This is a genomic window from Loktanella sp. F6476L (genome assembly GCF_023015725.1).
Classification (GTDB): Bacteria; Pseudomonadota; Alphaproteobacteria; order Rhodobacterales; family Rhodobacteraceae; genus Yoonia.
Genome location: NZ_JALKAR010000006.1, coordinates 223088 through 269881, shown reverse-complemented (window position 1 = coordinate 269881; position 46794 = coordinate 223088). Strand labels below are relative to the sequence as shown.

50 protein-coding genes (1 of these 50 running past the window's edge) are annotated in these 46794 nt (G+C 55.3%); 33 read left to right on the top strand and 17 right to left on the bottom strand.

Features of this window, described 5'->3' with window-relative positions; genetic code table 11:
- The first annotated feature begins 153 nt into the window (after nucleotides 1-153).
- Nucleotides 154-960, top strand: a complete 807-nt coding sequence (locus MWU61_RS14045) for a site-specific integrase (RefSeq protein WP_247129004.1) — start codon at nucleotides 154-156, stop codon at nucleotides 958-960.
- A 75-nt stretch (nucleotides 961-1035) separates the two neighbouring features.
- Here MWU61_RS14045 and MWU61_RS14040 read toward each other — a convergent pair whose 3' ends face one another.
- Both MWU61_RS14040 and MWU61_RS14035 read right to left on the bottom strand, forming a co-directional pair.
- A complete protein-coding gene (locus MWU61_RS14040) occupies nucleotides 1036-1659 on the bottom strand; it encodes a HEPN domain-containing protein (protein WP_247129003.1) in 624 nt (207 codons plus the stop codon).
- Nucleotides 1656-2828, bottom strand: a complete 1173-nt coding sequence (locus MWU61_RS14035; protein ID WP_247129002.1) for a DUF262 domain-containing protein — start codon at nucleotides 2826-2828, stop codon at nucleotides 1656-1658. Before MWU61_RS14035 ends, MWU61_RS14040 begins: the two co-directional genes overlap by 4 nt.
- A gap of 329 nt (nucleotides 2829-3157) precedes the next feature.
- Here MWU61_RS14035 and tig point away from each other — a divergent pair, with 329 nt between their 5' ends.
- Together tig and MWU61_RS14025 are read left to right on the top strand one after the other, a co-directional pair.
- Nucleotides 3158-4489 (top strand): trigger factor, encoded by a 1332-nt coding sequence (gene tig / locus MWU61_RS14030; RefSeq protein WP_247129001.1) that lies wholly within the window; start codon nucleotides 3158-3160, stop codon nucleotides 4487-4489.
- 165 nt (nucleotides 4490-4654) lie between these two features.
- Complete coding sequence (locus tag MWU61_RS14025; RefSeq protein ID WP_247129000.1) at nucleotides 4655-5131, top strand: hypothetical protein; 477 nt, start codon at nucleotides 4655-4657, stop codon at nucleotides 5129-5131.
- 62 nt (nucleotides 5132-5193) lie between these two features.
- On the opposite strand, the gene MWU61_RS14020 is transcribed toward MWU61_RS14025, so the two are convergent.
- From MWU61_RS14020 to rpsF, 4 genes are all read right to left on the bottom strand, one after another.
- Entirely contained in the window at nucleotides 5194-7152 is a 1959-nt protein-coding gene (locus tag MWU61_RS14020; RefSeq protein WP_247128999.1) for a bifunctional 2',3'-cyclic-nucleotide 2'-phosphodiesterase/3'-nucleotidase, read from the bottom strand.
- 211 nt (nucleotides 7153-7363) lie between these two features.
- Nucleotides 7364-7972, bottom strand: a complete 609-nt coding sequence (gene rplI, locus MWU61_RS14015) for a 50S ribosomal protein L9 (RefSeq protein WP_247128998.1) — start codon at nucleotides 7970-7972, stop codon at nucleotides 7364-7366.
- A 12-nt stretch (nucleotides 7973-7984) separates the two neighbouring features.
- Complete coding sequence (gene rpsR, locus MWU61_RS14010; protein ID WP_055293050.1) at nucleotides 7985-8212, bottom strand: 30S ribosomal protein S18; 228 nt, start codon at nucleotides 8210-8212, stop codon at nucleotides 7985-7987.
- Between the two features lie 24 nt (nucleotides 8213-8236).
- A complete protein-coding gene (gene rpsF, locus MWU61_RS14005; protein WP_247128997.1) occupies nucleotides 8237-8593 on the bottom strand; it encodes a 30S ribosomal protein S6 in 357 nt (118 codons plus the stop codon).
- Nucleotides 8594-8881: 288 nt separating this feature from the next.
- Between rpsF and MWU61_RS14000 the strand changes: the two genes are divergently transcribed.
- On the top strand, nucleotides 8882-9508 hold the full coding sequence (locus MWU61_RS14000) for a hypothetical protein (RefSeq protein WP_247128996.1): 627 nt from the start codon (nucleotides 8882-8884) through the stop codon (nucleotides 9506-9508).
- A 182-nt stretch (nucleotides 9509-9690) separates the two neighbouring features.
- Complete coding sequence (locus MWU61_RS13995) at nucleotides 9691-10281, top strand: YceI family protein (RefSeq protein ID WP_247128995.1); 591 nt, start codon at nucleotides 9691-9693, stop codon at nucleotides 10279-10281.
- A 74-nt stretch (nucleotides 10282-10355) separates the two neighbouring features.
- Here MWU61_RS13995 and MWU61_RS13990 read toward each other — a convergent pair whose 3' ends face one another.
- Nucleotides 10356-11543: a cytochrome b/b6 domain-containing protein gene (locus MWU61_RS13990; protein WP_247128994.1), complete on the bottom strand. Its 1188-nt coding sequence runs from the start codon at nucleotides 11541-11543 to the stop codon at nucleotides 10356-10358.
- Between the two features lie 192 nt (nucleotides 11544-11735).
- Here MWU61_RS13990 and fabD point away from each other — a divergent pair, with 192 nt between their 5' ends.
- The 3 genes from fabD (at nucleotide 11736) to MWU61_RS13975 (ending at nucleotide 13807) form a co-directional block, all read left to right on the top strand.
- Nucleotides 11736-12671 carry an ACP S-malonyltransferase gene (fabD, locus tag MWU61_RS13985; RefSeq protein ID WP_247128993.1) on the top strand — a complete coding sequence of 312 codons (936 nt, stop codon included), beginning with the start codon at nucleotides 11736-11738 and terminating at the stop codon, nucleotides 12669-12671.
- A 23-nt stretch (nucleotides 12672-12694) separates the two neighbouring features.
- Entirely contained in the window at nucleotides 12695-13429 is a 735-nt protein-coding gene (gene fabG, locus MWU61_RS13980) for a 3-oxoacyl-[acyl-carrier-protein] reductase (protein ID WP_247128992.1), read from the top strand.
- A gap of 144 nt (nucleotides 13430-13573) precedes the next feature.
- Nucleotides 13574-13807 carry an acyl carrier protein gene (locus tag MWU61_RS13975; RefSeq protein ID WP_183528003.1) on the top strand — a complete coding sequence of 78 codons (234 nt, stop codon included), beginning with the start codon at nucleotides 13574-13576 and terminating at the stop codon, nucleotides 13805-13807.
- Nucleotides 13808-13840: 33 nt separating this feature from the next.
- Here the strand turns inward: MWU61_RS13975 and MWU61_RS13970 are convergent, their stop codons facing one another.
- The gene (locus tag MWU61_RS13970) at nucleotides 13841-14758 is read right to left on the bottom strand and encodes a hypothetical protein (protein WP_247128991.1); all 918 of its coding nucleotides are present in this window, start codon (nucleotides 14756-14758) and stop codon (nucleotides 13841-13843) included.
- A 151-nt stretch (nucleotides 14759-14909) separates the two neighbouring features.
- On the opposite strand from MWU61_RS13970, the gene fabF reads away from it, so the two are divergent.
- The 21 genes from fabF (at nucleotide 14910) to cysE (ending at nucleotide 32621) form a co-directional block, all read left to right on the top strand.
- Nucleotides 14910-16169: a beta-ketoacyl-ACP synthase II gene (gene fabF, locus MWU61_RS13965; RefSeq protein ID WP_247128990.1), complete on the top strand. Its 1260-nt coding sequence runs from the start codon at nucleotides 14910-14912 to the stop codon at nucleotides 16167-16169.
- Complete coding sequence (gene mltG / locus MWU61_RS13960; RefSeq protein WP_247128989.1) at nucleotides 16170-17324, top strand: endolytic transglycosylase MltG; 1155 nt, start codon at nucleotides 16170-16172, stop codon at nucleotides 17322-17324.
- Between the two features lie 259 nt (nucleotides 17325-17583).
- Nucleotides 17584-17943, top strand: a complete 360-nt coding sequence (locus MWU61_RS13955; protein WP_247128988.1) for a hypothetical protein — start codon at nucleotides 17584-17586, stop codon at nucleotides 17941-17943.
- Nucleotides 17897-19204, top strand: a complete 1308-nt coding sequence (locus MWU61_RS13950) for a terminase family protein (RefSeq protein ID WP_247128987.1) — start codon at nucleotides 17897-17899, stop codon at nucleotides 19202-19204. The genes MWU61_RS13955 and MWU61_RS13950 overlap by 47 nt, the downstream gene beginning before the upstream one ends.
- A gap of 115 nt (nucleotides 19205-19319) precedes the next feature.
- On the top strand, nucleotides 19320-20516 hold the full coding sequence (locus tag MWU61_RS13945; protein WP_247128986.1) for a phage portal protein: 1197 nt from the start codon (nucleotides 19320-19322) through the stop codon (nucleotides 20514-20516).
- Entirely contained in the window at nucleotides 20506-20715 is a 210-nt protein-coding gene (locus MWU61_RS13940) for a hypothetical protein (RefSeq protein WP_247128985.1), read from the top strand. The genes MWU61_RS13945 and MWU61_RS13940 overlap by 11 nt, the downstream gene beginning before the upstream one ends.
- A gap of 12 nt (nucleotides 20716-20727) precedes the next feature.
- The gene (locus tag MWU61_RS13935; RefSeq protein WP_247128984.1) at nucleotides 20728-21270 is read left to right on the top strand and encodes an HK97 family phage prohead protease; all 543 of its coding nucleotides are present in this window, start codon (nucleotides 20728-20730) and stop codon (nucleotides 21268-21270) included.
- Nucleotides 21271-21316: 46 nt separating this feature from the next.
- Complete coding sequence (locus MWU61_RS13930; protein WP_247128983.1) at nucleotides 21317-22510, top strand: phage major capsid protein; 1194 nt, start codon at nucleotides 21317-21319, stop codon at nucleotides 22508-22510.
- A gap of 162 nt (nucleotides 22511-22672) precedes the next feature.
- Nucleotides 22673-23266: a hypothetical protein gene (locus tag MWU61_RS13925; RefSeq protein ID WP_247128982.1), complete on the top strand. Its 594-nt coding sequence runs from the start codon at nucleotides 22673-22675 to the stop codon at nucleotides 23264-23266.
- Nucleotides 23263-23601 carry a head-tail adaptor protein gene (locus MWU61_RS13920; protein ID WP_247128981.1) on the top strand — a complete coding sequence of 113 codons (339 nt, stop codon included), beginning with the start codon at nucleotides 23263-23265 and terminating at the stop codon, nucleotides 23599-23601. Before MWU61_RS13925 ends, MWU61_RS13920 begins: the two co-directional genes overlap by 4 nt.
- Nucleotides 23598-24023, top strand: a complete 426-nt coding sequence (locus tag MWU61_RS13915; protein ID WP_247128980.1) for a DUF3168 domain-containing protein — start codon at nucleotides 23598-23600, stop codon at nucleotides 24021-24023. Before MWU61_RS13920 ends, MWU61_RS13915 begins: the two co-directional genes overlap by 4 nt.
- Nucleotides 24024-24043: 20 nt before the next feature.
- Nucleotides 24044-24460, top strand: coding sequence for a phage major tail protein, TP901-1 family (locus MWU61_RS13910; protein WP_247128979.1), 417 nt, complete (start codon nucleotides 24044-24046; stop codon nucleotides 24458-24460).
- Nucleotides 24460-24774 (top strand): gene transfer agent family protein, encoded by a 315-nt coding sequence (locus MWU61_RS13905; protein WP_247128978.1) that lies wholly within the window; start codon nucleotides 24460-24462, stop codon nucleotides 24772-24774. Before MWU61_RS13910 ends, MWU61_RS13905 begins: the two co-directional genes overlap by 1 nt.
- The gene (locus tag MWU61_RS13900; RefSeq protein WP_247129017.1) at nucleotides 24768-24971 is read left to right on the top strand and encodes a rcc01693 family protein; all 204 of its coding nucleotides are present in this window, start codon (nucleotides 24768-24770) and stop codon (nucleotides 24969-24971) included. Before MWU61_RS13905 ends, MWU61_RS13900 begins: the two co-directional genes overlap by 7 nt.
- On the top strand, nucleotides 24964-25587 hold the full coding sequence (locus MWU61_RS13895; protein ID WP_247128977.1) for a phage tail tape measure protein: 624 nt from the start codon (nucleotides 24964-24966) through the stop codon (nucleotides 25585-25587). The genes MWU61_RS13900 and MWU61_RS13895 overlap by 8 nt, the downstream gene beginning before the upstream one ends.
- 11 nt (nucleotides 25588-25598) lie before the next feature.
- Complete coding sequence (locus MWU61_RS13890) at nucleotides 25599-26231, top strand: DUF2460 domain-containing protein (protein WP_247128976.1); 633 nt, start codon at nucleotides 25599-25601, stop codon at nucleotides 26229-26231.
- On the top strand, nucleotides 26228-27112 hold the full coding sequence (locus MWU61_RS13885) for a DUF2163 domain-containing protein (RefSeq protein WP_247128975.1): 885 nt from the start codon (nucleotides 26228-26230) through the stop codon (nucleotides 27110-27112). Before MWU61_RS13890 ends, MWU61_RS13885 begins: the two co-directional genes overlap by 4 nt.
- Complete coding sequence (locus tag MWU61_RS13880; RefSeq protein WP_247128974.1) at nucleotides 27109-27537, top strand: NlpC/P60 family protein; 429 nt, start codon at nucleotides 27109-27111, stop codon at nucleotides 27535-27537. The genes MWU61_RS13885 and MWU61_RS13880 overlap by 4 nt, the downstream gene beginning before the upstream one ends.
- Before the next feature lie 5 nt (nucleotides 27538-27542).
- Nucleotides 27543-31430 (top strand): glycoside hydrolase/phage tail family protein, encoded by a 3888-nt coding sequence (locus MWU61_RS13875; protein ID WP_247128973.1) that lies wholly within the window; start codon nucleotides 27543-27545, stop codon nucleotides 31428-31430.
- Nucleotides 31431-31730, top strand: coding sequence for a hypothetical protein (locus MWU61_RS13870; RefSeq protein WP_247128972.1), 300 nt, complete (start codon nucleotides 31431-31433; stop codon nucleotides 31728-31730). It begins immediately after the preceding gene.
- Between the two features lie 81 nt (nucleotides 31731-31811).
- Complete coding sequence (gene cysE / locus MWU61_RS13865; protein ID WP_247128971.1) at nucleotides 31812-32621, top strand: serine O-acetyltransferase; 810 nt, start codon at nucleotides 31812-31814, stop codon at nucleotides 32619-32621.
- Nucleotides 32622-32777: 156 nt separating this feature from the next.
- Here the strand turns inward: cysE and MWU61_RS13860 are convergent, their stop codons facing one another.
- The 9 genes from MWU61_RS13860 to MWU61_RS13820 form a co-directional block, all read right to left on the bottom strand.
- Nucleotides 32778-34094: a pyruvate dehydrogenase complex dihydrolipoamide acetyltransferase gene (locus tag MWU61_RS13860; protein WP_247128970.1), complete on the bottom strand. Its 1317-nt coding sequence runs from the start codon at nucleotides 34092-34094 to the stop codon at nucleotides 32778-32780.
- Nucleotides 34095-34106: 12 nt separating this feature from the next.
- Nucleotides 34107-34421, bottom strand: coding sequence for a hypothetical protein (locus tag MWU61_RS13855; RefSeq protein ID WP_247128969.1), 315 nt, complete (start codon nucleotides 34419-34421; stop codon nucleotides 34107-34109).
- Nucleotides 34418-35791, bottom strand: a complete 1374-nt coding sequence (locus MWU61_RS13850) for a pyruvate dehydrogenase complex E1 component subunit beta (RefSeq protein WP_247128968.1) — start codon at nucleotides 35789-35791, stop codon at nucleotides 34418-34420. The genes MWU61_RS13855 and MWU61_RS13850 overlap by 4 nt, the downstream gene beginning before the upstream one ends.
- Nucleotides 35791-36792: a pyruvate dehydrogenase (acetyl-transferring) E1 component subunit alpha gene (gene pdhA / locus MWU61_RS13845; protein ID WP_247128967.1), complete on the bottom strand. Its 1002-nt coding sequence runs from the start codon at nucleotides 36790-36792 to the stop codon at nucleotides 35791-35793. Before pdhA ends, MWU61_RS13850 begins: the two co-directional genes overlap by 1 nt.
- A gap of 279 nt (nucleotides 36793-37071) precedes the next feature.
- Nucleotides 37072-37737 carry a hypothetical protein gene (locus MWU61_RS13840; RefSeq protein ID WP_247128966.1) on the bottom strand — a complete coding sequence of 222 codons (666 nt, stop codon included), beginning with the start codon at nucleotides 37735-37737 and terminating at the stop codon, nucleotides 37072-37074.
- Between the two features lie 191 nt (nucleotides 37738-37928).
- Nucleotides 37929-38792, bottom strand: coding sequence for a glutathione-dependent disulfide-bond oxidoreductase (gene yghU / locus MWU61_RS13835; RefSeq protein ID WP_247128965.1), 864 nt, complete (start codon nucleotides 38790-38792; stop codon nucleotides 37929-37931).
- A gap of 125 nt (nucleotides 38793-38917) precedes the next feature.
- Nucleotides 38918-39484, bottom strand: coding sequence for a YdeI/OmpD-associated family protein (locus tag MWU61_RS19875; RefSeq protein WP_247128964.1), 567 nt, complete (start codon nucleotides 39482-39484; stop codon nucleotides 38918-38920).
- A 2-nt stretch (nucleotides 39485-39486) separates the two neighbouring features.
- Nucleotides 39487-40119 carry a response regulator transcription factor gene (locus MWU61_RS13825; protein ID WP_247128963.1) on the bottom strand — a complete coding sequence of 211 codons (633 nt, stop codon included), beginning with the start codon at nucleotides 40117-40119 and terminating at the stop codon, nucleotides 39487-39489.
- Nucleotides 40116-41561 carry a cache domain-containing protein gene (locus MWU61_RS13820; RefSeq protein WP_247128962.1) on the bottom strand — a complete coding sequence of 482 codons (1446 nt, stop codon included), beginning with the start codon at nucleotides 41559-41561 and terminating at the stop codon, nucleotides 40116-40118. Before MWU61_RS13820 ends, MWU61_RS13825 begins: the two co-directional genes overlap by 4 nt.
- Nucleotides 41562-41811: 250 nt before the next feature.
- Between MWU61_RS13820 and MWU61_RS13815 the strand changes: the two genes are divergently transcribed.
- The 4 genes from MWU61_RS13815 to MWU61_RS13800 all read left to right on the top strand — a co-directional run.
- Entirely contained in the window at nucleotides 41812-42894 is a 1083-nt protein-coding gene (locus MWU61_RS13815) for a TRAP transporter substrate-binding protein (protein WP_247128961.1), read from the top strand.
- A 119-nt stretch (nucleotides 42895-43013) separates the two neighbouring features.
- Nucleotides 43014-43985: a TRAP transporter small permease subunit gene (locus MWU61_RS13810; protein ID WP_247128960.1), complete on the top strand. Its 972-nt coding sequence runs from the start codon at nucleotides 43014-43016 to the stop codon at nucleotides 43983-43985.
- 12 nt (nucleotides 43986-43997) lie between these two features.
- Nucleotides 43998-46352, top strand: coding sequence for a TRAP transporter large permease subunit (locus MWU61_RS13805; protein ID WP_247128959.1), 2355 nt, complete (start codon nucleotides 43998-44000; stop codon nucleotides 46350-46352).
- Between the two features lie 89 nt (nucleotides 46353-46441).
- Nucleotides 46442-46794, top strand: the beginning of a protein-coding gene (locus tag MWU61_RS13800; protein WP_247128958.1) for a bifunctional diguanylate cyclase/phosphodiesterase. 1684 nt of this gene lie beyond the right edge of the window; only the first 353 of its 2037 coding nucleotides appear in the window; it begins with the start codon at nucleotides 46442-46444; its stop codon lies off the right edge, out of view.

Sequence of the window (46794 nt, the reverse complement as noted above, 5' to 3'; positions counted from 1 at the left end):
GAATATATCAATGGCTTCTACAATCCGCGCCGCCGACACTCAGCACTGGGCTGGAAAAGCCCCGTCGCTTTCGAACGGAAAGCGGCATAAACGAGCACTTGGGGCGGCACGAAAGCGCGACAGGTCCAAGAGGCTGTTAAAGGAAATACGAGATTGTCTGTAGCCTTTGAGCGCTACGGGCGGGAAGTGTCTGTGAACAATCGTGGCCATCGGTGGGAGGCGTTGCGGCTGGCCAAAATGGGTCGCGATAGAATTGGGGCGATGATGATGCGCGATTTGACATCAGAAGATATCGCGGATTGGCGAGATCGGCGTTTGCGCGAGGTAGCACCGGCATCAGTGGCGCGTGAGATGGGATTGATGTCGTCTGTGCTAAACGTGGCACGCAAAGAGTGGGGAATGATCCGTCAAAACCCTGTTGACGATGTTAGATCGCCACGCAAGCCACCGCCGCGCACTCGAACAGTCACACCGGCAGAACTGGAGAGGTTGCAGTTGGCAGCCGGTACTGATTTGACTAACGCCACAGCGCGTGCCTTTCATGCGTTTCTGTTTGCGTGTGAAACAGCGATGCGCGCGGGTGAAGTTACCGGCTTGCGATGGGACCGCGTTTTTCTAGATGATCGTTATTTGCATTTACCAATGACAAAAAATGGTCACCCGCGTGATGTGCCACTTTCGTCTGAAGCTGTTGGGCTATTGGAAGCGCTACCGAAAACTGGCAATCTCGTGTTTGGTTTGCAGGCTGCTTCCTTAGATGCGCTTTGGCGCAAGGTGCGGGCACGGGCAGTTATAGACGATCTGCGGTTCCACGATAGCCGTCGTGTCGGTACCGTAAAACTTTCCAAGAAGCTTGAACCGTTGGAGTTGGCCAAGGTCACGGGGCATCGCAATCTGAACATGTTGCTGAATACATATTATAAGGCGGATGTTTCAGACATTGCAGCGAAGTTGAACTAGTTGTTCAGGATGTCCGTCGATATATCGGCGGTCGGTAGGCTGGACAATTATTGGTCGATAGACCTCACATTCCAGCTAACTAGGCGGGCCTGCGCAGACTGAACAAGCCTCAATATCAAGTACCTCTAAGTCCCGAACGATGTTATCGATTTGCGACTGAACAGCACTCAGTGTGTCCTCCCTTTCAAGCTTAAATGAATGCGCTACTGACCCGCGCTGGCTGCCGAAAGAATTAAGGTTTTGCGAAAGCCCAATATCGAGGGCAGCTAAATCGATGCCAATTGGCAAAAGCAAGTTCTTTTGATCCGAAGATTTAATCCCGTGATTTGCACTTATCGTATGGAAGTAGGTGTTGATTGCTTCCGTCGAGAACAATGTGAGGTTGTTAGAGAGATCTTCCGAGACTTTTTTCGCCGCTCTGTCCGATATTTTTCCGACCACACTCGTAGAGATCAACGCGACCAATGCTTTAGTGATGATTTCATCGTCAACAAACACCTTCTTTGCTGTTCTTGCAGCCTCCCTACACAAATTCTCCAAATACTCTTCAAAGATGGAGTGTGAAATCAAGATATAGCCTTGCAGCTTGAGATGTTGGAGGTGTGACTTACACTCTATGCGATCATCACGTGCAACCAGTTTTGATGCATCTCTCAGACTGTCCTTCATGGCAACGTAGAAAGGAGTTGGTGAGTTCATTTGCGTATACTGGGAAGCTCAATTTCAATACCCGAAAGCTCGCGAACTTCGTCATACCAAGCTCGATAGCGAGTTAATGTAGGCTCGACATTCTTGGTAGATGTTTCAACAGATCGAATGAAATCTTTGTTGTTGTCGCACAAGTTCTCGAACGATTGTTTAACCTCCACCCTATGCCCATTGGCGTAATGATAGAATTCAACATCAGAAAGCGAGCCGACCAAAACATCGAATAACGCCCGATTAAACCGGCTTTCATATTCGAAATGAATATATTTTCGACAAAACGTGTTATCTGGAAAAATTTCCATACCCAGAGAAATCGCAAGATCCATCCGCGCCACTTCATTTTTCAAAGTTGCTTCTAGGTTTTCAAAATTGGTATTTGCATAGTCACAGAATTCATCCAAATACTTCTTCAGGTCCCCATTGTATTCTCGCGGGCTTAATGAAAATGATAAGTGCCGTACAACAAGTTCCACATCTGCCATACGCTTGTCTGCGCGGCGCTTGCGTAGCAACTGATGCAGTGGGCCTATCGTTTCCGTCCAATTGACCACCCACTTCAGAAATTGACCGGGATATAGAGCCATCCGCAATTCCATCGGAGAAAGCTGAACAGAACCCGAATTTAATCGATAGAAAATTTCATAGAGGACTTCTTGAGAGTCCCAATTCTTGACAATTGTGGTCCGCACGGTCTCGTTAAGCAACTGGTCCTCCCAGTCAGGTAGCAATTTGATTTCCGCCCAAGTTAAGCCTTCAAGTTCTTTAAGAATTCGGAGGCCCTTAAGTTTAAAGGGTTTCCCATCAAGCATTTCCCCGCTCAAGAACTCCCATATTGTTAACAGCCGCTGCTTGCCGTCAAGGACGATGTAAGAGCCCTTTTTGTCGGCTTTCACCGACAACAAGATTTGCGGAATCGGGATACCCAAAAACAGCGATTCTATAAACTTAGTTTTCGAGCTCGGAGACCAGACATCACGTCTTTGAAACTCAGGATCGAGGTCAATTTGCTTACCAATTTGGCTAAAAATCGTTCCAACAGTCCAGTCCGCTGGTGCGACAATAAGGTTAGAAAACTGAATGGCGCTTACCGATATGTCGTCTTCATTCTCGGCCAGACCTTGAATTTCGAATTCCTCATCGCGGAAAAGGTCGTCGTTCACGATAGAACTCCATCTCGAGATATTACATTTACCAAAAAACGTAACAGCTCGGTTAGAAAGGTACCAGACCACTCGCGACCACGTTAGAGGTGTAAATGAAGCGCCAATCAGTTTGGATGACGTTAGGGGCTTATTGTCGCCATTCCGTGTATGTGTGTTGTGTCTTGTGCCCCATGGGCTGTTTGTTATAGGAACCCGCAGGGATTGATCGCGTCCGGCGATTTTACGATTCCCACATAATTACACTCGACATGCGTAAGCTGTTGAAAAACCAAAATAAACTTTGTGCCCTTCACCCGCACCAAAGTTTTGAAGATGAAGGACATTCCATGCAGGTCACAGAGACCCTGAACGAAGGACTGAAGCGCGGTTACGCGATCACGGTCACTGCCGCTGAACTTGACGCTAAAGTCGAAGAAAAGCTGAAAGAAGCCCAGCCTGAAGTTGAAATGAAGGGTTTCCGTAAAGGGAAAGTCCCTATGCCAATGCTGCGCAAGCAGTTTGGTCAGCGCGTTATGGGCGAAGCGATGCAAGAAGCCATCGATGGCGCAATGTCCGAGCACATGGAAAAATCCGGTGATCGTCCTGCTGCACAGCCAGCAATGGTTATGGCGGACAAAGACTGGAAAGAAGGCGACGACGTTAACGTCAACGTTTCCTACGAAAAACTGCCAGACGTGCCTGAGACTGATTTCTCCAAGATCAAACTCGAGCGTATGGTTGTCAAAGCAGACGACGAATCTGTGAAAGAAGCCTTGGATAACCTCGCATCCAATGCGCAAAACTTCGAAGATCGCAAAAAAGGCTCTAAAGCCAAAGACGGCGACCAAGTTGTATTCGACTTCTTGGGTAAAGTAGACGGCGAAGCCTTTGAAGGTGGTGCTGCTGAAGATTACCCACTGGTTCTTGGGTCCAACTCTTTCATCCCGGGCTTTGAAGAAGGTCTGGTTGGCGTGAAAGCTGGCGAAGAGAAAGACGTCGAAGTGTCTTTCCCTGAAGATTACCAAGCCGCACACCTTGCTGGTAAAGCTGCTGTGTTCGAATGCAAAATCAAAGCAGTCAAAGAACCAAAAGCTGCTGAGATCAACGACGAGATGGCAAAGCAGTTCGGCGCAGAAGACCTTGATGGTCTGAAAGCACAGATTACAGAGCGTCTTGAAGCTGAATACGCTGGTGCGTCCCGTGCGGTCACAAAGCGTGCATTGCTTGACCAGTTGGACGGCGTTGTAGATTTCGAACTGCCAGAATCACTCGTAACGGCTGAAGCGAACCAAATCGCACACCAGCTGTGGCACGAAGAAAACCCAGACGTTCAGGGCCACGATCACCCTGAAATCGAAGCAACTGACGAGCACAAAGCGCTCGCTGGTCGTCGCGTGAAACTGGGTCTGCTGTTGGCTGAAATCGGTCAAAAAGCACAGGTTCAAGTGTCTGATTCTGAAATGACACAAGCGATCATGAACCAGGCGCGTCAGTACCCGGGTCAGGAAAAGCAGTTCTTCGAATTTGTTCAGCAGAACGCACAGTTCCGTCAGCAGCTTCAGGCACCAATGTTTGAAGACAAAGTTGTCGATCACATCTTTGAAGCAGCGACAGTCACTGAAAAAGAAGTCAGCAAAGACGAATTGCAGGCTGCAGTTGAGAAGCTCGAAGAAGAGTAAATCCCAGCTTGAAATCAATTGGAAAAGGCGTCCCAGTTCGGGGCGCCTTTTTTCGTTTCAGACCCGTAAGGTATGGAAACCATGACTTATTTTCGAAACGTAGGTGGTTCTCAGCTTAACGTTTGTCGTCTATCGTTTGATCATTGCTTTCGAGGAGACGAATTTATGAAGACAGTTATTCTGGCGGCGATTGCTGCCCTTGGTTTTGGTTCAAGCGCAGTTGCGTGCCCTAACTTCAACATGCAGGCTGCAGAGGCTTATTCCGCCTCTGGCGCGCAGTTGCGGTCGCCGAAGACATTCAGCGTTGTGGCTGGTGGCGAAAACTACGTTTGGAATTGTTCGAACGTGCGTCCGGGTACGGATCAAGGGGCAGGGTACTTTACTTCCCAGCCAGATTTTTCGTTCACCCTGTCGGGCATGTCCGGTCTGCGTTTGGTGGTCAGCGCTGTTAGCGAATGTGATTCTGCTCTGCTGATCAACACGTCGTCCGCGAATTGGTATTATGACGATGACGACAACGGTAATCTTGACCCGAAAATCGTCCTGACGCGCCCAGTTGACGGTCGCATCGACGTTTGGATGGGAACCTACGATGGCGAATATTGTAATGCGCAGCTGCGGATGGAAACCTTCGCGCGCTAAGCGAAGCTAGAGAGTTTTGAAAAGGGCCGCAGTGATACCTGCGGCCCTTCGTCGTTTTTAGATCAAAGTGTGATGCGGAACAGGGCGAAGCCTGTGTCGCTTGTACCTGCTTCTTCAATCGACACACCCGGAACGTCGGCCGCATAAGCTGCACCCGCTGGGCCCGTTTCAAACAGAACCGTCGTGTCGTCCATGCCTGCAAACGACCAGTTTGCGTCGGCGGCAGGGCTGACCGTGCCTTTGTCCACGATGTAACGCACGATGACGTCGCGGTTGGTGTCGGGACCTTCAAAGATCACCGTGCTGCCATCGGCACCAGGGAAGCTGCCGCCACCAGAGGCGCGGTAGTTGTTCGTCGCAATGATGAACTCTTGTGCCGGATCAACAGGTTGGCCTTCGAACGTGAGGTTTACGATGCGGTTCGCATCTGCATTCACAACAGCGCCGTCACGGTCAAACTTAGATGGTTGCGACAGGTCGATTTGGTATGCGACGCCGTCCATCACATCAAAGTTGTAGCTCGGGAAGTCCGGGTTCAGCAGGGTCGCATCGGATGCGCCAGCTTCAACCTGATTGAACATACCCGCAGAGCGTTCCAGCCAGTCTTTGACCTGCGCACCCGTCACCTTCACAGCGCGGACGGTGTTCGGATAGAGGTACAGATCGGCCACGTTCTTGATCGCCACGTCGCCCACAGGCACGTCGGTGTAGTATTCCGGACCGCCACGACCACCAGCTTTGAATGGTGCTGCCGCAGATAGGATAGGCAAGCCTTCGTAATCGGTGCCGACCATCTGGTCTTTGATGTACCAAAGCTGTGCGTTGGACACGATTTGCACCGACGGATCATCTGCAACCAAGGCAAAGTAGCTGTGCAATGCCGCGTCAGTTTTGCCAACGGCGCGCCGCACGTAGGCGAGCGTATCGTCGTGGTCCTGCTGCACGGAAGCCAGTACAGTTTCGTCGCTTTCAACCAAGGCTGTCACGCTGCGATCTTCGTTGCGTTGTGAAATCGGTCGGGCCTCGGATGTGTGCGACAGAATACGCCAGCCGTTGCCGTCGCGTTCGAGCAGCAGATCAACCAGACCCATGTGGCTGCCCCAGAACCCACCCATAACGCCCGGCTTGCCTGAAATCGTGCCTTTTTCAACGTCGAGACCATCAAGATCTGCGTATTTGGATGATGGGAAGACAAGGTGACTGTGGCCGGTCAGAATTGCGTCGATGCCATCAACAGCAGCCAAAGGAATCGCTGCGTTTTCCATGCCGTCTTCTGCGTTCGCAGACCCGATACCTGAATGGCAAAGCGCCACGATGATATCGCAACCTTCTTCGCGCATTTGCGGCACGTAGGCTTTGGCGGTCGCGACGATGTCGCGGGTCTGCACGTTGCCTTCAAGATGCTTGCGGTCCCAGTTCATGATCTGTGGTGGAACAAAGCCGATCATGCCGATTTTGATCGGGTGGCTGTCGCCGTTCCCGTCGGTGATCATCTTGTCCATGATCACGTATGGCTTGATCAACGTGGTATCTTCGCGTGGGGTCGCGCCCATTTCTTTGACGACGTTCGCGCTGACGACGGGGAAGTCGGCACCGGCAAGCGCTTTCATCAAAAAGCTGATGCCGTAGTTGAATTCGTGGTTGCCCAATGTGGACGCATCAAAGCCCAGCGTGTTCATCGCAGTGATGACGGGATGCATGTCTCCGTCTTTCATGCCGCGCTCATAGGCGATGTAGTCGCCCATCGGGTTACCTTGCAGGAAATCACCGTTGTCGATCAGCAGTGAATTCGTGGATTCGGCCCGGACTTCACCGATGATAGATGCGGTGCGCGCAAGACCAACCGTATCGACCGGCTTGTCTGCATAATAGTCGTACGGAAAGACGTGGACGTGCAAATCTGTGGTTTCCATCAGGCGCAAATGGGCCTGATTGCTAGCTGCACTGGCAGAGAATGGATGCATGGCGATAAGACCAGCAGTCCCAGCCAAAAAGCCGCGACGATTCATTGTAAGTGTCATGGTTTCCCCTTTTTTTCCCACTAAAGAGGATGAACGTAACAGAAATTCCACGACAGGGTGAAAAATCTGCACCCAAATCTGATGACGTGGCGGTAGGTTCAGGAAATGCCTTGTTTTTAAGAGGTGCAGTGCCGGTTTCGGTGACAATCACACCGCAACAAAAAAGGCCGCAGCTTGCGCTACGGCCTTTTCAAATTCATCGCAGTGCGACTTAGTCGTCGTCGGAACGCGGGGCAGGTGCCTCGTCGCCGTCGTCGTCCATTTGCGCGCCACCGATATCGTCGAACAGTTCGTTGATCTCGAATTCAGCTGCTGCTTCTTCTTCAGCTGCCAGTTCTTGGATCGACTTACCAGCCGCTTGCAGTTCTGCTTCTTCAGCGGAACGTGCAACGTTCAGCGTGACTTCAGCAGCAACTTCTGGGTGCAGGTTCACGGTTGCAGTGTGCAGACCAAGATCCTTGATACCAGCGGCCAGAACAACCTGACGCTTGTCGATAGTGAAACCTTCAGCATCCGCAGCTTCGGAAATGTCACGTGGTGTAACAGAACCGTAAAGCGAACCTGCGTCAGACGCAGACCGGATGATGATGAAGGACTGACCATCAAGCTTTTCAGCCAATGATTCTGCTTCTTTTTTTGTTTCCAAGTTGCGTGCTTCGAGTTGTGCTTTTTCAGCTTCGAAACGTGCCATGTTGGCAGCATTCACGCGCAGTGCTTTGCCTTGTGGCAGCAGGTAGTTACGTGCGTAACCTTGCTTCACAGACACAACTTCGCCCATTTGGCCAAGCTTTGCGACGCGCTCAAGTAGGATAACATCCATTGTGTAGTCTCCTTACTTTACAGCGTATGGCAGCAGGGCAAGGAAACGCGCGCGTTTGATCGCACGAGCGAGCGCACGCTGGTTCTTGGCACCAACAGCTGTGATACGGGCTGGAACAATTTTACCGCGCTCAGAGATGTAGCGCTGCAAAAGGCGAGTGTCTTTATAGTCGATCTTAGGCGCGTTTTCGCCCTCAAACGGATCAGACTTACGACGACGGAAAAATGGTTTAGTAGCCATGATTAATGTCCTTTCCTGATCCGATTAGCGACGTTCACGTGGACCGCGGTCCCGCTCGTCACGTTTTTGCATTTGAACTGAAGGACCTTCAGCGTGCTGATCGACCTTGATGGTCAAAACGCGCATCACGTCTTCGTGCAGGCGCATCAGACGCTCCATTTCTTGTACAGCAGGTGCAGGTGCATCTGTGCGCAAGAAGGCGTAGTGGCCTTTACGGTTCTTGTTGATTTTGTACGCCATTGTTTTGACGCCCCAGTATTCGTTCTCCAACAGTTTACCACCGTTATCGGACAGAACAGTACCGAAGTGTTCAATCAGGCTTTCTGCTTGCGTGGCGGACAAATCCTGACGCGCAATCATAACATGCTCATATAGCGGCATGCGATCTCCATTCATGTTCAGCGCATTTCATAGAGAGGGGCATCTCAGGTCCACCGCACCCCAATCACGAGAGACTGCGCAGTTCATATACGTTGCAGCGGACGGTGCCTTATACAGCCGACGCATCGCATTGCAAGTCACGATGAGACCCGTTTCAGCGATAAAAACCACGGGATTTGGGCGCGTTAACGGATTATTCACGCTTTTTCGTGTTTTGCCTCGGTGTTGCCCTGATCTTGCCCTGATCTGATCGTCACTTGGACCGGTAAGCGAGGGGAGAACGCAACAATGTCAGATGCAACAATAAGCACATCCAAGATGCACGCACCAACGCCGTGTGATTTGCCACGCGACGGATTTTGCACAGAAGAAACCCATTGGGGTTACATTGTTCGTTCGACGAACGACACGGGCCACAGCATGATCTTCACCCAGTCGCTCAGCTTGCTTGCTGGTGCTGCCCTTTTGGCTGCGGCCCTTGGTATGTGGATTATTCCCGGCATGTTGTTCAGCGTGGACGCATTGATGATGCGCCTGTTCTCAACGATCGTGTTTGTGGCCGCTTCCGCAATGCTGCTGTGGTACGCAAGCCGCGGAACAATCTCTGAAATTCAAATCGACAACGCACGCGGTGAAATCCGCGAAGTCATCCGTAACCACACGGGCCGCATGTCCTTGCTGGCCTGCTACAGCTTCGATTCCATTGGCAAAGTTGTGCTGGAACCAAGCGCTAAGAAAGGCCCAGCCAGTCTTGTCCTCCTTTATCGCAATTCATCCGAAAGTGTTGAAGTCGCGACTGGCCGCGAAGGGGCGTTGTCCACCCTTCATGACCGCATCAGCCGAGACGTGATCGTAGGTGCCAACGCGATCGCAAAACGCAAAGCCGACATCGACGCGTTCAAAGACGCCGCTTGATTCCCCCTAAGCCGCTCAAATAACTGACATTTAGGCGCGATCCTTCCAGCGGATGAGTCGCGTTTTTCTTTTATCCACACGTCATGTTCAAAAATGCAGAATTGAGTGGGCAGGGAAGCTTTGCAATTTACAGGTTATCAAATGCACCACGACCGGCATTGACCACACCTAGGAGCTACCCGATGAAAAATATCGTACTTGCCGCCGTATTGGCCGCCCCATTCGCAACCGCTGCTGCTGCTGCCCCAGAAGCTTACGCTTTGAACGAAAGCCACAGCCAGATTGTTTTCTCTTATAACCACGCTGGTTTCTCGACAACTTACGGCATGTTCTCCGGTTTTGGCGGCGACATCATGTTTGACGCTGAAGACCCAGCTGCATCTACCGTTTCCGTCACATTCCCTGCCGAATCCATGATCACAGGCTGGGACGCGCGGTCAGGTCACTTCCTGCAGTCCGGCGATTTCTTCAAGCTTGGCGAATTCCCTGACGTGACATTCGAATCCACATCCATCGAAGTGACAGGCGACGCGACCGCGAACATCACAGGCGATCTGACACTGAACGGCGTGACACAGTCTGTTGTTCTTGAAACTGTTCTGAATGCGCAGACGGAAGAATATCCATTCCCACCGTACCAAGGCAGCAAGGCCATTGGTCTGGACGCGACAGTGACGCTGAACCGCTCGGATTATAACTTGGGTATGTTCGCGCCATTCATTCCGAACGAAATCCCGCTGGCAATTTCTATCGAAGCGGTTGCTGCACAGTAATCTGCCACTTGGTTAAAAATAGAAAGGGCCGCGCAGTGATGCGCGGCCCTTTTGTGTTTCTGGGGGATGGCGCGTTAGTTGCGCGTGGCTGTCAGTGCGATGGCGACTTCAACATCAAATCCCAAAGACGCGGCATCCGATTGGCTTTCGCCCACGTTGAAGGCCTGCCGGTCTAACGTCAGCCCGCCAGTCATTGTGGCGGTCTCTCCGTCAATCACCAGATCAAATGGCATTTGCACAGGAACCGTCGTGCCTTTGATCGTGACGCTACCGTCTGCGATATAGCTGTCACCGTTAGGTTTGATATCAGCAGTGAAGGTCGCAGTGGGATGCGCCTCGACGTCGAAGTAATCTGGTTTCATCGCATCCGCCGTGACAGAGCCAAGCGTCAAAGACCCGATTGAAATCACAGTCGTGACATTGCCCATGACGTCCGCGGGCGCAGGGTCAAAGCTGATGTCAGACGTCCAGTCAGCGAAATTGCCAGTCACGGCGCTACCAAACTGCGATATTGTGATGGCGATCTCGCCCTCTTGCACAGCCCATTCGGATGCGACCGCTTCCAGCGCGGCAGATTCAACCGCTGGTCCGTCGTGCTTTTCAAGAAAGCCCAGCCCGTATGCGGCAAATCCTGCAGCGACAAACGCGATCACCGCGATCAACGGCGGTGCCGCTTTGGTCACATGTGGCGCGACTGTGGGTGCATCGCCTTTACCAAACCACATCCGGCGCAGCGTGGCGTCTTTATCGACAATCTGATGTTTCAATGCGCCCGCAATATGCAGCAAGATGGATGCCACCATCAATTTACCAAACATCCAGTGCAGGCCCGCAAAGGTGTGGGACAGTGCTTCGGACTTTGGGACGAAGAACAGCGATTGACCGAATGGCCACCAGATCGGGGCAAAACCTGTTGTCGCAGCATGTTCGATCCAACCGGTCAGCGGAACAGCGACAAGGGAAATGTAGAGCACCCAATGGATGACTTCGGCCAGAAGCGTTTCGGCTTTGCGTTCCGGATGAAGCGGTCCGGGCTTGTCTTGGGTGACGGCCCATAAAATGCGGAGCAGGGCTGTGAAAAAGACCGCGACCCCGAGCGTCTTGTGAAGTGAAAACACGAATGCTTTGGTGGCCAATTGATCGCTCGTTTCAAAAGGCAGGCCGTTTGCAATGACGCCAAGCGGGATGATCGCAAGGATCAAAAGCGCGGTTAGCCAATGAAAAGACTTCGTGACGGTATGGTAGGTGGTGGGATGTGACATGGTTAAATCCTTGGTCGATACGCACCCAATTTACGACGAACAGGGTGTCTGCGGCAGGCCGATAATCGCACAACGCCTGTGCACGCCTTGTGCACGGGTTGTGCACGCGTATCACAGGGCGGCTTTCCTTGTGTGCAGGGCGTCGTCAGGCTATTGCAAGGGAAAGAGTTTAACAAAGTGGGGACGCGCAAGATGCGGGCATTTGTATTTCCGGGACAAGGGGCGCAAGCCATTGGGATGGGTAAGGCTTTGGCCGATGCATATCCAGCGGCGGCACAGGTTTTCGCCGAGGTGGATGACGCCTTGGGGGAAAAGCTGTCAGACCTGATCTGGACCGGCGATATTGCTGATTTGACCCTGACCAAGAACGCGCAACCTGCGTTGATGGCCACGTCGCTTGCGGCGATGAAAGCGTTGGAATCAGAAGGTGTTACGATCTCTGCGGCTGATTTTGTGGCAGGTCATTCGCTGGGCGAATATTCTGCCTTGGCCGCAGCCGGTGCGCTATCGATTTCCGACACTGCGAAACTGTTGCGCCTGCGCGGTGCCGCGATGCAAGAAGCCGTACCTGTAGGTGTTGGCGCGATGGCCGCATTGCTCGGTTTGGATTTCGCGACGGCACAAGCCGTGGCGGAAGAAGCGGCGCAGGGTGAAGTATGTCAGGCCGCAAATGACAATGATCCGAGCCAAGTCGTTGTTTCTGGACATAAAGCTGCCGTTGAACGCGCCGTTGAAATCGCAAAAGAGAAGGGCGCAAAACGCGCAATGCTCTTGCCAGTTTCCGCGCCATTCCACTGCGCATTGATGGGGCCAGCCGCCGATAAAATGGCCGCCGCTTTGGCGGACACAACGATCAACGCACCAGCGGTGCCGGTTGTGGCGAATGTCGTGGCAGAAGCGGTGACTGACCCGGATCAAATCCGCAAATTGCTTGTGGATCAGGTCACAGGTTCCGTGCGCTGGCGCGAAAGCGTATTGTGGATGGGCGATCAAGGCGTTGATCAGGCTTGGGAAATCGGGTCGGGCAAGGCCCTGTCCGGTATGATCCGCCGCATCAACAAAGAGATCGCGTCGCGCAATGTCGGCACGCCAGAAGACGTCGCAGCCGCTGCTGCCTCACTTTCATAAAATAGATTAAGAAGGGATCGAAGATGTTTGATCTGACTGGGAAAAATGTACTTTTGACAGGTGCGTCTGGCGGCATTGGTGGGGCGATTGCCCACGCGCTGCACGATGCTGGGGCGACTGTAGCGTTGTCAGGCACACGGGTTGAGCCGCTTGAAGCATTGGCTGCTGAACTGGAACGCGCGCATGTGCTGCCATGTAACCTGAGCGATGCGGACGCGGTAAATGCCCTGCCAAAACAAGCGGTTGAGGCGATGGGGTCGATTGATATCCTCGTTAACAATGCTGGCATCACACGCGACAACATCTTCATGCGAATGTCCGAAGAAGAATGGTCATCTGTCCTAGAGGTCAACCTGACGTCCACGATGCGTCTGTGTAAGGGCGCGATCCGTGGCATGATGAAATCCCGCTGGGGTAGAATCATCAACATCTCGAGCGTCGTTGGCGCGACCGGAAATCCGGGGCAGGCGAACTATGCCGCGTCCAAGGCCGGCATGGTTGGTATGTCCAAATCCATCGCTTACGAAGTCGCGAGCCGCGGCATCACCGTCAATTGCATCGCACCGGGATTCATCACTACGCCGATGACAGAAAAGCTGACCGACGACCAAAAATCAGGTATTTTGAACAATGTACCAGCAGGTCGCATGGGCGATCCGGCGGAAATCGGCGCAGCGGTGCTGTACCTTGCCAGCAATGAGGCCGGATATATGACGGGCACGACCTTGCATGTGAACGGTGGCATGGCCATGTTGTGATCCACGCCCCATCGTCCGGTGGGGTGTTGAAAATGTTTGCCTCGCAGAAATTCTCTGTTATAGGCCACGCAGATCAAGAAAGGACGTTGGGTAACTAACGTCCAAAACCGGGTCAAAGACCCAACAGAACGTGAGGATTAGTCCATGAGCGACGTCGCAGACCGCGTACGCAAGATTGTTGTAGAGCATCTTGGTGTAGAAGAAGACAAAGTAGTTGAAGGTGCATCCTTCATCGACGATCTGGGCGCAGACAGCCTCGACACTGTTGAGCTGGTTATGGCTTTTGAAGAAGAATTCGGCATCGAAATTCCTGACGATGCTGCCGAGACTATCCAGTCATTCGGCGACGCTGTTAAGTTTATCTCTGCAGCACAGTAATTCGTCCTAAATGACGTAAAGAGCGGCCCTGCTTCACGCAGAGGCCGCTTTTTCTTTTTTAGGGATGATGCGTCCTAGGCCGTCAGTTTCGCTGACGTCGGCAAGGTCGCGTACCAACGGGATCGGCAAGGGCGCATCGAAACGAACGCCGCAATATAGTTTGTTTGACCAAGCGATCGCCCCCATCCGCCAAGCGCCTGCAAGGAAAATGCCAGCGTCTTGATCAATCGCGACGGTGGATGTGTGCCAATACCGGACCTTTGCACCATGGCAGTTAAGATCAAGCACTTCGGCTTCGTGGACGTTTTTATCTATGGCCAGATGACTGTCGATCTGCGTGGCGAACCGTTTTGATTGGCGTTTTTTTAGACGCGCGCGCATGCGCATCCATGCAATGACTTGTCTGCCGGCAAAGACGATACCCACGATCATCAGGATCGACAGAAAGGCAGTTTGTACGGGTTTTTCGACAAGAGGTTCTTTGACGGTGATTTCTTTGCGGTCGACTGTTTTCCCGTCGATTTCCCGGCCTTCCGCATCACCGGGCAATTGTCCGTTAATCGTGCCACAAGGCATATGGCTCAGCGCGATCGTCGCTTCCCTGAGCACAGCTGACCAGCGGTCTGTCCGCAATGACAGGGCAAACTGGCCGATTGATTTTTCTGAGATGCCTTCGACAGATCTTTGCGCCATGTTGACCAGTGCAATCAGGCGATTGGTATCAGTCCGATCGGTGTGATCCGCGAGCGCAAGCGTCGCGACACGTGTGCTGAGCGCCGCAAGATCATTAATCAGAATGATTTGGTTGTATGGCGCGCTTTCGCTAACCGGATCCGCGCGAAGGTGCCCAATGGTGGTCTTGATCCGTTCGATACGATTTACCGCACTGCAATCGACCGCCGCGGGTAACACGCATGGTGCTACCGACATGATCAGTATGAGTGCTAACAAGTGACGCACGTTTTCTACCTATACGCTTTTCAGGACCTTCATTGGCATAGATCGGTTAACGCCCGGTGAAATTGCCTGCTCCCCTTGCTCCTTTGGGCGGCTGTGGGGTAAGAGAGGCTTGAAAAACCACGCGAAGAGGTGAGGGCAGTTCATGCGTCGTGTTGTTGTGACTGGATTGGGGCTCGTCACCCCGTTGGCCGATGGCGTTGAAGCTACTTGGTCTCGGCTATTGGATGGTCAATCGGGCGCTGGTCCGATTACTAGTTTTGATGCGAGTGCATTGGCCACGACCTACGCATGTGAAGTGCCGTTGGGCGATGGGTCTGATGGCACATTCAATGCTGATACCTACATGGCGCCAAAGGATGCCCGTAAGGTTGATGAATTCATCCTGTTCGGGATTGCGGCAGCACAGCAAGCTGTCGAGGATTCAGGATGGGTGCCTGCTGACGATCATGATCGCAACCGCACAGGTGTGCTGATCGGGTCCGGCATCGGTGGGTTGAAGTCCATTTCTGACACCGCAGTGATGATCAAGGAAAAGGGCCCGCGTCGCGTGTCACCTTTCTTTATTCCCGGTGCGCTGATCAACCTGATTTCCGGCCAAGTTTCTATCAAGTATGGCTTTAAAGGCCCGAACCATTCTGTTGTGACGGCCTGTTCAACCGGTGCCCACGCGATTGGCGATGCGGCCCGTTTGATCAAGTACGGCAATGCTGACGTGATGGTTGCGGGTGGTGCTGAAGCTGCCATTTGCGAAGTTGGTATTGCTGGCTTCAACGCGTGCAAGGCGTTGTCCACAAAACGCGCGGATGACCCCAAAGCCGCGTCCCGTCCTTACGATGCAGATCGTGATGGGTTTGTGATGGGCGAAGGCGCTGGTGCCGTTGTTCTGGAAGAATACGAGCATGCTGTTGCACGTGGTGCCACGATCTATGCCGAAGTGCTGGGGTATGGTCTGTCAGGTGACGCGTACCACATCACGGCTCCATCCGAGAGCGGAGAAGGCGGTGAACGGTCTATGCGGATGGCGCTGGAAGATGCTGGCCTGACGCCAGTTGATCTGGATTACATCAACGCACACGGCACGTCGACAATGGCCGATACCATTGAATTGGGCGCTGTTGAGCGGCTGTTGGAAGATCACGCATCCAAAGTGACCATGTCGTCGACAAAGTCAGCGACAGGTCACCTGCTGGGGGCTGCTGGCGCAATTGAAGCGATTTTCTCGATCCTTGCGATCCGTGATCAGGTCGCGCCGCCAACGATCAATTTGGATAACCCAGCCGTTGAAACGCCTGTTGATTTGGCGCCAAACGCAAAACGCGAGCGCAAGATCGATATCGCTTTGTCCAATAGCTTTGGTTTCGGTGGCACAAACGCCAGCGTGATCTTTGGGAAGGTTTCCTAAATGTGGCGACACATTGCGTCTAACGCGCTGACTTTGTTCATTGTTCTGTTGTTTCTTATTGGTGGTGCGATTGTTTGGGGATCAGGGCAGTATTCTGCCCCTGGTCCGCTGAGCCAAGCGATCTGCCTGCGCGTTGAAAGCGGGTCCAATATGCGTATCGTCAGCAATACGCTGGACGAACAGGGTGCTGTTTCGTCTCCGACTATTTTCCGCATCGGTGCTGATTATTCCGAGAAGGCCAGCCAGTTGAAGGCAGGGTCATTCTTGGTCGAAGCGGGTGCGTCGATGGAGCAGATCATTGATCAGATCACCCGTGGCGGTCAAAGCACCTGCGGGACAGAAGTTGTGTACCGTGTTGGTGTGACCCGCACGACCATTCAGGTCCGCGAGCTTGACCCGTCGACTAACCGCTACGCTGAAATTGCTCGTTTCAATCCAGCCGAAGAAGAAACGCCCGCGGCTTATACCGAAGTGAAAGAAGAGGCCGATACACGCTACCGTGCCTTGATCGCGGAAGGCGTGACAAGCTGGCAGGTCGTCGATGCGCTGAACGGTCTTGATTTGCTCGGCGAAGATTACGCTGATTTGCCTGCTGAAGGGTCATTGGCACCTGACAGTTATGAATTCAGCCCTGGTGATCCGGTCGCGTCAATCATCGACCGCATGACCGAAAGCCAGACCCGTATTCTTGCGGACGCATGGGCGAACCGTGCTGATGACTTGCCGTTGAACAGCCCTGAAGAAGCGCTGATCTTGGCCAGTATCGTAGAAAAAGAAACGGGTGTCGCGGAAGAACGCCGTCAAGTTGCCAGCGTGTTTACCAACCGCCTGAACCGCGGCATGCGTCTGCAAACTGACCCGACCGTGATCTACGGCATTACCGAAGGGCAGGGCGTATTGGGCCGTGGTTTGCGTCAAAGCGAATTGCGTCGTGAGACGCCATGGAACACCTATGTGATCCCTGCTTTACCACCCACGCCAATTGCCAATCCGGGGCGTGCTAGCATCGAAGCGGCACTGAATCCTGACACAACCGAGTTTATCTTTTTTGTTGCTGACGGCACCGGTGGCCACGCTTTTGCGACCAATTTGGATGACCACAATAGTAACGTTGCGCGGTGGCGTGAAATTGAGGCTGAGCGAGCAGCGAACTGACGCAACAACCTTAGGTTGAAATTTGATTTCTTGTCACGAGGGCCAAACGTTTAAAGGCGTTTGGCCCTTTTGCATGGGCGAAAGGATTTGTTAATTTGCCCGCTCGCTGCCCATGGCCTCAACATTGACCTGACGTGTCCGATTTCGCTACTTTGGATGCAGGCTAGTAGACCATCCCCAGAGTTTTCTCTCACAGTTTGGACGTTGTGTGTGGGGTGGTTTCTCGACTGTACGGAAGTCTCCGACAGGCATTAGCAGCATGAAAAAACAAGACAACCCAGACCCCGATAGGGAAGAGGCAGCGCGACTACGCATTTCTCAGATCGCCGATCTATTTTCGGAAATGCGCATTTTGTTGGCGAGGTGGTTAGACGAAGCCGGTCCGGCAGCGGACGCGTCGACCAAGCAAATGATGACCAAAATCAACGAACTCCAATCGACGCATCTGATGGTGCTGCGCGCAGAAGAGGTATTCCATGAAAAGTACGGATCACCAGACGCCGACACCGGCATCGATTACGACGACGCAAGGGATACCATCGGGCGCGAACTGGATCGCTTGCGGGCCTCAATTGGTCCAAAGGACGTTTCTGGAAAGCCTGACGCCGGATCAGATTGAAGCGCTTCCTTACCTATTTGATTTCTGGGCCATGCCGCATCAGCGCCCACCAGCTGGTGACTGGCGGACGTGGGTGATCATGGGCGGTCGCGGTGCTGGCAAAACCCGTGCTGGTGCTGAATGGATCCGTAGCATTGCCGAAGGTCCGACCCCTACGGCTGCGGGCCGCGCCCGACGCATTGCCGTTGTAGGCGAGACCGTGGATCAGACCCGTGAAGTGATGATCTTTGGTGAGAGCGGTATCCTCGCCGTATCTCCGCCAGATCGCAAGCCGAAGTGGATTGCCGGTCGCAAGATGCTGGAATGGCCCAATGGTGCCACCGCGCATGTGTTTTCCGCCCATGACCCTGATGCTTTGCGCGGTCCGCAGTTTGATGCGCTGTGGGCGGATGAGGTTGCGAAGTGGAAGAACGGCGAAGATGCGTGGGACATGCTGCAGTTTTCTTTGCGGTTAGGGGATTGCCCGCAAGCCTGTGTCACGACGACCCCCCGCAATGTGCCTGTGTTGAAGGGGATATTGGAACGCCCCAGTACAGTGGTCACACATGCTCCGACCGAAGCGAATGCCGCGAATTTGGCTGAAGGATTTCTGGAAGAGGTCCAATCCCGCTATGCAGGCACGCGTTTGGGTCGCCAAGAGCTGGAAGGTGTGCTGCTGGCCGATGCTGAGGGCGCGATGTGGACGACTGAGATGATAGTCGAGGCAGTGATAGATGATTTGCCTGAAATGGATCGGATTGTCGTCGCGGTTGACCCGCCTGTCACGCACAAGGGGAATTCTGACGCCTGCGGGATTATTGTGGCCGGTGCTGTGACGCAGGGACCGGTGCATACATGGAAGGCTTACGTGCTGGCTGATCTGACAGTGCATACGGAATCCCCTACCGAATGGGCCAAGATGGCAATTGCCGCCGTGGATCGTTTCGACGCCCAACGATTGGTGGCCGAGGTCAATCAAGGCGGGGACATGGTCAAGACGATCATTCAGGGCATTGACCCGTTGGTGCCGTATCACGCGGTCAGGGCGCATAAAGGCAAAGCTGCCCGCGCTGAACCCGTCGCCGCTTTGTATGAACAGGGACGTGTGTCGCATGTGCGGGGGCTTGGCGCTTTAGAGGACCAGATGTGTTTGATGACCCATCAAGGGTTTGTCGGGTCAGGGTCGCCCGACCGTGTGGATGCGCTGGTCTGGGCTTTGCGTGATCTGGTGATTGATCCCGCATACGGCTGGCGCGCCCCGCGTGTCCGCACGTTGGGCTAGGGTGTTGCGCGGCCCACCGGACGGGCCGTTTTATCCTTCTCAAGAACTGTACCGCATATTGTTTTCATAGCAGCGAACGACGGTTCAGTCCGACGCATACTTCAAGGAGACGCGAATGTTTGAATTTCTCAACCGGGCATCGGGCAGCAAAGAGGCTGCAGCGCAAGCGGCCCCCGCCGCGAAGGCGTCAGCTACCGGACCTGTCGTTGCGATGCAATCATCGGGCCGTGTGGCTTGGTCTCCGCGTGATACGGTTTCGCTGACGCGCAATGGATTTAACGCCAATCCGATTGGGTTTCGGGCCGTGAAGATAATCTCTGAGGCTGCGGCCGCGTTGCCGTTGGTCGTCCAAGATCGTTTGCGTCGTTACGATGTCCACCCGGTGCAGGAATTACTAGGCCGACCGAATATGTCGCAAGGCCGCGCCGAATTGTTTGAAGCGTTGTTCGCCCAGATTTTGCTGACGGGGAATGGATATCTTGAGGCCGTCGCGGATGAAGGGCTGCCTGCCGAGATGCATGTGTTGCGATCTGATCGGATGAGCCTGATCCCAGGTAAGACCGGTTGGCCTGTCGCGTATGAGTATAATCTTGGCGGTCGGAAGGTTCGTTTTCCGGTGACGGAAGGTCTGTCCACGGTTTGTCATATCAAAAGCTTCCACCCGCAAGATGACCATTATGGGTTTTCTGCCATGCAGGCGGCAGCCAATGCTGTGGATGTGCATAATGCCGCGTCGCGGTGGTCGAAGGCACTGCTTGATAACGCCGCTCGACCTTCAGGGGCGATTATCTACAAGGGTGCTGAAGGGCAGGCCCAATTGACCAATGATCAATACACCCGATTGGTCGATGAGATGGAAAGTCAGCATCAAGGTGCCCGCAATGCCGGTCGACCGATGTTGCTGGAAGGCGGGCTTGATTGGAAACCCATGGGGTTCTCTCCGTCCGATATGGAATTCCAAAAAACGAAAGAGGCCGCCGCCCGCGAGATATCAATTGCTTATGGTGTGCCGCCGATGTTGCTGGGTATTCCTGGCGATGCCACGTATGCCAATTATCAAGAAGCGAACCGTGCATTTTACCGCCTGACTGTGCTGCCGCTGGCCACCCGCGTTACCAGTGCGATCGCCGATTGGTTGTCGGATTTCACAGGCGAACGCATTGATGTGCGTCCCGATCTGGATCAAATCCCCGCCTTGTCTGCTGAACGTGATGCACAATGGCGTCGTGTGGCTGATGCGTCTTTCCTGAGTGCAGCCGAAAAGCGAAGTCTACTAGGCCTTCCGGCATTGGAGGTCAGCGATGACGGGTAAAATCGTTGATCTCGACGGGCGGTCCAAGAAAGCACCGCACCCGCCACCTGTTTCTGATTTCTGGTTTGCCCAGTTGGACGTCCGCCTTGGCCGGATCGAGTTCATGGTCGCCAGATTAGAGTGGCAAATTCTGCTGATTGCTTGCGGTGCCTTTGGGCTGCTGGTTCTTGAAATTGTTCAAGCCATTCGTGGCTTCTGAAAAGGACGAAACATGCATTTAGAACACAAATACTGTCAGCTTGGACCTGAAGTGAAGGTCAAAGACGGCACCGAAATTTCCGGATACGCGTCGTTGTTTGGTTTGACGGATCAGGGAGGCGATGTCGTCGATTGTGGCGCCTATCAGCAATCGCTGGGGTTTTCGAAATCCAAAGGCCGCACCATCAAGATGCTTTGGCAGCATGATCCGACCCAGCCGATTGGTGTGTGGGATGAAGTGCGAGAGGATGCAAAGGGCCTTTGGGTCAAAGGCCGATTGTTACCGGATGTCGCCAAGGCCCGCGAAGCTGCCGCATTGCTTGAAGCTGGTGCGATTGACGGTCTGTCCATCGGATACCGCACAGTGAAATCAACCAAAGATGACAAAGGCAAACGTCATCTGTCCCAACTTGAGCTGTGGGAGGTGTCGCTTGTGACGTTTCCCATGCTTCCCGATGCCCGGGTGGGCGCAAAAGGGGATGATCCCGATGCGCCGGACCTGCGCGAACTGGCGGCTGTCCTGACGGATGCCCGCCTGACTATCGCCCGTGTCTAGGGCCGTCAGCGCAAGCTGCAACTGATCAACACGTAAGGAGTGGAAGATGACCACAACCGGGAACGCGTCCCGGGCCGGGAAAGGCATGTCTGATGACATGTCGCCGGCCCAAGAGTTGCGGGCTGCCTTGGGCGGCTTCGTGGCTGAATTCAAAGATTTCTCCAACGGCGTCAGCGCCAAACTTCAAAAACAGGAAGACCGCATGAACAAGCTTGATCGAAAGACCTTGATGGCTGCACGCCCGTCGTTGGCCGTATCCGCTGAAATGGATGCTCCACATCAAAAGGCATTCGCTGCCTATTTGCGCTCTGGCGATGATGACGGGTTGCGTGGCCTCGACGTTGAAGGCAAATCGCTGAACACGGCGGTTGCTGCTGACGGCGGATATCTGGTGGATCCGCAAACGTCCGACACGATCAAGGGCACGCTGAGTGCGACAGCGTCTATCCGCGCGATTGCCCAAGTTGTGACTGTAGATGCCACATCGTTTGACGTCTTGGTTGACCATACAGACATGGGTGCTGGTTGGGCCACCGAGACGGGCGGGCTGACAGAAACCGATAGCCCGCAAATCGACCGGATCACGATCCCGCTGCACGAACTGTCAGCGCTGCCCAAAGCGTCACAGCGTTTGCTGGATGACACCGCCTTTGACATCGAAGGTTGGCTTGCCGGCCGTATCGCGGACAAGTTCGCTCGGTCTGAGGCCAACGCGTTCATTGCTGGCGATGGCGTTGATAAGCCGAAGGGTCTGCTGACCTATCCAACCGTCGACAATGATGTTTGGGCTTGGGGCAACCTTGGCTATGTGCCCACTGGTTCCGTTGGTGGGATTGATAACGCTGATCCGATTGTGGATCTCGTCTATGCCGTGGGTGCGCAGTACCGCGCAAACGGCACTTTCGTGATGAACTCAAAAACGGCCGGCACAATCCGCAAGCTGAAAGACAATGATGGCCGCTTCTTGTGGTCTGATGGTCTGGCTGCGGGCGAACCTGCGCGTTTGATGGGCTACCCCGTGCTGATCGCCGAAGACATGCCGGACATTGCCGGTGATGCGTTTGCCATCGCGTTTGGTGATTTCGCGACGGGCTACACTGTCGCGGAACGCCCTGATCTGCGTGTGTTGCGTGATCCTTTCTCTGCCAAGCCACACGTGCTGTTCTACGCCACGAAGCGCGTCGGCGGTGCCGTGTCGGACTTTGCCGCGATCAAGCTGCTGAAGTTCGCGACCAGCTAAGGCTGATGTCGTGAAACGGGGCGGTCTGTCACGGCCCGTCCCACCCCGGATGCACGTCCGATCTATGCAGCGTCGTCTAGCTGCTCCCTTCCGTCCGAGCGGCGTTGTGGGTGTGCATCCGGTCAACCAAAGCCGAAACCGCAGGATTAGTCGGAGTTTCCCATGATGTTAGTCGAACAGACCACAGTGCCCGCCGAGGCCCTTCCGGTCGCCCAATTCAAAGACCACATGCGGCTGGGGTCCGGTTTTGCCGATGATGATTTGCAAGATGGATTGTTGGAAACCCATCTAAGGGCCGCCATTGCCGCGATTGAAGCGCGCACCGGGAAAATCCTGATTTCGCGTGAATTTGCCTGGACCATTTCGCAGTGGCGGGATGTCTATCGCGAACCGCTACCGATTGCGCCAGTTGCTGCCATTACAGAATTTGTCTTGATTGACCGGTACGGTATCGAAACGACGGTCCCTATATCGAGCTGGTCGCTTGCACCGGACACCCATCGTCCGCGTTTGATTGGCGTTGATGGTCCTTTGGCCGTTGTGCCGCAAGACGGGTCTGTCCGTATCGGGATGCTGGCTGGCTTTGGCGCGGAATGGTCGGACCTGCCTGAAGATCTGGCGCAGGCCACATTTCTGTTGGCGGCCCATTTCTACGAATTCCGGCATGCGGGACAGGGGGGTGACATACCCCTTGGCGTTGCTGCCTTGATTGCCCCGCACCGTAATGTCCGTTTGTTTATGGGAGGTCGGGCATGAGCTTACCACGTTTGACCCACCAGATGATCCTCGAAGACCCCGTCCGCACGGATGATGGTGCGGGTGGTTATGTTACGACATGGCAGCCACTGGGGTCGTTGTTTGCGGACGTCAAATCCGGCACCGGGCGTCAAAGCGGTGATTTGGTTGCGACGCTGTCGAAAAACACTGTGCGTGTGATTGTACGTGCCGCTGTCGTTGGCGCGCCGTCCCGTCCTAAAGCGGGACAGCGGTTCCGCGAAGGTCAATCAACCTTTCGCATTGATGCGGTCGCGCCGTTCGATCGTGGTGCCCATTATCTGACGTGCTTTGCCGTCGAGGAGGCTGTCGTATGACCTATGCTGTCAGCGCGGCGTTGCAGACTGCGATATTCGAGACCTTGGCGACGGACCCTGCCGTTACAGCATTGGTAGGCGACGCGGTTTACGACACGGTGCCTTCAGGGCCACGGCCTGAATTGTACCTGGCATTGGGACCAGAGCAGGTGCGCGATCAGTCCGATATGACCGGATCGGGTGCTTTGCATGAATTTGTGATCCGCGTTGTGTCTGAAAAGTCTGGCTTTGCCCGCGCCAAACAGGCGGCGGCGGCCGTGTCTGATGCCTTGCACAATGCCGATCTGACGCTAACCCGCGGCGCATTGGTCTATCTCCAGTTTTCAAAGGCCCGCGCAACTCGTGCCCGCACGGGTGATGCCCGCCAAATTGATCTGACGTTCCGCGCTCGTGTTTGCGACGGCGCACCCGCAACTCCCTGATAAATATAGGAGGACACCCTATGGTGGCCCAAAATGGCAAGGACCTATTGGTCAAAATCGACATGACCGGTGACGGATCGTTTCAGACGGTGGCAGGGCTGCGGGCGACCCGTATCAGCTTTAACGCCGAAAGCGTGGACGTCACATCGCTGGAAAGCACCGGTGGCTGGCGTGAATTGCTCGCGGGGGCAGGCGTGAAGACCTGCGCGATCTCAGGCTCTGGCGTTTTCAAGGACGCCGATAGCGACGAACGCGCGCGCCAGATTTTCTTTGACGGGGAAACACCTTATTTTCAGGTGATCATTCCGGATTTTGGCACTGTAGAGGGGCCGTTCCAGATCACGTCCGTGGAATATTCCGGCGCGTACAATGGCGAGGCGACTTACGAGCTGGCAATGGCGTCCGCTGGTGCGATCACCTTCACGGCGTTGACCTGATGGCGAACCCTTGGGCTGGCGAGGTCACGATCACGGTGGATGGTATTCCGCATGTCTGCAAGCTGACCCTTGGGGCGCTGGCCGAACTTGAGGACACGCTGGGCGAAGACACTTTGGTGGCTTTGGTCCAGCGGTTCGAAAGCGGCGTTTTTGCCAGCCGTGACGTGATGGCGTTGATTGTAGCTGGTCTGCGCGGTGGCGGCTGGACCGGCACCCGCACGGATTTGCTGACAGCCGAGATTGGCGATGGACCTGTGGCGGCGGCGAAGGTTGCCGCCCAATTGCTGGCCCGTGCCTTTGGCGGTGGATCATGAAGTTTGATTGGCCTGCGCTGTTGCGCGCAGGTGTGCGCGGTCTTGGGTTGCGGCCTGATCAGTTCTGGCGGCTCACCCCTGCCGAATTTCGCCTGATGCTGGGAATTGATGCGGGATCGGCGCCGATGGGACGGGCAGCACTTGATGCGCTGTCCCAAGCCTATCCGGATACAAAAAGGACATCTGAGGATGGATGAATTTGACGATGATACGTTTGGTGGGGCCGCGGATGATGCCGCCCGCCTGACGGCTGAAATCCGCGAGATGCGTGTCGCCTTTGCCGAGACGTTCAAGGAAGCGACGAACCTTGATAGTGGTCTCTCGAACGGGCTGCGTAAGGCGTTTGACGGCTTGGCGTTTGACGGCCTGAAGCTCAGCGATGCGCTGAACATGGTTGCCCGCAATATGATTGATACGGCCTATGCCGCTGCGATCAAACCAGTCGCCAATGGCTTTGGCAGCGCCATAGCCGACGGGATCAGCGGGATGGTCGCGAATGTCATGCCCCTCAAGGATGGCGCGCCGTTTTCGCAGGGCCGCGTGATGCCTTTTGCCTTGGGTGGTGTGGTCAGTGGCGCGACCACGTTCCCGATGCGCGGTGGTACGGGCCTGATGGGCGAAGCGGGGCCAGAGGCGATTATGCCATTGGCGCGCGGTGCCGATGGCCGCCTTGGTGTGCGTACTCAGGGGGGCGGGGGTGTGAACATCAACATGAATATCTCGACCCCTGATGTGGCGGGCTTTGCACGGTCGCAAGGACAGATCGCCGCCCGCGTTGCCCGTGCGATCGGGCAAGGCAACCGTAACCGATAGGAGCAGCCACCATGTCATTTCACGAAACTCGTTTTCCTGCATCGCTGTCTTTTGGTGCGATTGGTGGGCCAGAGCGGCGCACAGAGATTGTCACGCTCGCCAACGGCTTTGAGGAACGTAATACTCCGTGGGCCCATTCGCGTAGGCGCTATGATGCGGGGCTTGGTCTGCGGTCACTGGATGACGTAGCCTTATTGGTTGCGTTCTTTGAGGCGAGACAGGGCCAGCTCTACGGGTTTCGCTGGAAAGACTGGGCTGACTATAAGTCCTGCTCTGTAAATACTGATCCCACCCCGTTTGATCAGCGCATTGGTGAAGGCGACGAGGCCACAACCGCATGGCAATTGGTGAAGGATTACCCGTCCGGTGAAGCTTGTTACCAGCGGCCTGTGACGAAACCTGTTGTGGGGTCGGTGCGCGTTGCTGTGGGCGGGGACGCGTTGCAGGACAGCATTGATTATACCGTGGATAGCACAACGGGCCTGATCCATTTCGCTGAAGCGCCGCCGATGGGCGCTTCGATACAGGCCGGTTTTGAATTTGATGTACCAGCGCGGTTCGACACAGATCGCATCCAGACGTCTGTTGCCAGCTTCCGTGCGGGCGATGTGCCGAATGTGCCTGTGGTCGAGGTGCGGGTATGACTGTGCAGGCGCTTCACGATCATCTGGCGACGGGTCTGACCCATGTTTGCCAATGCTGGGCTATCAAGCGGCGCGACGGTGTGGTGCTGGGTTTTACAGATCATGACCGTGCTTTGGCCTTTGACGGGATCACCTTTGTCGCGGAAAGCGGGATGACGGCGCGTGCGCTCAGCCATACGACAGGGCTGTCCGTCGACAATACTGAAGCGGTGGGTGTGCTGACCGCCGACGCGGTGACCGAAGCTGATATCGCTGCCGGGCGCTATGATCAGGCAGAGATCACAGTGTGGCTTGTCTGTTGGGATGATGTCAGTGCCCGTAAGTTGAAGTTTCGCGGCACAATGGGTGAAATTACCCGCAACGGTGGCCAGTTTCAGGTGGATCTGCGCGGCTTGGCCGAGGCGCTGAACCAACCGCAGGGACGGTCCTATCTGAAAACCTGTTCAGCGGTGCTTGGGGATCGGTCTTGTGGGATCAATACCAAGACCGATGCCGCCTATGTGGCAGAGGTGACTGTGGACCGCGACACCGATGGCCAGACCTTTGATCTGGCCACACTGGTGCCGTTTAATGCGGAATGGTTCAAGGACGGGTTTCTCGAAGTGATGGCGGGTGCGGCCAAGGGGCTATCCGCCACGATCAAGGCGGATCAGTTGAACGGAACGCGGCGTGAGATCCTGTTGTGGCAGCCGCTTGGGTTGCCGATTGCCGTAGGCGACGAACTGCGACTTGTCGCGGGGTGTGATAAGCGTGCGCAGACCTGTCGCGAGAAATTCGCGAACCTCGCCAATTTCCAAGGTTTTCCGCATATTCCGGGGGATGACTGGCTGATGGCTGTCCCGCGCTCGGGTGACACGAATGACGGTGGGAGCCTGCGGTGAACGATATCGTGGCAGAGGCGCGATCTTGGATCGGCACGCCCTATGTGCATCAAGCGGCTGTAAAAGGGATCGCAACCGATTGTCTTGGGATGATCCGAGGCTTGTGGCGCACGCGGTATGGCGAAGACCCGCAAGGCGTGCCTGCCTATTCCGCCGATTGGGGAGAACCGCAACGCGATGAACGCCTGTGGCAATCCGCGCTAGATCATTTTGACGACGTCAGCGCCCAACCCATGCAGCCCGGACAGGTGATCCTGTTCCGGATGCGCGAAGGGTGGGTCGCGAAACATTTGGGTGTGGTGGCAGAGGTGGGCGCAAATCCAACCTTTATCCACGCCTACGCGGGACACGGGGTCACTGAAAGCCCGCTGTCCGCACCGTGGCAACGCCGGATCGTTGCCCGTTTTGCTTTCATGGAAGGATAGCCACTATGGCCACGCTTGTTTTATCTGCTGTTGGTATGTCGCTTGGGGCGAGTGTGGGCGGGGCCGTATTGGGCGTCTCTGCTGCGGCCATTGGGCAAGCGGCGGGTGCGACGTTGGGCCGAATGGTCGACCAGCGCGTGCTTGGGTCTGGAAGTGCTGCCGTTGAGACGGGCCGCGTCGATCGGTTCCGGATTACGGGTGCTGGTGAAGGGAACACGGTCGGTCAGGTATATGGTCGTATGCGCGTGCCGGGGCAGGTGATCTGGGCAACGCAGTTTCAAGAAACCACTGAGACGACAGGTGGCAAAGGGGCGGGTGCCCAACCCAAGGTGACGGAATACAGCTATACGGTCAGTCTTGCCGTCGCGCTGTGTGATGGCACGATCACCCGTGTTGGCCGTGTGTGGGCGGACGGGGTGGTCATGAGCCATGCCAAGTTGAATATGACTGTCTACGATGGGTCTGCGTTTCAATCACCTGATCCGAAGATTGTCGCTGTTGAGGGTGCGGACAACGCGCCAGCCTATCGCGGTGTTGCCTATGTGGTGTTCGAAGACCTTCCGCTGGCGCAATTTGGCAACCGCGTGCCGCAGTTTACCTTCGAGGTCATGCGCCCGTCCGAGATCACAGAACCTGCCGCCACAGCTGATATCGCCCGCCAAGTGCGCGGTGTCGCTTTGATCCCGGGAACGGGGGAATATGCGCTGGCGACGCAGCCTGTGCGCCTCTCACCGGATTTCGGTGACCAAATCGCAATCAACGTGAACTCTCCACTAGGGGGCACAGATTTTTATGTCGCGTCAGAGGCGCTGCGCGAGGAACTTCCGAATTGCCATTCTGCCCTGTTGGTCGTTTCGTGGTTTGGCAATGACTTGCGATGCGGAGAATGCGACGTCGCCCCGAAGGTCGAACAGACCGAGGTGGACGGGGACGAGATGCCGTGGGTTGTCTGCGGTCAGCCGCGTGCCTCGGCGGGGATGATCCCGCAGAATGGGGATAGGCCCGTCTATGGCGGGACGCCGTGTGATGCGTCTGTGGTTGAGGCAATCAAGGGGCTCAAGGCGCGACTGCAAGCACCGGTGTTCTATCCGTTCATCCTGATGGAACAACAAGACGGCAATACGCTGACCAATCCGTGGACCGGTAGCGCTGGGCAACCGCCTTTGCCGTGGCGCGGACGGATCACGACGTCGCTTGCGCCAACTGTGAATGGAACGACAGACCAGACCGTGGCAGCTGAGGCCGAAGTTGCAGCCTTTATGGGTAACGCTCAGTCGAGCGATTTCAGCTTGGACGGAGAAACCGTCGTCTACACGGGTCCCGATGAATGGCGCTATCGCCGGTTCATTCTGCATTACGCATATGTGTGTAAAGCGGCGGGTGGGGTGTCAGCCTTTTGTATTGGGTCCGAAATGCGGGGGCTTACGCAAATACGTGGGGCAGGTGGGTCTTATCCTGCCGTGGATGCGCTCATCCAATTGGCGGCAGAGGTCCGCGCGATCCTCGGACCGGATATCAAGATCAGCTACGCATCGGATTGGTCCGAATACCACGGGTATCAACCTACAGGGACGGGGGATAAGATATTCCACCTTGATCCTCTTTGGGCAGACCCGAATATCGATTTCATCGGAATTGATAACTACATGCCACTGTCTGATTGGCGGGATGGGGTAGACCATGCGGACGCGGATGCGGGATCAATCTATAACCTTAATTACCTGTCCACGAATGTGACGGCGGGCGAAGGCTACGACTGGTATTACAAAAGCGATACGGCACGGGATGCCCAACGGCGCACGCCGATTACGGACGGGCTTGCGGATGAGCCATGGGTGTATCGCTATAAGGATCTACCGAATTGGTGGGGGAACGCCCACCATGACCGGATAGACGGGGTCCGGTCTGCGACGCCAACAGCGTGGGAGCCTGCAAGCAAGCCAATCTGGTTCACCGAACTGGGGTGTGCTGCGATTGATAAGGGGACGAACCAACCCAACAAGTTCCTCGACCCCAAGTCGTCTGAATCCTTCATACCGCATTATTCAAACGGCAGGCGCGATGACTTTATGCAGATGCAATATTTGCGGGCGATCTATTGGCATTACGCAAACCCTGCGAACAACCCGACGTCCACGCTTTATGATGGCCCAATGGTGGACATGTACCGCGCACACGTCTGGGCATGGGACGCGCGGCCTTACCCGTACTTCCCCGGCAATCAGGACCTTTGGTCGGATGGAGACAACTACACACGGGGCCATTGGCTCAACGGTCGGAGTTCGAGCCGAACATTGGCGTCTGTAGTCGCAGACATATGTGAACGGTCGGGGGTCACGGCCTATGACGTCTCGAAACTCTACGGTCTCGTACGGGGCTATCACATTGCGGATGCGGGATCGGCACGGGCGGCGTTGCAACCGCTGATGACCACATACGGTTTCGAGGCGGCTGAACGGGACGGCATGCTTGTGTTCACCAATCGCACAGGGCTGCCGACGCAGGAGATGACACAAGACACATTGGCCTTCGATCCAGACAGGCCAACCGCGATCAGCCAAGTCCGGGGACCACTGTCCGAAATCGCAGCGCGCGTGCAATTTGAATATCTCGATTCCGAAGCCGACTACGAAGGCACAGTAACCGAAACCTCTGACCCAGAGCAAAAGACATTGGGATTGTCGCGCACATCCGTGCCGTTGGCCCTGACACAAGCAGAGGCGCAAGGCACCGTGGGGCGCTGGCTAGCGGAAACCCGTGTCGGCCAAGACGGGATTAGCTTTGCACTGCCGCCATCGCAACAGGCGCTGGGCGCAGGTGATGTGGTTGATCTGCACGTCGACGGGGACGCGGGGACGTTCCGTATCGACCGCGTCGAAGAAGCAGGTTTGCGATTGGTCGAAGCGACGCGCGTCGATCCCGAAGTCTACCTGCCGCAAAACATCCCCGAAATTGCCCCGAAACTGAAACCCTACGTAGGCCCTGTGCCAGTACAGCTGCAATTTCTGGATATTCCGCTGATCACCGGCGACGAAATTCCCCATGCGCCGCATATGGTGGCAACGGGACGCCCTTGGCCGGGGCAAGTCGCCGTATACCGGTCTGGCACGGACAGTGACTATGCGCTCGACAGCATCATCCGGCGTGAAGGCAGCATTGGACAACTGACGACGCCACTTCTGCGGGGACCCGTCGGGACATGGGATCGTCAAAACGGTGTAAATGTGAAGCTGATCCACGGGGCGCTCAGCGGCGCTGAAGTGGGGGCGGTGCTGTCCGGCGCGGGCGCTATCGCAGTGGGCGATGGCACCGCAGACAATTGGGAAATCCTCCAGTTCACCAAGGCCGACCCGATTGGTGCACAGGAATACGCGCTGTCAGGATTTCTGCGTGGGCAGGCGGGGTCCAGCGGGCTTATGCCTGATATCTGGCCAGCCGGATCAAAGGTCGTGGTGTTGAACCAAGCTGTGACACAACCCAATCTGGCGGCCACAACACGCGGTACAGAGCGCCATTTCCGGTTTGGACCTGCATCGGAACCCTTGGGGGATGAAACCTACCGCTACACCACGCAAAGCTTTGCGGGCAACGGGTTGCGGCCTTACCCCGTAGCGCATCTTAGGGCGACGGCGCTGGGCGAGAACTGGGTCCTCAACTGGATCAGACAGACACGGATCGACGGGGATGATTGGTCTGGCGTGGATGTGCCCTTGGGCGAAGATCGGGAAAGTTATCTTTTGCAGTTCCACGAAAGTGGCAGTTTGGTCGGGACGACAATTGTGAATTCCCCCACATGGTCGGGCGCATTGGCCGCTGGCACGAAAGTCGCTGTCGCTCAGATTTCAGATCGCTACGGTCCTGGTCCTGCGCAGACGATCACGGTGCCTAGTTAGATGCGTCCGGTCCATTTGTCAGATCTGCACACGGCGGCATTGATCCTGCGGGATCATCCGCCGGATCGACGTGCCGCGCTGATGACACAAGCGCTAGAGGCGGCGGATACAGCGGACCGCTACCGAAAAAAAATACGGCGGGGACATCCCGAATTTGGGACCGGCACGCTGTCGAGCGCAATGAGGGGATTTCAGATGGAAAGCACACAGGCCCCCTGCGAGACGGCTTACTTGGAAGCACTACAGGTGGTGGTGGCCGCACTGCTCGCCAAACGTCAAAACCATGCGCAAACTGCGTAAATTCAGTTCACGGGGTTTTTTCTTGTCGCGCCGAACCTAACTAGATTAGAACGACCTGACACAGCGCAAGGATGCGACACCATGGCCCAAAATAACGCAGCCCTGAGCACGGTTGACCCCGTGTGGCATCGCATCCGCGAAGAAGCTGAAGCCGCGATTATGTCCGAACCATTGATGGGTGGACTGGTGCATGCTGGCATCCTGCACCACGGCAGCTTTGAACAAGCACTGGCCTACAGGATTTCCATGAAGCTCGCGTCACGCGAAATGTCAGAACAAATCCTGCGGGAAATCTTGGACGAAGCATATGCGGCGGACACCAATCTGACAGCATCTGCGCGGGCCGACCTCGTTGCGATCTTTGACCGTGATCCGGCGTGCCACCGTTTGATGCAACCCTTGTTGTTCTTCAAAGGTTTCCAAGCGGTGCAGGCTTACCGTCTTGGGCATTGGCTGTGGAACACCGGCCGTAAAGACCTGTCTTATTACGTGCAGATGCGTGTGTCCGAATTGTTCGGGGTGGACATCCACCCGGCAGCGCGGATCGGTAAAGGCATCATGATCGACCACGCGCATTCGATTGTCGTCGGTGAAACAGCCGTGGTTGGCGATAACGTGTCGATGCTGCATTCGGTGACACTTGGCGGGACCGGAAAAGAAGACGACGATCGTCATCCGAAAATCGCGGACGGCGTGCTGATCGGGGCAGGGGCCAAGGTACTGGGAAACATCACCGTGGGCCATTGCAGCCGGATTGCGGCAGGTTCTGTCGTGCTGGAACCTGTGCCGCCGATGAAAACCGTGGCGGGTGTGCCCGCACGGATCGTGGGCGAAAGCGGGTGTTCACAACCATCGTTGACGATGGACCACCTGTTCGACGCGATCAGCTAGACGTGGATTGCTAATCGGCACGAGTCTTTAGTTTCTTTTGGCCGCAAATATCCCCGCCGGAGGCATTCCGCAGTTTGCACCTGCCACCGTCAGTCCTTGAAATGCAAAACGCCGGACCAAATGGCCCGGCGTTTTCTGTTTCGCGATAGCGTCGCTTTAGGCGAGCATTGTCATTGGGTTCTCAAGGTTGTCCTTGATGGCATTCAGCAGGTTCGCACCCAACGCGCCATCAATCACACGGTGATCCACGCTCAGCGTTGTGGACATTACAGTGCCCACGGTCAGTTCACCATCAGCGCCGACAATTGGCTTTTTCGTGCCGGCACCAACGGCCAGAATTGCGGCGTGCGGCGGGTTGATGATTGCATCAAAGTTGTCGATGCCGAACATGCCGAGGTTGGAAATCGCGAATGATCCGCCGCTATATTCGTGCGGGGCCAGCTTGCGGTCGCGCGCACGGGTGGCGAGGTCCTTCATCTCTGAAGACAAAGCCGACAGAGACTTCATTTCGGCGTCCTTCAGGACCGGAGTGAACAACCCGCCTTCAATGGCGACAGCAACCGCAACGTCGGACTTTTCGAATTGCAATGTGCGATCACCAGCCCAAACGGCGTTGGCTTCAGGAACTTGTTGCAACGCTAGTGCGCAGGCCTTGATGATAAAATCGTTCACGGACAATTTCACGCCGCGTGGCTCCAACTGTTTGTTCAACTGGCTGCGGAATTTCAGCAAGGCATCCAAGTTGATATCGCGGCGCAGGTAGAAGTGCGGCACGGATTGCTTGGCCTCGGTGAGGCGGGCAGCAATCGTTTTGCGCATCCCGTCGAGCGAAATTTCCTCGTAAGGGCGATCTGCATAGGTCTTGAGAACGGCATCGGTGCTTGGACCTGTGGCAACGGAAGCAGCAGCAGGGGCCGCTTTCGCTGGCGCGCTTGCCGCAGCTGCAGCAGGTTTGGTACCCGGTTGCGCGTTTTCCACGTCTGCCTTCACAATACGGCCACGCGGGCCGGAACCTGCGATGTCGGCCAGATCCAGACCTTTGTCAGCGGCGATGCGGCGGGCAAGCGGCGTCGCAAAAACACGTTCCCCATCTTTCACAGGTGCGGCTGGCGCAGGCGTGGCGGCATTATCGGAGCCCCCTGCGGGGGCCGCCTCTGCAGCCGCGGCAGCAGTTGGCGCTGCCGGTTCCGCTTTGGCCGCAGGTGCTGACCCAATGTCATCCGCGCTTTCGCCATCTTCGAGCAGAACGGCGATCACTTCGTTGACCTTCACGCCTTCGGACCCTTCAGCGATCACGATCTTACCGATCACACCTTCGTCGACGGCTTCGAATTCCATCGTGGCTTTGTCTGTTTCAATTTCGGCCATCACGTCGCCAGACGACACAGTGTCACCTTCTTTGACGAGCCATTTGGCAAGCGTCCCTTCTTCCATCGTAGGCGACAGGGCGGGCATCAGGATTTCAATAGGCATGGAATGGCTCCGTTATTGACCGGGCGCAGGAACGCTGGGTTCTAGAATTTCAGAGACGTAGGATTCAACCAACACCTCTTCGACTGCGACGTAGGATTGTCTTAGGTTTTGTTCGATATGCAGGTAGGCGACTTCGCGGGTCATCAGGGCCATCGCACGCCCGAGGTCTTCGGGATCCGACAGGCAGCCAATGATGATCTCAACCGTGTGGGAATGATCACCGCGTTCAATCAGTAGACCGTTGGGCGGGCAATCTGCGGGCATCTGGGCGCTGGCAGCCGATGCCACCAGTCCCAAGCCTGCAATCATGCCTGCCAAACGCATCACCGGTACGTTACCTTTTTGCACGCATCTACCACTTCGTCCGTGGTCAAAAGCGCATGCTTTTCAAGGTTCGCCGCATATGGCATCGGCACGTCTTTGCCTGTGCATGTGATCACTGGCGCATCGAGGTAATCGAACGCTTCTTGCATGATCACACCAGAGATGTAGCCGCCGACGCTGCCTTGCGGCCAGCCTTCTTCAACAGTCACACAACGGTTGGTCTTGCGCACAGATGCGAGGATCGTTTCGGTATCCATTGGACGCAATGTCCGCAGGTTGATCACCTCAGCATTGATGCCTTCAGCCGCTAATTTCTCAGCCGCTTCAAGCGCGTAAGTCATGCCGATCCCGAAGGATACGATTGTGACGTCATCGCCCGCGCGTTCAATCTTGGCTTTCCCGAACGGGATGGTGAAGTCATCCATGACAGGCACGTCAAACGACTTGCCGTACATGATTTCGTTTTCGAGGAAAATCACTGGGTTGTTGTCGCGGATCGCTGTTTTCAACAGACCTTTGGCATCAGCCGCAGAGTACGGCATCGCGACCTTCAGGCCCGGCACCTGCATATACCACGCGGCGTAACACTGCGAATGCTGGGCACCCACACGCGCCGCTGCGCCATTGGCCCCACGGAACACCATCGGTGCGCCCATCTGGCCGCCGGACATATACAATGTCTTAGCTGCAGAGTTGATCAGGTGGTCAATCGCCTGCATCGCGAAGTTGAAGGTCATGAATTCCACAATCGGGCGCAGACCGCCGAAGGATGCACCTGTCGCGATACCGGCAAAACCATGCTCGGTGATCGGCGTATCAATGACGCGTTTCGCGCCGAATTCGTCCAACAGACCTTGCGAGATCTTGTAAGCGCCTTGGTATTCGGCAACTTCTTCACCCATCAAAAACACATCGCCATCGGCCCGCATTTCTTCAGCCATCGCGTCGCGCAATGCTTCGCGGACCGTGGTCTTCTTCATTTCGGTGCCTTCGGGCCAATCAGGTGACTGGTCGGGGGCAGGGGCGGCAGGTGCTGCAGCCTCGGCTGGGGCTTTGGCAGCCTCTTCCGTTGCGGGTGCGGCGGCGGCTTGCGGCGCTGCGGGTGCTGCACCAGCTTCTGGTACATCTTCCCCTTCTTCCACGAGGATCGCGATGACGTCGTTCACCTTCACAGCTTCGGTGCCTTCGGCCACAACGATCTTGCCGACGATACCTTCGTCAACAGCTTCGAATTCCATCGTTGCTTTGTCGGTCTCAATCTCGGCCATAATGTCGCCGGATGAAACGGTGTCGCCTTCTTTCACCAGCCATTTGGCCAATGTACCTTCTTCCATCGTCGGAGACAGGGCGGGCATGAGAATTTCGATAGCCATTATGCTGTCTCCTCGTTGTAGATATCTGTCCAAAGCTCTTCGAGCGCGGGCTCCGGGCTTTCTTTGGAGAATTCAGCAGCTTCGTTCACGACAGCTTTGATTTCTTTGTCGATGGCCTTCAAGTCATCCTCGGAAGCATGTTTGCCTTTCAGCAGCGCGTCACGGACCTGTTCGATCGGGTCACGTTCGTCCCGCATTTTTTGGACTTCTTCGCGGGTCCGGTATTTCGCAGGGTCAGACATGGAATGGCCGCGGTAGCGGTATGTCTTAACCTCTAGGATGTACGGACCTTTTCCAGCGCGGCAGTGGGCGACAGCGCGTTCGCCAGCTTCTTTGACCTTGATGACGTCCATGCCGTCAACTTCTTCGCCTTCGATGCCGTAAGCCGCACCGCGTTCCCACAGGGACGGGGACTTCGTCGAACGTTGCACGGATGTACCCATCGCATATTGGTTGTTTTCAATGACGAACACGACAGGGAGTTCCCACAGTTCAGCCATGTTGTAGGTCTCATAAACCTGGCCTTGGTTGGCAGCACCATCACCGAAGTAAGTGAAGGTCACATTGTCGTTGCCTTTGTATTTGTCAGAGAACGCCAGACCGGCACCCAATGGCACCTGTGCTGCAACAATCCCGTGGCCGCCGTAGAAATGCTTCTCTTTCGAGAACATGTGCATCGACCCGCCTTTACCCTTTGAAAAGCCACCTTCGCGGCCCGTCAATTCGGCCATGATGCCTTTGGGGTCCATGCCGCAGGCCAACATGTGGCCGTGGTCACGGTAAGATGTGATGCGCTTGTCGCCTTCTTTTGCTGCGGCTTCTAGGCCCACAACAACGGCTTCTTGACCGATGTAAAGGTGACAAAAGCCACCAATCAGACCCATGCCATAAAGCTGGCCCGCCTTTTCCTCAAACCGCCGGATCAGCAGCATTTCCCGATAATGACCCAGCAATTCCTCAGCTGAGACGTTTGACTTCGCGGCGGCCTTCTTTGGCGGCATGGGCGGTCCTCCATCCAATTCGTAAATTAGTTTAGTGTTAAACTATCCCCTAAAGCAAAACACATGACGTTACGAGATGCAAACGACATATGAGGTATTCGGTGGGGGAATATGTGGGATGCGGATGGAGAATGGGTTGGTTGATCAACCGACTCGCAAAAACTCAACAGTCCCAATACAAGTACAGCAAGCCGGATGCGTCGCAGCTCTTCGCCTTGTTGTCAAAGAGTTCAACAAGCAAAGTATTCATCGACAAAAACTTCGGGGTGATCGCTAGGGCTACTCAATTAACGTATCGAGGAATAACCGATCAGAAACACGACCCGTCACGTCGATCAATATGCCTGCAAACGCTTTATCTGAGTCTTCCGTCCAAACAGCAGTCAGCCCGCCATCCCTTTTCGTATCGACTGCAAAAGTGGGGCGTCCGGATTGGGGTACATTAAGCCATTGACCCACAAACCCGTACTGTTGGATATGCGGCAAGAAAAAATCAAAACTATCGTAAAAATCTGGATGGTTCATTCCTTTGATTGCAACAAGGTCATGACCTGTTGTGACATCTCCGAAAGCGAAATACGCACTGTCCATACCGAAGTCGATTTTCCCTACGATTTTTGCTGGTGGGGTGTCTGCAGCGGCGAGCCAAACAGCGTGGACTTGATTTTCCCGCGGAATGAGCGGGTTTTCAACGTGAACCCATACACGGAGCTGATCTACAGGAACAGATCTTGCGCCACGCATGTGGTAGTCGTCGCCCCAAGAGGGATCGCCGATAAATAGCTCACCGCTGGGTAGGTGGAGTGTGCCGAAGTCTAGCCAAGTCACAGCTCGCTCAGATTTGGCTTCGATCCAGTCGCGCCCCGTTTGGATGTTGTCGCCCAGCAAGGTAGAGGGGACTAGCAACCAAAACAAAGGCGCAGAAAGCCGAAGAAAAATGTTCATGATTGCCCCAGAATACACGACGTACGATTTGCGAGCACTTTGGCATCGGGAAAGCCTGATGACCATGGGGGCGTAAATTAATTCAAGTGGACTCAGATGCTCAGGAAGTGTGGCGCAAATCAGTGGTACCGAATAGCAATCTCATCCGTCCGGATCGTGCCAAGCACCCGTAAATGCTTGGCAAGTTCGTTTTACTCAGCGTCTGCCGGTTTGATTTTGTCCCATGTTTGGGTATCAAAATCGCTCGCATCGTGGCGTTCACGTAGTTGCTGGTCTTCGTCGCCCCATGCTTTGTTCACCATCTTACCGCGCACCACCGCCGGACGTGCGGAGATGTCGTCCACCCAGCGGTTTACGTTTTTGTAGGATGCAACGTCGAGGAACTCGGCGGCTTCGTAGACCAGATTTTGCACGAGCGCGCCGTACCACGGGAAGGTTGCCATATCGGCGATGGAGTAGTCGTCTCCGCCCAGATATTTGGCCTCGCCCAGACGACGGTCGAGCACGTCGAGTTGGCGTTTGGTTTCCATGGCAAAGCGGTTGATCGGGTATTCGAATTTCTCGGGCGCATAGGCGTAGAAATGGCCGAAGCCGCCGCCCAGATAAGGCGCGGAGCCTTGGAGCCAGAACAGCCAGTTCAGGGTCTCAACCCGTGCCTTGGGATCGGTCGGCAGGAACGCCCCGAATTTTTCGGCCAGATACAGCAGGATCGCACCGGATTCGAAGATGCGCACACCGTTGGTTTCATCGAACAGGGCAGGGATCTTGGAGTTCGGGTTCACCTCAACAAAGCCAGACGAGAACTGATCGCCCTCTTGGATGTTGATTAGCCACGCATCGTATTCGGCGCCTGTGTGACCTGCCGCCAGCAATTCTTCGAACATGATCGTGACTTTGACGCCGTTGGGCGTTGCTAGCGAATAAAGCTGATGCGGGTGTTTGCCGATTTGGCGGTCTTTGTCGTGGGTCGCACCTGCGATGGGTCGGTTGATATTGGCGAACTTGCCGCCGCTCTCGGCGTCCCATGTCCAGACTTTGGGGGGCGTATACGTCATGTTGTGTCCTTTGAGCGCGTTGTTCAAGTTGTGTTCAGTGACATAGGGGTGGTCGAGCGGATGTAAAACCACCACCTTAAAAATAGCAGAGATACATCACAGTTTAGCGATCTCGTGGCGGGTGTTTAGGTCTTGCGCATGCTCGGGATTTTCATCCCCGCTTGGCTAGATTCAATCAGAATACCGAGCCTTTTTAGTTGTGTATCTTCGCGTTTGGCGCTCATTACCCACCAGATGGAATCCCTTCTGTAGGATGGTGCGAGCGCATTGAGGAAATCCCATGCTGCCTGGTTGGCTTTGATTTGTGCCTCAAAATCCGGCGATAGCGGGACGTTACGGTCCGCAGATGTGTAGCCTTTGGTGTCTTTACGGTTGTTGTAGACGTGCAGCCCCGCTGGTTTCATCAGCCCAAGCGGGATGAATTCCTGCACCTTTTTGACGTTCACGGCACTCCATACGCTATTGATTTTGCGAGGCGTAAATCGAATTTTGTAGCTTTGATCGTCGATGGATTTGCGCACCCCGTCGATCCAACCATAGCATAGTGCAACATCCACGGATTCCGACCATGTGATGCTGGGCCGTTTGGTGCTTTTGCGGTAGTACCCAACGGAAAGTTCTGTTGCTGCGGGATTTGCTGCGAACCAAGCCGCAAAGTCGTTCTTGGATGTAAAGAAGACAGGGTCGTCCACACTTAACGCCCCGTGCCTTGGAGTACGCCGTGTTCCATTGCGTAGCGGGTCAGCCCAGCTGTACTGGAAATCCCGAGTTTGCGTTTGATGTTGTTACGGTGTGTTTCGACCGTACGCACAGAGATGTTCAACGTCGCAGCCACGTCTTTGTTGGACTTACCTTGCGCAAGTTCCAGCAGGATTGTCTGTTCGCGCCCTGTCAGTGGTTCGCGCCCGTCTGCGATACGCGGCGACAGCGATGTTTTCGCCCCCGTACACAGGTATTGTTGGCCGGCCATGACGGTTTCAATTGCCGTCTTGATCTCGTCGGTCGGCACGTCTTTCAGAACATAGCCCTTCGCCCCGTGTGAAAGTGCTGTGTTGATGTATTCGGGGCTGTTGTGCATCGACAGGATTAGGATGCGCGTGTCTGGGCATTTCTCTAAGATCATTTCGGTCGCATTCAGTCCGCTCACGTCCGGCATGTTGAGGTCCATTAAGATTACGTCAGGCGCAAGATCGCCAACCTGTTCAACCGCCTCGCGCCCGTTGTTCAGCGCGCCGACGACCGTGATGTCGTCATAGCTTTCAAGGATCGCTTGGATGCCTTCGGTGACCATTGGGTGATCGTCTACAATCAGAACACGGACGTTCATGCGGATTTCCTTTGGTTGTCGTCGTCATTGCTGCCTGCCTCTGGGCGGAGCATATGTGTCAGGGGGACTTGGGCTTCAATCATTGTGCCCTGTGTCGAAGAGCGGATGCGCAATGTCCCACCGATCTGTTCCAGCCGTTCTTGCATGTTGCGCAGGCCAAGACCACCACTGGTGCGGGCTTGGGATTTCTGGGCTGGCATGCCTTTTCCGTCGTCGGTGATGATTAGGTGGGCACCGCTGCGTTTCCCCTTGAGCGATATCGTTACGTTTTGGGCGGCCGCGTGGCGTTCGATGTTGGTTAGCGCCTCTTGGGCGATCCGGTACAGCGCGATGCGGGCTTCTTGATCGAGCCGGTTGCGGAAGACCACGGTTTCCACGCTACAGGTCACGTCGGTCCGTTGGGCAAAATCATCTGCCAGCGATTGCAGGGCAGGGCCGAGACCGAGGTCATCCAAGACACCGGGTCGGAGGTCGCGGCTGATCCGACGGACCTCTTGGATTGCACCGCCTAACCCAATGATGCCTTTATCAAGACTGTTACCCACACGATCATCGTTGATTTGGAAACGTCGTTTGGTCAGTTCTAGCGCGTAGCGGACCCCGACGAGCATCTGACTGATCCCGTCATGGAGTTCACGCGCCACGCGTCCGCGTTCCTCTTCTTGGGTGTCGATGATCCGTTGGGTCAGCGCCTTGAGTTTCACGTCGGCCAAACGCCGCTCACGGATATTGATCACCAATCCGCTCAGAAACACGCCAAGTAGCGCCACGATCACGATCCCCACGATGTAAACGGAGGTCTGCGCGATTCGCGATTCAACTTCGGCGCGTGCGGATGCAACCGTCTGTTGCACGTCATCGATAAAGATGCCGGTGCCAACGACCCAACGCCAGTCTTGTAGGCCGTTCACATAGACGATCATCCGACCTGTTTCGCCTGTCGACGGCTTTGGCCAATCGAAGCTGTGATAGCCTCCGCCAGTTCGCGCAATCCGGATCAATTCGTCTGTAATCGGAATGCCGTTGGCGTCTTCAAGGCCGGTCCAATTGCGGTTGATCAGGTAGGTCTGCCGCGGGGCGACGAGATTATTACCGTCGTAATCGAACACGAAGAAGTAGCCGTCTTGACCATAAAGAATGGCTGAAAGTAATTGAGAAACCTCAAGTTTTGCCGCTTCGTCATCTGGCGCTGCTCGTCCGTAGGTGTTCACAAATGCGGTGCGTGCGATGGAAAGGTAGTTCTTCAGCTCTTCGCGCTTGGTGGCGATCAGCTGCGCCTCAAGCGCTGCAATTTCGCGTTCGGCCAAGTCGCGCGATTGGTTCGTCACAACAATTGAAATCACCGACACCGCAAGGATCAACGGGACCGTTGCCAGCAAAAACAGCTTTTGCCCGTAACTGAAACTGAGTGCGCCGCGCAGGCGGTGAAAGATGTCTTTCATGGGGGGCGGGGATAGTCCCGAATCCCCGACGAATCAAATCCGAATCGCACAACGTTTTGGTGGATCATTGGCTGTTAGCGCCCAAACTTTGTTCAGAAAAATCGCAAATTCTGCAAATTCGACCACAAACTACGCAGAACTACGTATTTTACCTTCCGGACGACTAGGCTAGCTTTTGCCTACGAAATGATCCGCAGTGCGCCACTGGGAGGTGCGCGTGCTGTGAGGAATACCAATGGGAGGAAACCAAATGGATCGTCGTTCTTTTCTTAAAAATTCCGCGCTTGGCGGGACAGCTGCAGCAGCAACTACGCTGGCAGCACCTGCTTACGCGCAGGGCAAGCGGACACTGACGCTTGTCACAACGTGGGGCCGTGGCCTTGCTGGTGTGCATGACGCAGCTCAGCGTGCCGCTGACACAATCACTGCAATGACTGATGGCGACCTGACCATCGATCTGAAAGCGGCTGGCGAACTCGTCGGTGCGTTCGAAGTGTTTGACGCTGTGACGTCTGGTCAGGCTGACATGTACCACGGTGCTGACTACTACTTCGTCAACCAGCACCCTGGTTACGCGTTCTTCACATCCGTGCCTTTCGGCATGACGCCACAGGAAATCTCTAACTGGTATTACCAAGGCGAAGGCCGCGCATTCCACGACGAGCTGGGTTCTATCTTTGGTCTGAAGTCATTCTTGGCTGGTAACACTGGTCCACAGGCCGGTGGCTGGTTCTCCAAAGAGATCGCTGGTCCAGAAGATTTCCAAGGTCTCAAGTTCCGTATGCCGGGTCTTGGTGGTCAAGCACTGGGTAAAATGGGCGCATCCGTTCAGAACCTTCCAGGTGCTGAAGTTTACCAAGCTCTCGCGTCTGGCGCCATCGACGGCACTGAGTGGATCGGCCCATGGGCGGATGAAAAGGCTGGTTTCCAAGAAATCACCAAGTTCTACTACACAGCTGGTATGCACGAGCCGGGCGCAGCCCTGTCTTTGGCGACGAACCTCGACGTGTTTGAGAGCCTCTCACCTGCGCACCAGAAGGTCATCGAGATCGCATCTGGCGAAGCACACCAGTGGAACCTTGCCCAGTTCATGGACAACAACGGTGCAGCACTGCAGCGTCTGCAAGCCGGCGGCGTAAAAGTTCTCGAATTCCCTGACACTGTTTGGGATGCGATGGGCGATGCTGCACGCGAAACGATGGACCAGTACAATGGTGATGACCTGTATGACCGCCTGCGCGCGTCTTACAACGCATCCATGGCTGCGTCTTCTGGTTGGATCCAGAAGTCCGAAGGTGCGTACCGCGCCCAGCGTGACCGTGTCATGGGCTAATTCCTACGGGAATTTTAGCCAATAAGGTTCGGCCCGACGTCAAATTGACGTCGGGCCACCATTGAAATTTTAGCGTGGTGCGGGCCCGGGGAGGGACCCCACGCATTTTGGGGGACATCATGGAAGACGATATCGCCTGCACGGGATTTTTCCGTGCATCTGCAGAAGACACGATCAGTTGTCTTGATAAGTTTGAGATGGGCGGCCCCATCCAATACTTCTTCGGCAACCTTCTCGAAGCACCGTTCAACTTGGTCTACGCCTTTGCGCATCCGGGTCAGTGGCTGGATTGGTCGAACAAAGAATCCGTGATGCGGTTCATTTACTACGGTGCCTCGGCTGAACTGTTCTTTGTGTTGTTCGCCATCTTCTTGGCGATCACTATCGTTGGTTTCTTCCGCAATCAGTTCATGTGGGCCTGCGTGCGCGTGTTGGAAGGTTTTGCCAACGGCGTTGGTCGCTTCTTTGCATGGGCGGGCCTGTTGATGGTTCTCCAGCAGATCATGATCATTTTTATGCAGCGTATCTTTGCGGTGTCCGAAATATCGCTCGGGTTCGGGTCGGCCTTCACCAAGGACGTCAGCTGGTGGTCAGAAGAACTGAAGCTTTACAACGCGATGATCGTTTGTTTGTGCGCCACATACACATTCGTCCAAGGCGGCCACGTGCGTGTTGACCTTGTCTATTCCGCGATTTCGTACCGTGCCAAGCGCACGATCGATATGATCGGGGCCATGCTGTTCATGGTGCCTGCCGCACTGCTGACATGGCTTTACGGTTGGTTCTTCTTGTGGCGTCACCTTGTGGTGCCGAACCCATCTGCGTCTGATAGTCTTGAACGTCTGCTGGGCAAGTCCCGTGCACTGCGCTGGAATATTGAGACCATCGGGTTTTCTCCAAACGGGTTCAACGCCTACTTCCTGTTCAAAATTCTGCTCGTGATCTTCACCTTGATGGTGATCTTGCAAGCCATCGCGTTCTTCTACCGCTCATACCTTGAGCGCAAAGAGGGCGAGGATAGCGACGGCAAGTACCTCGACAAAGACAAGCTGGGTGACGCGCAAGCCGAACTCGTCGCTGAAATTCATTAAGGACCAAAGACCATGCTTTTTGGATTAGACGGCGTAGAAGTCGGTATTATCATTGTTTTCCTGACGCTCTTTGCGGGCATTCTGTCAGGCTTTCCCGTGGCCTTTGCGATTGGTGGCTCTGCGGTCATTTCATTCGCTGTGATTGCTGCACTCGATAGTTCGGGTCTTTTGATCCACGAGGCCATCGACACTGGATCGGACGCCTATGCGGCCTTGATCGCAGAAGGGGTCAGACCCGACGCCATATCGGTGTTCCGAAACCCCGATTTGCCGATTTATGAAACGGCGCTGTTCCCGCAGGGTTGGGAAATGGCGCTGGACCGGAACGTTGGTTTCTTGGTGAACCGGATGAACGAACGCGTCCTCGCGGGTCAGTCGATTGAGACGCTGTTGGCCGTGCTGATGTTCGTCATGATGGGTATCGTATTGGAACGGTCCCGTATTGCGGATGAATTGCTGACAACAATGGCGAAGGTCTTTGGCCCGCTGCCGGGTGGTTTGGCTGTGTCCATCGTGATCGTGGGGGCGTTCCTCGCGGCGTCTACAGGGATCGTTGGTGCGACCGTTGTGACCATGGGGCTGCTGGCGCTGCCAACCATGTTGAAGAACGGCTATTCGCCGGAACTGTCTACTGGTGTGATTGCCGCATCCGGTACGCTGGGTCAGATCATTCCACCATCTATCGTGATCGTTCTTCTCGGGACGCTCGCGGGCGACCTGTATTCCGCTGCACAAGAAGACCGCGCCCAATTGGCTGGCTGTTCAGACGCGCTGACGTTCCTTGGTGAGCCTGCGGTTGTGTCGGTGGGGACGTTGTTCCAAGCGGCTTTGTTGCCGGGTATTTTGTTGGCGTTCCTTTATGCCGCATATGCATTTGGCTTCGCATTGCTGAACCCATCGAAGGCCCCACCCGTGGAGATGGGCGAAGCGTCTAGCGGTGAAGTCATCACGCGTAACGAAGCGCTGTTGTGGTTCCTTGGTGCACCTGTCGCATTGATCGCCGTGTTCATCGCCTTTGGTGCGTTCGACATCCGTGGGTCCCAGACAGTTATCGTCGATAGCTACACAGATGCGGGCCAAACGGCGTCCTTGCGGACCAATGTTGGTGAAGAATGCGCAGCCTCTATGCAGGAATTGCACGGTGCGGAAGCGTGGGCTGCGGCATTGGCCGAACAAGCCGCGATTGATGATGCGGGCGGCGTTGCCGAAGCACGTGAATTGTCGCCGGAAGAACGTGCGGCAGCTGTGGACGCGAAAGTAGCGGCAGCGGCACCGATCGGCACAGGCATCGGTCTGATCGCACTGCTTGCAGGTCTGACGTTGGTACTGGCACGCGGTGTTGCACCTTCTGCAAACGCGGCACCGCTGATCGCAGGTGCTGCTGGTGTGCTGGCCTTGTTGTTGGTCGATATCCTGTTGATCGGGCCATTGACGACACCGGGAACCACCGTTGTCCTGATCGCATTGCCAATGATCGCGGTGTTCTATGGCATGAAACATGCATCTGCACGTTTGTTTGCCAATGAGATCGTCAAAGTGGTCTTCCCACCATTGGTGCTGATCATTGCCGTGCTTGGGTCTATCCTTGGCGGGATTACAAACCCGACACCTGCAGCGGCACTTGGGGCAGGCGGGGCTATACTATTGGCCACCTTCCGCAAGCTGCAAGAGCAGGGCAAGTCAGGCAACATGGTGCTTTATACCACTGCTGCAATCATGATCATGCTGCTGGTCGGCACGAACTTTGATATGCGCCTCGGCCAAGAGGTCGTGTTGTTCGAAAACTACGTGGCCTACTTGGTTGCCTTCGCAGCCTTCCTGTTCGCGATGTTCGGTCTGATCTGGTCATGTGGTGTGTTGTTCACGGGCGGGGTTCTGTCCCCGGTGGTCCGCGAAACAGCCAAAGTGACGTCGATGGTTTTCACAATTCTGATCGGGTCGCAGTTGTTGAACCTTGTGCTGATTTCGTTTGGTGGTGAGCATTATATCCAGCAATTCCTGCGCTCCTTCGATAGCGAATGGCAGGTCTTTATCATCGTAATGTTGGTGCTGTTTGTGTTGGGCTTCGTGCTTGATTTCCTTGAAATCATCTACATCGTGATCCCGATTGTAGGGCCCGTCATTTACGGCGGTACATTCGATCCGAAGTGGGTCACGATCATGATTGCGGTGAACCTGCAGACATCGTTCCTGACGCCACCGTTCGGTTTTGCCTTGTTCTACTTGCGGGGTGTTGCCCCAAAGGAAATCACGACGGGTCAAATCTATCGCGGTGTGATGCCATTCATCGGAATCCAAGTTGCGGGCCTCGCGTTGCTAGCAGCCTTCCCTGCGGTGGTGACAATTGTTCCGAATTTGCTGAATTAACGGACGCGGCTTAGTGCCGCGTCAACGAAACTTTAGGAAGCCCCGGTTATGCAGAGCGCAGAACCGGGGCTTTCTTTATGAAACACGCGATGTCCGATCTTGTCCACGCCCATCACGGTGGCTTTGTCATTGTGGCGGCGTTCGTATGTACGATTGGTGCAGCTTTGACTGTCGTGCTTCTGATGCGGTCCAAGGCATTGCGTAGAAGGCGACGTCAACTGCATCTGGGTCTTGCTGCAATGATTGCAGGGACCACTGTCTGGGCGACCCATTTTATCGGGATGCTGGGGTATAGCCCTGCTGACACGACCGCCTATGAACCCGTTCTCACGGGGCTATCACTGCTCATTGCTATCGGCGGCTGTACTGCGGCTGTCGCACTTGCGGCAATGCCGCAGATGCGATGGCGAAGCGTTGTGGGCGGCACGTTGTTCGGCCTGAC

Bases quoted from the DNA above. Each gene is read 5' to 3' on its own strand.
- mltG (WP_247128989.1), top strand. From the start codon at position 16,170: ATGTGGCGACACATTGCGTCTAACGCGCTGACTTTGTTCATTGTTCTG.
- MWU61_RS13945 (WP_247128986.1), top strand. From the start codon at position 19,320: ATGTTTGAATTTCTCAACCGGGCATCGGGCAGCAAAGAGGCTGCAGCG.
- MWU61_RS13805 (WP_247128959.1), top strand. From the start codon at position 43,998: ATGCTTTTTGGATTAGACGGCGTAGAAGTCGGTATTATCATTGTTTTC.
- MWU61_RS13810 (WP_247128960.1), top strand. From the start codon at position 43,014: ATGGAAGACGATATCGCCTGCACGGGATTTTTCCGTGCATCTGCAGAA.
- MWU61_RS13815 (WP_247128961.1), top strand. From the start codon at position 41,812: ATGGATCGTCGTTCTTTTCTTAAAAATTCCGCGCTTGGCGGGACAGCT.
- MWU61_RS13875 (WP_247128973.1), top strand. From the start codon at position 27,543: ATGGCCACGCTTGTTTTATCTGCTGTTGGTATGTCGCTTGGGGCGAGT.
- rpsF (WP_247128997.1), bottom strand. From the start codon at position 8,593: ATGCCGCTATATGAGCATGTTATGATTGCGCGTCAGGATTTGTCCGCC.
- MWU61_RS13920 (WP_247128981.1), top strand. From the start codon at position 23,263: ATGAGCTTACCACGTTTGACCCACCAGATGATCCTCGAAGACCCCGTC.
- MWU61_RS13870 (WP_247128972.1), top strand. From the start codon at position 31,431: ATGCGTCCGGTCCATTTGTCAGATCTGCACACGGCGGCATTGATCCTG.
- MWU61_RS13850 (WP_247128968.1), bottom strand. From the start codon at position 35,791: ATGGCTATCGAAATTCTCATGCCCGCCCTGTCTCCGACGATGGAAGAA.
- MWU61_RS13840 (WP_247128966.1), bottom strand. From the start codon at position 37,737: ATGAACATTTTTCTTCGGCTTTCTGCGCCTTTGTTTTGGTTGCTAGTC.
- MWU61_RS13905 (WP_247128978.1), top strand. From the start codon at position 24,460: ATGGCGAACCCTTGGGCTGGCGAGGTCACGATCACGGTGGATGGTATT.
- MWU61_RS13925 (WP_247128982.1), top strand. From the start codon at position 22,673: ATGATGTTAGTCGAACAGACCACAGTGCCCGCCGAGGCCCTTCCGGTC.
- MWU61_RS13930 (WP_247128983.1), top strand. From the start codon at position 21,317: ATGACCACAACCGGGAACGCGTCCCGGGCCGGGAAAGGCATGTCTGAT.
- rpsR (WP_055293050.1), bottom strand. From the start codon at position 8,212: ATGGCTACTAAACCATTTTTCCGTCGTCGTAAGTCTGATCCGTTTGAG.
- yghU (WP_247128965.1), bottom strand. From the start codon at position 38,792: ATGACGTATACGCCCCCCAAAGTCTGGACATGGGACGCCGAGAGCGGC.
- tig (WP_247129001.1), top strand. From the start codon at position 3,158: ATGCAGGTCACAGAGACCCTGAACGAAGGACTGAAGCGCGGTTACGCG.
- fabD (WP_247128993.1), top strand. From the start codon at position 11,736: ATGCGGGCATTTGTATTTCCGGGACAAGGGGCGCAAGCCATTGGGATG.
- fabF (WP_247128990.1), top strand. From the start codon at position 14,910: ATGCGTCGTGTTGTTGTGACTGGATTGGGGCTCGTCACCCCGTTGGCC.
- cysE (WP_247128971.1), top strand. From the start codon at position 31,812: ATGGCCCAAAATAACGCAGCCCTGAGCACGGTTGACCCCGTGTGGCAT.
- MWU61_RS13935 (WP_247128984.1), top strand. From the start codon at position 20,728: ATGCATTTAGAACACAAATACTGTCAGCTTGGACCTGAAGTGAAGGTC.
- MWU61_RS14040 (WP_247129003.1), bottom strand. From the start codon at position 1,659: ATGAACTCACCAACTCCTTTCTACGTTGCCATGAAGGACAGTCTGAGA.
- MWU61_RS13890 (WP_247128976.1), top strand. From the start codon at position 25,599: ATGTCATTTCACGAAACTCGTTTTCCTGCATCGCTGTCTTTTGGTGCG.
- MWU61_RS13955 (WP_247128988.1), top strand. From the start codon at position 17,584: ATGAAAAAACAAGACAACCCAGACCCCGATAGGGAAGAGGCAGCGCGA.
- MWU61_RS13820 (WP_247128962.1), bottom strand. From the start codon at position 41,561: ATGAAAGACATCTTTCACCGCCTGCGCGGCGCACTCAGTTTCAGTTAC.
- MWU61_RS13915 (WP_247128980.1), top strand. From the start codon at position 23,598: ATGACCTATGCTGTCAGCGCGGCGTTGCAGACTGCGATATTCGAGACC.
- MWU61_RS13975 (WP_183528003.1), top strand. From the start codon at position 13,574: ATGAGCGACGTCGCAGACCGCGTACGCAAGATTGTTGTAGAGCATCTT.
- MWU61_RS13825 (WP_247128963.1), bottom strand. From the start codon at position 40,119: ATGAACGTCCGTGTTCTGATTGTAGACGATCACCCAATGGTCACCGAA.
- MWU61_RS13860 (WP_247128970.1), bottom strand. From the start codon at position 34,094: ATGCCTATTGAAATCCTGATGCCCGCCCTGTCGCCTACGATGGAAGAA.
- MWU61_RS14025 (WP_247129000.1), top strand. From the start codon at position 4,655: ATGAAGACAGTTATTCTGGCGGCGATTGCTGCCCTTGGTTTTGGTTCA.
- MWU61_RS13990 (WP_247128994.1), bottom strand. From the start codon at position 11,543: ATGTCACATCCCACCACCTACCATACCGTCACGAAGTCTTTTCATTGG.
- MWU61_RS13885 (WP_247128975.1), top strand. From the start codon at position 26,228: ATGACTGTGCAGGCGCTTCACGATCATCTGGCGACGGGTCTGACCCAT.
- MWU61_RS14020 (WP_247128999.1), bottom strand. From the start codon at position 7,152: ATGACACTTACAATGAATCGTCGCGGCTTTTTGGCTGGGACTGCTGGT.
- MWU61_RS14000 (WP_247128996.1), top strand. From the start codon at position 8,882: ATGTCAGATGCAACAATAAGCACATCCAAGATGCACGCACCAACGCCG.
- pdhA (WP_247128967.1), bottom strand. From the start codon at position 36,792: ATGCCGCCAAAGAAGGCCGCCGCGAAGTCAAACGTCTCAGCTGAGGAA.
- MWU61_RS13910 (WP_247128979.1), top strand. From the start codon at position 24,044: ATGGTGGCCCAAAATGGCAAGGACCTATTGGTCAAAATCGACATGACC.
- MWU61_RS13995 (WP_247128995.1), top strand. From the start codon at position 9,691: ATGAAAAATATCGTACTTGCCGCCGTATTGGCCGCCCCATTCGCAACC.
- rplI (WP_247128998.1), bottom strand. From the start codon at position 7,972: ATGGATGTTATCCTACTTGAGCGCGTCGCAAAGCTTGGCCAAATGGGC.
- MWU61_RS13940 (WP_247128985.1), top strand. From the start codon at position 20,506: ATGACGGGTAAAATCGTTGATCTCGACGGGCGGTCCAAGAAAGCACCG.
- MWU61_RS13895 (WP_247128977.1), top strand. From the start codon at position 24,964: ATGGATGAATTTGACGATGATACGTTTGGTGGGGCCGCGGATGATGCC.
- fabG (WP_247128992.1), top strand. From the start codon at position 12,695: ATGTTTGATCTGACTGGGAAAAATGTACTTTTGACAGGTGCGTCTGGC.